Consider the following 57536-nt stretch of genomic DNA (forward strand, 5'->3'; position numbering starts at 1 on the left):
ACGCACCGACCTGGTGTCGCCGGAAGAACTCCAGCGCCCGTTGGTCAGGCAACCTGTGAAACATTACCCACCGCCTCGGATCTCGGTCAAACCGGCGAGACCGCCGTTGTCCTCGACCCGTGCTGCGGGTGCCGTGGCAACCTCTCTCCCTCCGGTTTCCCGGGGGCTTTTCCGCTTGCCGCGGCGAGAGAGAACATTACGCACATGTGTCCCGGATGTGAAATCGGGGCCGACCTCAGCTGCTGCTGCGCAGTCCGTCCACGCGTTTGCGCAGGTCAGCGAGCTGCTCGACGACGCGCGCCGGCGCCGTGCCGCCGCGGCCGGACCGCGACGCGACCGAGCCTTCGACGGTCAGCACGTCCCGAACGGCCGGGGTCAGGTGCGGAGAGATCTCCGCGAACTGCTCGTCCGAGAGCTCGTCGAGCTCGATCCCGAGCTCCTCGCACCGGCGCACGCACGCGCCGGCGACCTCGTGCGCGACCCGGAACGGGACCCCCTCCCGCACCAGCCACTCCGCGATGTCGGTGGCGAGCGAGAAGCCCTGCGGCGCGAGCGCAGCCATCCGCTCGGTGTTGAAGACCAGCGTGGCCACCTGACCGGTGAACGCGGGGAGCAGCACCTCGAGGGTGTCCACGGAGTCGAAGACCGGCTCCTTGTCCTCCTGCAGGTCCCGGTTGTAGGCCAACGGGAGCGCCTTGAGCGTGGTCAGCAGCCCGGCCAGGTTGCCGACCAGCCGCCCGGCCTTGCCGCGCGCCAGCTCGGCGATGTCCGGGTTCTTCTTCTGCGGCATGATGCTCGACCCGGTCGACCAGGAGTCGTGCAGCGTCACGAAGTCGAACTCCTTGGTCGCCCACACGATCACCTCCTCGGCGATCCGGCTGACGTCGATCCCGATCTGCGCCGTGACGAAGGCGAACTCGGCGACGAAGTCGCGCGACGCGGTGCCGTCGATCGAGTTGGCCGTCGACCCGGTGAAGCCGAGCTCACGGGCGACCAGCTCGGGGTCCAGCCCGAGGCTCTGCCCGGCCAGCGCCCCGGAGCCGTACGGCGAGTCCGACTCGACCCGGCGCCGCCAGTCCCCCAGCCGCTCGACGTCGCGCAGCAGCGGCCACGCGTGCGCCAGCAGGTGGTGGGAGAGCAGCACCGGCTGTGCGTGCTGCAGGTGCGTGCGCCCCGGCATGATCGCCGGCGTCTCGGCGAGGTGCACGGCGGCCTGCTCGGCGAGCGCGTCGACCAGGTCCAGCACCAGGCCGGCGATGGTCGCCGCGTGGTCGAGCAGGTAGCAGCGGAACAGCGTGGCGATCTGGTCGTTCCGCGAGCGCCCGGCGCGCAGCTTGCCGCCCACCTCCGGCCCGACCTCCGCGATCAGCAACCGCTCCAGCGCGCCGTGCACGTCCTCGTCGGACGGGTCGGGCCGCAGCGTGCCGTCGCGGAAGCGCGACGCCAGGGCGTCCAGCCCGCGGTGGAGCTCGGCCTCCTCGGACTCCGACAGCAGACCCGCCGCTCCCAGCGCCTTGGCGTGGGCGTGGGAGCCGGCGATGTCGTAGAGCCCGAGCCGCCAGTCGAAGTGCGTCGAGCGCGACAGCGCCTCGAGCTCGGGAGACGGGCCGCCCGCGAACCGACCGCCCCACAGCTTCCCGGTGTTGGTGGTGCTCTCCTCGCCGCTCACGCTCAGTCCGTCCCGAACTCCATCGCGGCGGCGTCCAGCGCCACCTCGGCCTCCTCGTCGGCCTCGGCCTCGGGGTTCGCGGTGATCTGGTCGTACCCGCCTGCGGGCAGCGCGCCGAACAGGGTGCCGTGCTCGACGAGCACCTGCCCCTGGTCCAGCGGCTGTCCGGCGTACTGCTCCAGCTTCGCGCGGGAGTCGGCGATGTCCAGGTTGCGCATGGTGAGCTGGCCGATCCGGTCCGTCGGGCCGAACGCGGCGTTCTCGGTGCGCTCCATCGACAGCTTGTCCGGGTGGTACGAGAACTCCGGGCCGGACGTGGCCAGGATCGAGTAGTCCTCGCCGCGGCGCAGCCGGAGGGTGACCTCCCCGGTGACCAGCGAGGCGATCCAGCGCTGGATCGACTCCCGCAGCATCAGTGCCTGCGGGTCCAGCCACCGGCCCTCGTAGAGCAGCCGGCCCAGGCGGCGGCCCTCGGTGTGGTAGAGCGCGACCGTGTCCTCGTTGTGGATCGCGTTGAGCAGCCGCTCGTAGGCGATCCACAGCAGCGCCATGCCGGGCGCCTCATAGATGCCGCGGGACTTCGCCTCGATGATCCGGTTCTCGATCTGGTCCGACATGCCCAGGCCGTGGCGCCCGCCGATCGCGTTGGCCTCCATCACCAGCGCCACGGCGTCGTCGTACGACGTGCCGTTGATCGCCACCGGACGGCCGGCGACGAACGAGATCGTCACGTCCTCGGTCTCGATCTCCACCGAGGGGTCCCAGAACTTCACGCCCATGATCGGCTCGACGGTCTCCAGCGAGACGTCGAGGTGCTCGAGGGTCTTGGCCTCGTGGGTGGCACCCCAGATGTTGGCGTCGGTGGAGTACGCCTTCTCCTTGGAGTCGCGGTAGGGCAGGTCGTGCTCGGTGAGCCACTGGCTCATCTCGGCGCGGCCGCCGAGCTCGGTCACGAAGTCCGCGTCGAGCCACGGCTTGTAGATCCGCAGCTGCGGGTTGGCCAGCAGGCCGTAGCGGTAGAACCGCTCGATGTCATTGCCCTTGAACGTGGACCCGTCGCCCCAGATGTCGACGCCGTCCTCGTGCATCGCCCGGACCAGCATGGTGCCGGTGACGGCACGGCCCAGCGGCGTGGTGTTGAAGTAGGCGCGGCCGCCCGAGCGGATGTGGAACGCGCCGCAGGCCAGAGCCGCGAGGCCCTCCTCGACGAGCGGCCCGCGGCAGTCGATCGCACGCGCGATCTCGGCGCCGTACTGGAGCGCGCGTCCCGGGACGCCGGAGATGTCGGGCTCGTCGTACTGGCCGATGTCGGCGGTGTAGGTGCACGGCACGGCCCCCTTGTCGCGCATCCAGGCGACCGCGACGGACGTGTCGAGCCCACCGGAGAACGCGATGCCGACGCGCTCTCCCACGGGCAGGGAGGTGAGGACCTTGCTCAACTGCTTTCGTTCCTTTCGGCAAGGGAGGTGAACTTGTGGGCGAGGGCGTGGCCCCCGCTGGGGTCGCGACCGATCACCAAGACCGTATCGTCGCCCGCGATCGTGCCCAGCACGTCGCCGAGCTCGACCTTGTCGATCGCGCTGGCCAGGAACTGCGCCGCGCCGGGCGGCGTGCGCAGGACCACCAGGTTCGCGCTGGCGTCGGCGCTGACCAACAGCTCCGCCGCGAGCCGGGAGAGTCGGTGCGACGCGGCGGCGCCCTCGGCGGCGACCATGCCCCGGTCCCCGCCCTCGGCCGGCACCGCGTAGGCCATCGCGCCGGAGGCCAGGCGCACCTTGACCGCGTCCAGGTCGACCAGGTCGCGGCTGAGCGTGGCCTGGGTGACATGGACCCCGCGGTCGGCCAGCAGCACGGCGAGCTCCGGCTGCGAGTGCACCTCGCGGCTGCCGAGCAGCTCCACGATCAGCGCCTGCCGGGCACTCTTGGTGACCGGCGTCAACGCCTGCTGGTCGGCACCGTTCTCGTGGTCGGGGGTCGGCATGCTGGTCACCGGCCGCGCCGCTCGTGGAGCCAGGCCATCACGGCCTTCTGCGCGTGCCGCCGGTTCTCGGCCTCGTCCCAGACCACGCTCTGCGGGCCGTCGATGACCTCCGCGGCGATCTCCATCCCCCGGTACGCCGGCAGGCAGTGCAGCACGATCGCGTCCTCCGCCGCGGCGGAGAGCAGCTCGGCGGTCACGGCGTACGGCGTGAAGACGGCGCGCCGCGCGGCGGCCTCGTCCTCCTTGCCCATCGACACCCAGGTGTCGGTGACCACCACGTCGACGCCGGAGACGGCGGCGACCGGGTCGGGGTCGGCCGCCACGGAGCCGCCGGTGGTCGCGGCGATCTCCGCGGCGCGGTCCCAGACCGCCCGAGCCGGCAGGTACCCCTCGGGGGCGCTGATCCGCACGTGCATGCCGGCCAGCGCGCCGGCGAGCAACCAGGAGTTGCCCATGTTGCAGGCGCCGTCGCCGAGGAAGGTGACCGTCAGCCCGGCCAGGGAGCCGCGCCGCTCGGTGATCGTCAGCAGGTCGGCCAGCAGCTGGCAGGGGTGGAAGTCGTCGGTGAGCGCGTTGACCACCGGCACGCCCGAGAGCTCGGCCATCGTCTCCAGGTCGGACTGGTGGTAGGTGCGCCACACGATCTGCGAGACCTGGCGGCCCAGCACCCGGGCCACGTCGGCCACCGACTCGCGCTTGCCGATGCCGGCGAGGTTGCCGTCCACCAGCAGCGGCTGGCCGCCGAGCTCGGCGATGCCGGCGGTGAACGAGGCCTGGGTGCGCAGCGTCGCCTTGTCGAAGATCATCGCGACCGTGTGCGGCCCGGCCAGCGGCTTCCCGAGCCCCTCGCCGAACGGGTCCTTCTTCATGGCCGCGGCGAGGTCGAGGATCTCGGCCTGCTCGGCAGGCGTCAGGTCGTCGTCGCGCAGCAGGTGGCGGGTCATCGGGCGCCCCCCGTGACGGCGCCCGTGGTGAGCCCGGCCGCGTCCAGGATGCCCGGCCACGCCGCGAGGAAGGCGGTGACGTCCTCTGCGGTCAGCACGAGCGGCGGCGCCAGCCGGATCCGCTCCGGCGTGGCGGCGTTCAGGATGAACCCGGCGTCCTGCGCCGCGGCCACCACCTCGGCGGCCAGTGGCTGGGCCAGGTCCAGCCCGATCAGCAGGCCGGTCCCCCGCACCTCGGTGACCCGAGCATCGGCGCCGAGGCCCACCCGGAGCCGCTCGCCCAGTGCGGTGACGTGCTCGAGCAGCCCCTCGTCCTCGATGGTGTCGATGACGGCCAGCGCGGCGGCGGCCGCGACCGGGTTGCCGCCGAAGGTGGTGCCGTGGTTGCCGGGGTCGAACAGCTTCCCGGTGCCGCCGGTCGCGATGCACGCGCCGATCGGGATCCCGCCGGCCAGGCCCTTGGCCAGCGTGACGATGTCGGGCACGACGGGCTCGGCGACCAGGTCGGGGTGCTGGTGGGCGAACCAGGAGCCCATCCGGCCGATCCCGGTCTGCACCTCGTCCAGCCACAGCAGCGCGCCGCGCTCGTGGGTGATCCGGCGGGCCGCGGGCAGGTAGTCGCGCGGAGGTACGACGACCCCCGCCTCGCCCTGGACCGGCTCGATGACCACGGCGGCGGTGGTCTCGTCGACCGCCGCCTCCAGCGCGGCCGCGTCGCCGTAGGGGACGAACACCACGTCGCCGGGCAGCGGCTCGAAGGGCGCCCGGTAGGCCTCCTTGGCGGTGAGCGCCAGCGCGCCCATCGTGCGCCCGTGGAACGCGCCCTCGGTGGCGACCACCCGGGTGCGGCCGGTGCGCCGGGTCAGCTTGAACGCCGCCTCGTTCGCCTCGGTGCCGGAGTTGGTGAAGAAGACCCGGCCCCCCAGGTCGCCCAGGCCGAGCAGCGCGAGCAACCGCTCGGCAAGCCGGATCTGAGGTTCGCTGGCGAAGAAGTTGGAGATGTGGCCGAGCGTTCCGAGCTGCTCGGTGACGGCGCCGACCAGGCGCGGGTGCGCGTGGCCCAGCGCGTTCACCGCGATGCCACCGAGCAGGTCGACGTACTCGCGGCCGTCGGCGTCCCACACGTGGGCGCCGGTGCCGCGGGTCAGGACCAGCTTGGGCGCGCCGAACGTGTTCATCAGCGCACCGGCGTACCGCTCGGTCCAGGCGTGCTGGCTGGACTGGCCGTTCATGCGCTCTGCCCCGCCTGCTTGGCCTTGCGGGTCTTGGTGGTGACACCGGGCAGCACCTGGGTGCCGACCCCCTCGTCGGTGAAGAGCTCCAGGAGCACCGCGTGCTTCTCCCGGCCGTCGACCACGGTGGCCCGCTTCACGCCGCCCTGGACGGCGCTCAGGCACGCGCCCATCTTCGGGATCATGCCGCTGGCCAGGTCCGGGAGGATCGCCTCGAGCGCCTCGGGGCTGATCTCACCGATCACCTCCTCGGGATCGGGCCAGTCCAGGTACAGACCCTCGACGTCGGTCAGAACCAGGAGCTTCTCGGCCCCCAGCGCGACGGCCAGGGACGCTGCGGCGGAGTCGGCGTTCACGTTGTGCGCGACCCCGTCGACGTCCGGAGCGATGCTGGAGACCACGGGGATCCGACCTGCCTCGATCAGGTCGAGGACGGCCTCGGGCCGCACCTCGGTGACCTCGCCGACGAGACCGAGGTCCACCTCCTGGCCGTCGACCACGGTGCCGGTGGCCTCGGCGGTGAAGAGGCCGGCGTCCTCGCCGGAGAGTCCCACCGCGAGCGGGCCGTGCTCGTTGATCAGCCCGACGAGCTCGCGCTGCACCTGCCCGACGAGCACCATCCGGACCACGTCCATCGCCTCCGGCGTGGTCACCCGCAGGCCGCCGCGGAACTCGGACTCGATGCCGAGCCGGTCCAGCATCTGCGAGATCTGCGGACCGCCGCCGTGCACCACCACCGGCCGGAACCCGGCGAAGCGCAGGAAGGCGATGTCCTCGGCGAACGCGCGCTTGAGCGCGTCGTCGGTCATCGCGTTGCCGCCGTACTTCACCACGACCACCTTGCCGTGGTACTCCTTCAGCCACGGCAGCGCAGCGGCCAGCGTGGCCGCCTTGGCCGGGTCCGGCTTGGCCGGGTCGTGGGACGTCGGGGCGTAGGGCCCGGTCATGTTCTCTTCGATGCTCATGAGCTGTAGGCGCTGTTCTCGTGGACGTAGGCGTGGGTCAGGTCGTTGGTCCAGACGGTCGCCTCGGCGTCGCCGGACTTCAGGTCGATGCTCACCGTCACCGCGCGCGGCCCGAGGTCGACCAGGGCCGGGTCCTCGGCGGGCGTCGAGCTGCGGCACACCCAGACGCCGTTGATCGCGACGTCGAGGTCGGCGGGGTCGAAGGCGGCGCCGGTGGTGCCGATCGATGCGAGCACACGGCCCCAGTTCGGGTCCTTGCCGAAGACCGCGGCCTTGAACAGGTTGCTGCGCGCCACGCTGCGGCCCACCTCGACGGCGTCGTCCTCGGTGGCCGCTCCGCGCGTGGTGATCGAGATCTCGTGGTCGGCGCCCTCGGCGTCGGCGAGCAGCTGCTGGGCCAGCCCGACGCACACGTCGGTGAGCGCGACGGTGAACTCCTCCTCGCTGGGCGTCACGCCCGAGGCCCCGCTGGCCAGCACGCTGACCGTGTCGTTGGTCGACATGCAGCCGTCGGAGTCGAGACGGTCGAAGCTGACCCGGGTCGCCGCACGCAGGGCGCGGTCCAGCGTCTCGGCCGGGACCACGGCGTCGGTGGTGATCACCACCAGCATCGTCGCCAGCGCGGGGGCGAGCATGCCCGCGCCCTTGGCCATCCCGCCGATCGACCAGCCGTCCGCCTCGAGCACGAACTGCTTGTTGACCGAGTCGGTGGTCATGATCGCCTCGGCGGCGTCCTGCCCACCGTCCTCGGAGAGCAGGGCGTGCACCGCGTCGACGCCGTCCAGCAGCACCTGCCGGTCGTTGGTCAGGCCGATCAGCCCGGTCGAGCAGACGATCACGTCCACCGCGCCGATGCCCAGCCGCACGGCGACCTGCTCGGCGACCCGGTGGGTGGTCACGAACCCCTCGGGTCCGGTGTAGCAGTTGGCACCGCCGGAGTTGAGCACGACGGCGCGGACGACGCCGTCCCGGGCGACCTGCTCGCTCCACAGCACCGGGTTGGCCTTGCAGCGGTTGCTGGTGAAGACCGACGCGGAGTCGAAACGGGGGCCGTCGTTGACGACCAGGGCGAGGTCCTTGGCGCCGGTGGACTTGAGGCCGATCGCGGTGCCGGCAGCGCGGAACCCGCGCGGGTGGGTGACGCTCATCGATGTTCCTTCGTGCATGGTCGGCCGGGAGCGGCCGCGGACGGATCCGGTGGTGGGCGGGTCAGGCGGGGACGGCGGGGGCGGTGGTGTGCCCCGATCGTCGCCACGCCTCCTCGGCCCGCTCGGCGTCGCCGGTCGGCACCAGGATCCAGTCGGTGTCGTACGTGGAGAGGGTGAAGACGCTGATCCCGTCCTCCGCGAGCGGGGCCAGCAGGCTGACCAGGACGCCGGTCAGCCCGAAGTCGAGCGTGCCGTCGACCCGGAAGGCCGTGAACGGCTTCTGGTGCGGGACCTTCTTGGGGACGTTGCGGCCGGCGCAGACCAGCGACGTCCCCTCGGCGGTCGCGGTGATCGAGAAGATCGAGGAGGACTCGGCCCACTCCGGCACCTCGGCGCCGGCGGCGAGCCGGACCACCGCGAGCCGCTCGGGGAAGCGCAGCAGGTGGTACGACGCCTGCTGGGTCTCGGACTGCTCGCTCACGGCGCCACTCCCACGCTGCTCAGGCCGGCCGTCTCGGGGAGCCCGAGGGCCAGGTTCATGCACTGCACCGCCGCGCCGGCGGTGCCCTTGGTCAGGTTGTCGATGGCGCCGACCGCGACCAGGCGGCCGGCCATCGCGTCGACCGCCACCTGGATCTGGACGGCGTTGGAGCCGAGCACGGCCTGCGTCTGGGGCCACTGCCCCTCGGGGAGCACATGGATGAACGGCTCGTCGGCGAAGGCCTCGACGTAGACGTCGTGGGCGGCGTCGGTGGCCCAGGTGCCCGACAGCGGAGCCGAGCAGGTGGCCAGGATGCCGCGCGAGGTCGGCACCAGCACCGGGGTGAAGCTGACCGTGACGTTCTTGTCGGTCAGCCGCGACAGGTTCTGGGTGATCTCGGGGGTGTGCCGGTGCACGCCGCCGACCCCGTAGGCGGTGACGCTGCCGATGATCTCGCTGCTCTGCAGGTGCTGCTTCGGCGCCTTGCCGGCGCCGCTGGTGCCGCTGGCGGCGACCACGACCACGTCCGGGTCGACGATGCCGTGCAGCACCGCCGGGCCGATCGTCAGCGTGGAGATGGTCGGGTAGCAGCCCGGGACGGCCACGCGGCGCGAGCCGGCGATCTCCTCGCGCAGCCCGGGCAGCTCGGGGAGGCCGTAGGGCCAGGTGCCGGCGTGCGAGCCGCCGTAGAAGCGCAGCCACTCGGCGGCGTCCGCGAGCCGGAAGTCGGCCCCGCAGTCGATGACGAGGACCTCGTCGCCGAGCTTCTCGGCGATCCCGGCGGACTGGCCGTGCGGCAGTGCCAGGAAGACCACGTCGTGACCGGACAGCACCTCCACCGTGGTGGGCTCCAGCAGCCGGTCGGCGAGCGGGAGCAGGTGCGGCTGGAGCGCTCCGAGACGCTCGCCGGCGTTGCTGCCGGCGGTGACCGCGCCGATCTCGACCTGCGGATGGGCCAGGAGCAGGCGCAGCAGCTCGCCTCCGGCGTACCCGCTGGCACCGGCGACAGCGACACGTACCTGAGTCATGTGCATAACTATACACATCCCTGCATGTTCATTTGACAGCGCCCTCATCCTGAACCCGGCCTGGCCGCGACCCCAGCGGTCACGACCGCCGCGCCCGTGCCGGCGAACGGACCCAGGCTAGCGTCCCGCGGATCGGAGCCGCGGCGGCCCGCCGGGGCTTCACGGCAACCGCCGGGCCAACCCGGCTGAGACCGCCGTGAAGCCACGGTGAAACCGGTGGCCCCCACGCTGTCCCCATGAGCCATCCCTCCCTCCCGGCCCCCGGGCCCGGCCCCAGCGCCGAGCTGGCGGTCGACGCGGCCGGCCTGGTCAAGAAGTTCGGCACGCACCACGCAGTCGACGGCGTCGACCTCCAGGTACGCCGCGGCGAGGTGTTCGGCGTCCTCGGTCCGAACGGCGCCGGCAAGACGACCACGCTGAAGATGCTCGCGACCCTGCTGCCCATCGACGGCGGCCGGGCCGCGATCTTCGGCACCGACGTGGCCTCCGAGCCGCACCGGGTGCGACAGCTCGTCGGTGTCACGGGACAGTACGCCTCGGTCGACGAGAACCTGACCGGCCACGAGAACCTCTACCTCTTCGGCCGGCTGCTCGGACTCCCCCGGCGTGAGGCACGCACGACGGCCGACGACCTGCTGGAGCAGTTCGCCCTCACCGACGCCGCGACGCGCCGGCTCTCCACGTTCTCCGGCGGCATGCGGCGCCGCCTCGACCTGGCCGCCAGCCTGATCAGCCGGCCGCCGCTGATCTTCCTCGACGAGCCGACCACCGGCCTGGACCCGCGCACGCGGGGCCAGATGTGGGAGACGATCCGGGCGCTCGTCGCGCAGGGGTCCACGATCCTGCTCACCACCCAGTACCTGGACGAGGCCGACCAGCTGGCCGACAGGATCGCCGTGATCGACCGAGGCCGGAAGGTCGCCGAGGGCACGCCGTACGAGCTCAAGCGGGGCGTCGGCGACTCGACGCTGCACCTGCGGCTGGTCGACGCCGCGGACCTGGCCCGGGCCGGCGAGGTCGTCGCCCGCGTGATCGGCGAGCCGCCGGTGCTGACCCCGGAGGCGGGCGGGCTCAACGTGGCGCTGCCCGACGCCGACCGGGCCGCGGACGTGCTGATCGGGCTGCGCGAGGCGCAGGTGTCGATCGCCACCGCGACCGTCCAGCAGCCGACCCTCGACGAGGTCTTCCTGGCCCTCACCGGCCACCACAGCGAGACCGCCGCCCCGGCGGAGACGGAGGAGGTGGCCTGATGAGCACGCTCACCGAGGACCGCACGCCACAGCGGGCACCCGACGCGATCGGGTCGCCGGCGCACCTGCCGGCCCGCCCTACCGCGGCCGAGACCGTCCGCCAGACGCTCGCGATGGCCTGGCGGGCCACGAAGAAGATGCGCCGCAACCCGGAGCAGTTCTTCGACGTGACCATCCAGCCGCTGCTCTTCACGGCGATGTTCGCCTACATCTTCGGCGGCGCGATCTCCGGGAGCGTCGAGGGCTACCTGCCGCTGATCATCCCCGGCATCCTCGCCCAGATGGCGCTCACCGCCTGCATGGCGATGGGCACTCAGCTGCGCGAGGACATGGACAAGGGCGTCTTCGACAGGTTCCGGGCGCTGCCGATCTCCCGCTTCGCTCCCCTGGCCGGCCCCGCGCTCGCCGACCTGATCCGGTACGCCGTGGCGGCCACGCTGACCATCGGCATGGGCCTGGTGATGGGCTACCGGCCGGGCGGAGGCCCGCTCGGCGTGCTCGGCGGCTGGCTGCTGACCATCACCGCCGCGTGGTCGCTGTCGTGGATCTTCACGTGGCTCGGCACCGTGGCGCGCTCGGCGCAGGCCGTGCAGGGCATCGGGATGATGATCATGTTCCCGCTGACGTTCCTGTCCAACGCCTTCGTGCCGGCCGAGACCCTGCCGCCCTGGCTGGAGGCCTTCGTGAACGTCAACCCCGTCTCGCACGTGGTGACGGCCTGCCGCGACCTGATGAACGACGGGGCCGTGACGACCGAGGTCGGCTGGGCGCTGCTGGGCTGCGCCGTGGTGGCGGCGGTGTTCGCTCCGCTGGCCGTGCGCTCCTACGCCCGGAAGATCTGAGCGACCGCGTCGCTGGCCCCGTCGAGCACGGCGGGGCCACGGCGCGCGCCGTACTCACCGTCGAGCCGGGCCAGCATCCCCGGCGCGTCGCGCTCCGCGAGAGCCGCCGCCCGCTCCCAGGAGAGGGTCGGGGTGAACCGCTGGTAGCCGCAGCGCTCGGCCAGCACCAGCAGCCGTACGGCGTCCTCGGGCGCCAGCTCGCCGCGGAGGAGCCCCCAGCTGCCGAGCGCGAAGAGCACCACGCCGACGACGGGCAGGTCCACGAGCCCGCCGCCCTCGCCGGACACGACCGACACCACCTTCGCCCGCAGCGACGCCGCGAGTCGTCGCTCGTCCTCGGACTCCCGCGCCTCGTCCGGGCCCGGGTGGTGGGCGCACGCGGCCAGCGCCAGCGCCTCGCCGAAGATCGTCCAGGGCGCGAGCTCGCCGGCGTCGTCCATCCCGGGGTAGCTGAGCCCGGCCAGCGCGTCGGCGGCGTCCATCATCAGCCTCCGCCCGCGTTCGACCTCACCGCGGGCGAACGCGACCTCGGCCCGGCCGTTGAGCACCAGCGCCTCACTGCCGAAGCCGCCGCGTCCGCGCAACCCGCTCAGGGCCTCCACCTCACGCTCGGCCCGGTCCACGTCGCCGGCCGCGAGCGCAGCCATCGCCATCACCGCGCGCACCTGGAGCGCGTCGTCGACCGCACCGATCCGCATCAGCACCGGGACCGCGGCCGCCGCGTGCGCGGCGGCCTGCTCGGTCCGGCCGACCTGGGCGCACAGCGCCGCGAGCTGGGTGCGCAGCTGAGCCTCGTTCCAGGGCCCGTGCCGGTCATCGGTCAACGCCAGTGCGGCCTCCGCTGCCTCGAGCGCGCCGAGCAGGTCGGCCAGGTTCTCGCGGACCCGGCTCAGCCACTGCAGCGCGAGCGCGCGGACGACCGGGTCGGGGTGCGTCGCGAGTCGGTCCGACACGTCGGTGCTGGACGGGCTGCGGCCGTCGGCCCCGATGGCCAGCACCACGGTCACCAGGGCGTCGAGCACACCGCCGGTCCCGGAGCTGCCCGCCGTCTCCAGCAGCGCGCGCAGTCCGCCGGTGGACTCGGGACGGGTGATCCAGGAGTTCATGATCGCCAGGCAGAGGCTGATCCGGACCTGGTCGACCCGTTCGGGGACCGGCTCCCAGCCCGTCAGCGCGGTGGCGAGCGGCTCACTCAGCACGATCACGCGGGGGTGCTCCCCGCGGATCGACCACAGGCTGCCCAGGGCGGCGAAGACGGCGACGACGTCCTCGGGGGCGGGCGCGGCGAGCGCCTGGCGGAGCACGTCGGCCAGGTTGTTCTCCTCCCGGGCGAGCGCGTCGATCGCGGCGACCTGGTCCGGCGTGAAGAGCCGGGCGGCGTGACGGTCGGCGTAGCGGACCGCCCACCGCGAGCGCGCGGCGCGGGCGTCGGCGTCCTCGCCGGCGTCCACCAGGTGCATCCGGCCGAACTCCCGGACCGTCTCGAGCATCCGGTAGCGCAGCGGTCCGGCCGGGCCGTCCGGGCCGTCCGGGCCGCTGGCCGCATCCGCGCCGGCTCCCGCCTCGACCACGGTCAGCAGGGACTGGTCGACGAGCTCCTGGACCGCCGTCAGCGCGTCGCCGCCGACGACCGCCTCCGCCGCGTCCAGGGTGAACCCGTCGGCGAAGACCGCCAACCGGCGCAGCGCACGGCGCTCGGGCTCGGCGAGCAGGTTCCAGGACCAGTCGATGACCGCGATCAGCGTCTGGTGCCGGTCGGGCGCGCTCCGGTCGCCGCCGCGCAGCAGCGCGAACCGGTTCTCCAGTCGCTGGGCGATGTCCTCCACCGTCATCGCCCGCACCTTCACCGCCGCCAGCTCGATGGCCAGCGGCAGCCCGTCGAGGCGCGCCACGACGTCGTCCACCGCGCGGTCGGCCAGCACCACGTCGGGGCGGGTGGCGCGGGCGCGATCGCGGAACAGCAGCGCCGCCTCGTCGTGCCCGAGCTGGGCGAGCGGATAGACGTGCTCGGCGGCGATCGCCAGCGGGGCCCGCGTGGTGGTGAGCACGCGCAGCACGGGGGCGGTGGCGACCAGGAAGCCGACCAGGTCCGCCACGGCGCCGATCAGGTGCTCGCAGTTGTCCAGCACCAGCAGGGTCGGTGCGCCGGCCAGCTGCTGGGCGATCCGGGTCCGGACGTCTCGCTGCTGCTCGGGGGTGAGGACACGACGACCGGCGACGGAGTCGCGGACCCCGAGGGCGGAGCCGACCTCGCTGACCAGGTCGGCCGGATCGACGACGCCGACCAGCTCGACCACGTGCACCACCGGCTGCTCGGCACCCTCGGCGAGCAGCTGCGCGAGCCGGGTCTTGCCCAGGCCGCCCGCACCCAGGATCGACACCACCCGGTGCCGCCGCAGCAGGCCGCGCAGGGCCTGCAGGTCGTCCTCGCGGCCGACCAGGCTCGAGGCGTAGTGGCGCACGCCCGTGCGCACCGGCCTGTCGCGGGCGAGGAGGTCGGCATGCACGGCGCGCAGCCGCGGCCCGGGGTCGACCCCCAGGCCGTCGGCCAACCGCTCGCGGTGAGCCTCGTAGGCCGCCAGCGCCGCCGGCACCCCCCGCACCACCGCGAGGCTGTGCAGCAGGGCGACGACCAGGTCCTCCTCGTGGTCGCCGGCCGCGCCGTCGGCCAGCGCCTCCTGCAGCGGAGCCAGCGCCTCCGGGTGCCGGCCGAGCGCCGACAGCAGCAGGGCCCGCCGCCGGGTGGCCACGGCCCGCGCCGCACGGGCGCGCCGCCGGAGCTCGGCGAGCGGGCCCGGTCCTCCGGTGGCGACGGGGCGGGTCACCACCCCGGCGAGCAGCCGCTCGGCCGCCGCCAGGTCCCCGTCCCGCTCGAGGCGGGCGGCGCGGTCGAGCTCCGCGGCGAGCGCGAGGGCGTCGACCTCGACGGCCCCGATGCCGAGCCGGTAGGCCGCCCCGGACCGCGCCACGGCGTCGGGCCCCGTCGCCGATCGCGCCCGGGAGACGACGACCTGGACGGCCTTCGTCGGGTGCTCCGGACGCTCGCCGTCGTCCCAGACCAGGTCGACCAGCGCCTCGGCACTGAGGCCGCCCGGAGCGTGCAGCGCCAGGGCCGCGAGCAGCGCAGCCGTGCGGTCGCCCGGGACGGTCCGACCGTCCCAGGCGACCTCGTCGAGCAGACGGAGCCGGCCCAGCTCGCTCAGCGCTGCACAGCCCCGGTGAGCTCGGCCGCTCGCGCGACCGCGGCGTCCCGCGCCGCCGACGCCTCGCCCTCGTTGAGGGTCCGGTCGGTGGCGCGGAAGCGCAGGGCGTAGGCGAGCGACTTGTGGCCCGCCTCGACCTGGTCGCCGGTGTAGACGTCGAACAGCCGGATCGACTCCAGCAGTTCGCCGGCACCCTCGCGCAGCGCCGCCTCGACCGAGGCGGCCGGGACGTCCGCGCCGACCAGCAGCGCGACGTCCTCCTTGGCCACCGGGTACGACGAGAAGGCCGGCGCCGGGCGCAGGTGCACCGCCGCGGCGATCAGCGCGTCCAGGTCGACCTCCGCGGCGACGGACCGCTCGGGCAGGCCGAGGCCCGCGCAGACCCGCGGGTGCAGCTCGCCGGCGTGGCCGACGACGTCCCCGTCGAGCAGCAGCGCTGCGCAGCGGCCGGGGTGCCACGGCGCCACCGACGCCGCCCGGACCTCGAGCGTGAGGCCGAAGGCGTCCGCGACGGAGCGCACGGCGTGGACCGCGTCCGACCACGCCACGGCGCGCCCCTCACCCCACCAGCCGTCCGCCTCGTACTCGCCGCAGGCGACGAGCCCGAGGTGCAGCGGCTGCGCCGGCAGGGCGCCGGTGAGCGCGGCGAGCTCCTCGTCCGTCGGACGGCGGTCGACGGGCAGGATCGGCGCCGGGCCGTCCCCGCCGGGCAGCGTCACCGTGGCGGTCTCGAAGAGCGCCACCGAGGTGGTGCCGTGGCCGACGTTGCGCGCCGCGGCCTTGAGCAGGCCGGGCAGCAGCGTCGTGGTCATCGACGGCGCCTCGCTGTTGAGCGGGTTCGAGAGCCCGAGCAGGTTGCGGCGGGCATCGTCGGCGTCCAGGCCGAGCGCGTCGAGGTCGGCCTGCCCGACGAACGGGAAGGAGATCACCTCGACGTAGCCCTCCCCCGCCATCGTCCTGCCGGCGCGCCGGCGCAGCTGCTGGGTCCGGGTCAGGCCTCGGCCACCGGGTGCCTTGGGGAGGATCGACGGGATCGTGTCGTAGCCGACCAGCCGGATCACCTCCTCGGTGGTGTCCTGCGGGTCGGTCAGGTCGGGGCGCCACGGCGGCGGGACGACGGAGAGCGTGCCGGTGCCGGTGACCTCGCAGCCGACGGCGCGCAACGCCTCGACGGCCCGCTCCTCGCTGATGTCGAGTCCGGAGACCCGGGCGGCCAGGTCACCGGCCACGGTGATGGCGGGCGCCGGCGGCGGGGTGCCGACGACGGTGACGCCGGGCTCGGCGACGCCGCCGCCGTGCTCCACCAGCAGCTCGACCACGCGGTCCGCGGCGGCCTCGCAGATCGTCGGGTCGACGCCGCGCTCGTTGCGCTTGCCGGCCTCGGAGGTGATCTTGTGCCGCTTGCCGGTGCGGAACATCGACACGGGGTCCCAGTGCGCGGACTCCACCAGGATCCGGGTGGTGGTCTCCGACATCTCCGTGGTCTCGCCACCCATCACGCCGCCCAGGCCGATGATGCCCGAGTCGTCGGCGATGACGAGGTCCTCGGTCGACAGCGTGCGACGCGCGCCGTCGAGGGTGGTCATCGACTCCCCCGCCCGCCCGCGGCGCACGACCAGCGCGCCCTGCACCTTGTCGGCGTCGTAGCCGTGGATCGGCCGACCGGTCTCGAGCATCACGTAGTTCGTGATGTCGACGGCCAGCGACACCGACCGCATCCCGGCGGCGGTGATCCGCTGGACGATGTGGTCCGGCGTGGCCACGGACGGGTCGAAGCCGGAGACCGTGCGCGCCACGAAGACCGGGCAGCCGGCGGCGTCCTCGACGACGACCGGGTGCCCCTGGTCGTCGGCGGCCGGGGTCTCGCGGAGCGCGGGGTCGCGGAAGTTCGTCGCTCCGTCGACGGAGACGGCCACCTCGCGGGCGATACCGCGCAGCGACAGCGCGTAGGCGCGGTCGGGGTTGATCTCGAACTCGATGATCTCCTCGTCGAGGCCGAGCACGGCGCGCACGTCGTCGCCCGGCTGACCGGCGTCGGCCGGGAGCACGATGATGCCGTCGTGGTCCTCGCCCAGGCCCAGCTCGCGGGCGGAGCAGATCATCCCGGCCGAGACGTGGCCGTAGGTCTTGCGCGCGGAGATCGCGAAGCCGCCGGGCAGCACGCCGCCGGGCAGCACGCAGACCACCAGGTCGCCGGGCTCGAAGTTGTGGGCGCCGCAGACGATGCCCTGGGGCTCACCGGTGCCGTTGGCGTCGCCGACGTCCACGGTGCACCAGTTGATCGTCTTGCCGTTCTTCTGCGGCTCGGGCTCCTTGGTCAGCACCCGGCCGATCACCAGCGGACCGGTGATCTGCGCGCCGGGGCTGTCGATGCCCTCGAGCTTGAGGCCGGTCAGCGTCAGCCGGTGGGTCAGCTCGTCGGTGGTCACGTCGGCGGGGACGTCGACGTACTCCTTGATCCAGGAAAGCGGGGTCTTCATCAACGTCTCTCAGATCTCGGTGCCGAACGCGGAGGAGAAGCGGGCGTCGCCCTCGAAGAGCGGCCGGAGGTCGCCCAGCGCGTGCCGGAACATGAAGCTCCGGTCGATGCCCATGCCGAACGCGAAGCCGGAGTACACCTCCGGGTCGACGCCGCAGGCGACCAGCACGCGCGGGTTGACCACCCCGCAGCCGCCCCACTCGATCCAGCCCTCGCCCTTGCAGGTGCGGCAGGAGTCGCTGTCCTCGCCGCGGCAGACGAAGCAGCGCACGTCGACCTCGGCCGACGGCTCGGTGAAGGGGAAGTACGACGGGCGGAAGCGCGTGTCGATGCCGGGGCCGAACAGCTGGGCCGCCAGGTGGTCCAGCGAGCCCTTGAGGTGCGCCATCGTGATGCCCTCGTCGACGACCAGGCCCTCGACCTGGTGGAACATCGGGCTGTGCGTGGCGTCGTACTCGTCGGTGCGGAAGACCCGCCCGGGGCAGGCGACGTAGATCGGCGGCGTGCGGGTCAGCATCGTCCGCGCCTGGACCGGGGAGGTCTGGGTGCGCAGCACGACGTGGTTCTCCGCCGGCTCGGTCCAGAACGTGTCCTGCATGGTCCGCGCCGGGTGGTCGGGGCCGAGGTTGAGGGCGTCGAAGTTGAGCCACTCGGCCTCCACGACCGGGCCCTCGGCGATCTCCCAGCCCATCGCCACGAAGATGTCGGCGATCAGCTCGGACTGGAGCGTGATCGGGTGCCGCGAGCCGCGGCGGCCGCGGTCGGTGGGCAGCGTGACGTCGACGGTCTCGGTGACCAGCATCCGCTCCTCGTGCTCGACCTCGAGCACGGCCTGGCGGGCGGCGAGCGCCTTGTTGACGGCGCCGCGGGCCTGGCCGATCCGCTGGCCGGCCTCCTTGCGCGCCTGCGGGGGCAGGGCGCCGATCTCGCGGTTGGCCAGGGCCAGGCCCGAGCGGTCGCCGGCGTGGTCGAGGCGCGCCTGCTTGAGCTCGTCGAGGTCGGCGGCGGCGGAGATCGCGGCGAGCGCCTCGTCGCGCATCCGCTCGACCTCCTCGGCCTTGAGCGGGGTGACCTCGACCGGGTCGTAGTCGGTGTTGGGGCCGGACATGGCTCCCTTTCCAGCGGCAGGTTCGGACGCCGCAGATTCTAGAAGTGGTCGCTGGGGTGGCTCTCCCCGGACCCGGTGACGTGCCAGGAGCCGTGCGCGGCGGGCGGGTGCCGTTCAGGCCGCGCGGTGAACCCCCGGACCGTCCGCCGGTCCGGGGCGAAGAAATCGCTGGTGGGCTTCCACGGCGCCGATGCTACCGCGTCGCGGCCGAGCCGGCTGAAGCCGGCTATTGCCAGCCCCGGGACCCGCTGACAGAGTGCCAGATGTTGCGCAAGTCACATTTCGGGCCGGCTGGGCGGTTCCCCCACGACCTCCCGGCGGGAAGGGACGGGCGTCGTGGCACAGCTCTCGGGAGCAGGAACGGACGGACCGGCGTCGAACCTCCTGCTTCGCGCAGGTCGCTTCTTCACCCGCTGGGACGAGTCCGACGATGGCCGCGCGGTCTTCCGGGAGGGCGGCCGCGCCGGCGACGTCTTCTACCGGGACCGGTGGAGCCACGACAAGGTGGTGCGCTCCACCCACGGGGTGAACTGCACCGGCTCCTGCTCGTGGAAGGTCTACGTCAAGGACGGCGTGATCACCTGGGAGACCCAGCAGACCGACTACCCCTCGGTCGGGCCGGACCGCCCGGAGTACGAGCCCCGCGGCTGCCCGCGCGGCGCGGCGTTCTCCTGGTACACCTACTCCCCCACCCGGGTCCGCTACCCCTACGCCCGCGGCGTGCTGCTGGAGATGTACCGGGAGGCCAAGGAGCGCCTCGGCGACCCCGTGCTGGCATGGGCCGACATCCAGGCCGACCCGGAGCGCCGCCGCCGCTACCAGCAGGCCCGCGGCAAGGGCGGGCTGGCGCGGCTCAGCTGGGCCGAGGCGGTGGAGATGGTCGCCGCGGCGCAGGTGCACACGATCAAGGCCCACGGACCGGACCGGATCGCCACCTTCAGCCCGATCCCGGCGATGTCGATGGTCTCCCACGCGGTCGGCGCGCGCTACACCCACCTGCTCGGCGGCGCGATGACCTCCTTCTACGACTGGTACGCCGACCTGCCGGTGGCCAGCCCGCAGGTCTTCGGCGACCAGACGGACGTGCCGGAGTCCGGGGACTGGTGGGACGCGACCTACCTGATGATGTGGGGCTCGAACGTCCCGGTGACCCGCACGCCCGACGCGCACTGGATGGCCGAGGTCCGCTACCGCGGCACCAAGGTGGTCACGGTCAGCCCGGACTACGCCGACAACACGAAGTTCGCCGACGAGTGGGTGCCGGCGCAGGCGGGGACCGACGCCGCGCTGGCGATGGCGATGACGCACGTGATCCTGACCGAGTGCTACGTGGAGCGTCGGGTGCCGTTCTTCGTGGAGTACGTACGCCAGTACACCGACCTGCCGTTCCTGGTCACCCTCACCGAGAACGCCGAGCACGGCGGGCTGGTGCCCGGCAAGTTCCTCACCGCCCGCGACCTCGGCGACGAGGCGCCCGAGGCGGCCTGGAAGACGGTCCTCGTCGACGCCGCCACCGGCGAGCCGGTGGTGCCGAACGGCTCGATGGGGTTCCGGTACGCCGACTCCGGCGAGGGTCGCTGGAACCTCGACCTCGACGGCACCGTGCCGGCCCTGTCGCTGCGCGACGCCAAGGTCGACCCCGAGTCGGCCGAGGTGCTGCTGCCCTCCTACGCCGGGGCGACCGGCGAGGGCGAGGTGCTGCGCCGCGGCGTCCCGGTCACCCGGATCGCCGGCCAGCTGGTGACCACGGTCTTCGACCTGATGCTGGCCCAGCACGGCGTCGCCCGGCCCGACCTCCCCGGCGCGTGGCCCACGGGGTACGACGACGCCACCGCGCCGTACACGCCGGCGTGGCAGGCGGAGGTCACCTCGGTGCCGGCCGAGCAATGCATCCGGATCGCCCGCGAGCTCGCCCAGAACGCGCAGGACTCCGGCGGGCGCTCGATGATCATCCTCGGCGCCGGCGTCTGTCAGTGGTTCCACGCGGACGCGACGTACCGATCGATCCTGTCCCTGCTGCTGCTGACCGGAAGCATGGGGCGCAACGGCGGCGGCTGGGCGCACTACGTCGGGCAGGAGAAGTGCCGTCCGATCACCGGCTGGATCTCGCTGGCCAACAACCTGGACTGGAGCCGCCCGCCGCGCACGATGATCGGCACGGCGTACTGGTACATGCACACCGACCAGTGGCGCACCGACGGCTACCGGGCCGACGCCCTGGCCTCCCCGCTGGCCGAGGGCCACCTCGCCGGGATGCACACCGCCGACACGATCGCGCAGTCCAACCGGCTGGGCTGGATGCCGTTCTACCCGCAGTTCGACCGCAACCCGCTCGACCTGGCCGACGAGGCGAGCGCCGCGGTCGAGGCCGGCGAGGTGGCCGACGTCAACGAGTACGTCGTGGCCCGGCTCAAGGACGGCTCGCTGAAGTTCGCCATCGAGGACGTCGACGCCCCCGAGAACTGGCCGCGCACCCTCACGCTGTGGCGCTCCAACCTCTTCGGCTCCTCCGCCAAGGGCAACGAGTACTTCCTCAAGCACCTGCTCGGCACGCACTCCAACGTGATGGCCACCGAGGGCGGGCCCGACGTGCGGCCCCGCGACGTGACGTGGCGGGAGGAGGCGCCGGAGGGGAAGCTGGACCTGCTGGTCTCCGCCGACTTCCGGATGACCTCGACCACGCTGCTCTCCGACATCGTGCTGCCCGCGGCGACCTGGTACGAGAAGCACGACCTCTCCTCGACCGACATGCACCCGTTCGTGCACGCGTTCACGCCCGCCATCGACCCGCCGTGGGAGGCGCGCACCGACTTCGAGATGTTCCACCTCTTCGCCCGGCGGATCGCCGAGCTGGCGCGCGACCACCTGGGTGTCCGCAAGGACGTGGTGGCGGTGCCGATGCAGCACGACACCGCCGGGGAGACCGCCCAGCCCGGCGGCGTGGTGCTGGACTGGAAGCGCGGCGACGTCGAGCCGATCCCCGGGAGGACCATGCCGGTGCTGCAGGTGGTCGAGCGGGACTACACCGCGATCGCCGACAAGCTGGCGACCATCGGTCCGCTGGCCGACCGGCTCGGCTTCGGGGTCAAGAACGTCACCTTCGACCTGACCGAGGCGCTGCGCACGCTGGCGGCGTCCGGCGGGGTGATGGACTCCGGGGCGGGTGTCGGTCGCCCCGCGATCGACACCGACGCGAAGCTGGCCGAGGCGATCCTGACCCTGTCGGGCACCACCAACGGCGAGCTCGCCACCCAGGGTTTCCGGACCCTGGAGCGGCGGGTCGGCAAGCCCCTCGCCGACCTGGCCGAGGGCTCGGAGGAGAAGCGGATCACCTTCGCCCAGACCCAGGCCGCGCCGGTCCCCGTGATCACCTCGCCGGAGTGGTCGGGCTCGGAGACCGGCGGACGCCGCTACGCGCCGTTCACCGTCAACATCGAGCGCCAGAAGCCGTTCCACACCCTGACCGGTCGGATGCACTTCTTCCTCGACCACGACTGGATGCGCGACCTCGGCGAGGCGCTGCCGATCTACCGACCACCCCTCGACATGAACCGCCTCTTCGGGGAGCCACGGCTCGGCGCCGACGGGTCGAGCGAGATCACGGTGCGCTACCTGACGCCGCACTCGAAGTGGTCGATCCACAGCGAGTACCAGGACAACCTGTTCATGCTCTCGCTCTCCCGCGGCGGCACCTCCGCCTGGCTCAGCCCCGCCGATGCGGCGGCGATCTCGGTCGAGGACAACGACTGGATCGAGTGCACCAGCGCCAACGGCGTCTTCGTCGCCCGGGCCATCGTCAGCCACCGGATCCCGGCCGGCGTCACCTTCGTCCACCATGCGCAGGAGCGGACCATCGACGTGCCGAAGTCGGAGGCCACCGGCCGGCGCGGTGGCATCCACAACAGCGTGACGCGGGTGCTGGTCAAGCCCACCCACCTGATCGGCGGGTACGCGCAGCTCTCCTACGCGTTCAACTACCTCGGTCCCACCGGCAACCAGCGCGACGTCGTCGCCACCATCCGGCGCCGCTCGCAGGAGGTGACGTACTGATGAGAGTCATGGCCCAGATGGGCATGGTGATGAACCTCGACAAGTGCATCGGGTGCCACACCTGCTCGGTGACCTGCAAGCAGGCGTGGACCAACCGTGCGGGCACCGAGTACGTCTGGTTCAACAACGTCGAGACCCGGCCCGGGCTGGGCTACCCGCGCCGGCACGAGGACCAGGAGAGGTGGCGCGGCGGCTGGGAGGTCGACAAGTCCGGCCGGCTGCGGCTCAAGGCCGGCGGCCGGCTGAGGAAGCTGCTGACCATCTTCTCCTCCCCGGTCCAGCCCGAGCTCGCCGACTACTACGAACCGTGGACCTACGACTACGCGACGCTCATCGACGCACCGCTCGGCGACGACTTCCCGGTGGCCCGGCCCAAGTCCCTGATCACCGGCGAGGACACGAAGGTCACCTGGTCGGCCAACTGGGACGACAACCTCGGCGGCGCCACCGAGCACGGGCCGAACGACCCGATCGTGCAGAAGCTCCGGGCGGAGTCGAACGAGAGGATCAAGTTCGAGTTCGAGAAGACGTTCATGTTCTACCTGCCGCGGATCTGCGAGCACTGCCTCAACCCCGCGTGCATGGCCTCCTGCCCCTCCGGTGCGATCTACAAGCGCTCGGAGGACGGGATCGTGCTCGTGGACCAGGACAGGTGCCGCGGGTGGCGCCAGTGCATCACCGGCTGCCCGTACAAGAAGATCTACTTCAACCACAAGTCGGGCAAGGCCGAGAAGTGCACCTTCTGCTACCCCCGCGTCGAGGTGGGTCTGCCGACGGTCTGCTCCGAGACCTGCGTGGGCCGCCTCCGCTACCTGGGTCTGTTCCTCTACGACGCCGACGCGGTCACCACGGCCGCGTCCGTGCCCGACGACCGGGACCTCTACGAGGCCCAGATGGACCTGCTGCTCGACCCCGAGGACCCGGCGGTCCTCGCCGCGGCGCGGGAACAGGGGATCCCCGAGGACTGGCTGGACGCCGCCCGGCGTTCACCCGTCTACGCGCTGGCCAAGAAGTACCGGGTGGCCCTGCCGCTGCATCCGGAGTACCGCACGATGCCCATGGTCTGGTACGTCCCGCCGCTCTCGCCGGTCACCGACCTGTTGCGCGACCAGGGCCACGACGCGGAGGGCGTCGACACGCTGTTCGGCGCGATCGAGGCGCTCCGGATCCCGGTGGAGTACCTGGCCGAGCTCTTCACCGCCGGCGACACCGCGGTCGTGGACGGGGTGCTGCGCAAGCTGGCCGCGATGCGCGCCTACCTGCGCGACATCACGCTGGGGCGCGACCCGGACCCGGAGATCCCGGCCCTGGTGGGGATGAGCGGCGAGGACCTGTACGAGATGTACCGGCTGATGGCCCTCGCGAAGTACGACGAGCGCTACGTGATCCCGAAGGCACACGTCGAGCAGGCCCACGACCTGGAGGAGATCGGCTGCTCCCTCGACTACGACGAGGGGCCCGGCATGTACAGCGGCCCGCTCGGCGAGGCGAGCGGACGTCCGGCACCGGTGGCGGTGGAGACCTTCCACGCGCTCAAGCAGCGCCAGGCCAGCGACCAGCCGACGTCGGAGGAGAGCCTGCGGGGTCGGGTGAACCTGCTCAACTGGGACGGGCAGGGCACTCCGGACGGCCTCTTCCCGGAGCACCGGTCATGAGGTCGCGGCGCCCGTCCCGGCGTTCGGATCCGAGGGTCATCCACCAGGCGGCGGCATGGTGCCTGGGCTACCCCGATGCCGCCCTGCTCGAGAGGGTGCCGATGCTGCGCGGTGCGCTCGCCGAACAGCCCGGTGACGACGCCGCCCTGGCGCTGATGCGGTTCGTCGAGCACCTCGCCGCCACGGCCCCCGTCGCGCTGGTCCGCGACTACGTCGACGTCTTCGACCTGTCCAGCAAGCACACGCTCTACCTCTCCTACTGGACCGACGGCGACACGCGCCGGCGCGGGGAGACCCTGGCCGGGTTCAAGCAGCGCTACCGCGATGCCGGGCTGCTGGTGAACACCCACGGCGAGCTGCCCGACTACCTGCCGATGGTGCTGGAGTACGCCGCCCTCGCCGATCCGGAGGCAGGTCGCGCCCTGCTCCAGGAGTACCGGGCCAGCCTCGAGCTGATCCGGCTCTCCCTGGTCGACCGCGGATCGCCGTACGGGGACGTGCTGACCGCGGTCTGCGCGACGCTGCCCGGCGCCTCCCCGCGGGACCGTGCCGCCGCGATGGCGCTGGCCCGCACCGGCCCCCCGACCGAGACGGTCGGTCTCGAGCCGCTCCCCTACCCGGTCCCGCGCGCGGAAGGGGCGATCTGATGGACATCGTGCTCTGGGGCGTGCTGCCCTACCTGGCGTTCGCGGTGCTGGTCACCGGGACGATCTGGCGCTACCGCTACGACCGGTTCGGGTGGACCACCCGGTCCTCCCAGCTCTACGAGTCCCGGCTGCTGCGGATCGGCTCGCCGCTCTTCCACTTCGGGATCCTGGTCGTGATCGTCGGTCACATCGGCGGCCTGGTGATCCCCAAGTCGTGGACCGAGGCGGTCGGGGTGAACGAGGACCTCTACCACTTCAACGCGCTCTTCTTCGGCACCATCGCGGGCATCGCGACGCTGGCCGGGATCGTGATCCTGGTCTTCCGGCGGAGGACGACCGGCCCGGTCTTCATGGCCACCACGAACAACGACAAGCTGATGTACGTCCTGCTGGTCGGCGCGATCGTGCTCGGCCTCTGGACCACGCTGGTCGCGGTCGGTGCCGGCCACGACGCCCACGACTACCGGGAGACCGTCTCCCCCTGGTTCCGATCGCTGTTCCTCCTGCAGCCCGACGTGGACGCGATGGCCGCGGCACCGTTCCAGTTCCACATCCACGTCCTCGTGGCGCTGCTGCTCTTCACGCTGTGGCCCTTCACCCGCCTCGTGCACGCGTTCACCGCGCCGCTGCACTACCTGTTCCGCCCCTACATCGTCTACCGCAGCCGGGACCTCCCCGCCGGCACCGGCGCGCGCGCACCGCGCCGGGGCTGGTCGCCCGTCGGCACCCACCGCGACCAGTGAGCGAGGTACCCATGTCCACCACGAACACCGAGGTCGATCTCTCCGGACAGACGAAGAACCTGATCCTGGCCACGTGGGCCTTCGCGATCAGCTTCTGGGCCTGGAACATGATCGCCCCGCTCGGCGTCCGCTACACCGAGATCCTCGGCCTCTCCTCGACCGAGAAGTCGGTGCTGGTCGCGGTGCCGGTGATCGTCGGCTCGGTCGGCCGGATCGTCACCGGCGCGATGACCGACCGCTACGGCGGGCGGATCATGTTCCCCGCCCTGCTCGTCGTGTCGGCGCCGTTCGTGGTGCTGGTGGCCGTCGCCGGCAAGATGGAGTCGTTCGCGCTGCTGCTGGTCTTCGGCTTCTTCCTCGGCATCGCCGGCACCACGTTCGCGGTCGGCATCCCCTTCGCCAACGCCTGGTACGAGAGGAGCCGCCGCGGGTTCGCCACCGGCGTCTTCGGCGCCGGCATGGGCGGCACGGCGCTGTCGGCGTTCTTCACCCCGAGGATGGTGAACTGGTGGGGCTACACCACCACCCACGTGGTGATCGCGGTCGCGCTGGTCCTGACCGCTGTGCTCGTGTGGTTCACGATGGAGGACTCGCCGGCGTGGACCCCCAACCACGCGCCGGTCGTGCCCAAGCTGGTGGCCGCCAGCAAGCTGGCCGTCACCTGGCAGATGTCCTTCCTCTACGCCGTCGCGTTCGGCGGGTTCGTGGCGTTCTCCACCTACCTGCCGACGTACCTCAAGGACGTGTACGACTACGGGCTGACCGAGGCCGGCACCCGGACGTCGGGCTTCGCGATCGCGGCCGTGGTCTGCCGTCCGCTCGGCGGCGTGCTCGCCGACCGCGTGGGACCGCGCCTGATGGCGGCGATCGCCTTCGCCGGCGCTGCGGTGATGGCCGTCGTGCTCACCTTCCAGCCGCCCACAGAGGTGCCGGCCGGCGTGTCGTTCGTACTGATGGCCGGCTTCCTCGGCATCGGCACCGGTGCTGTGTTCACCTGGGTCGCCCAGCTGTCGCCGCCGGAACGGGTCGGCTCGGTGACCGGCATCGTCGGCGCCTGCGGTGGCCTTGGCGGGTTCTTCCCGCCGCTGGTGATGGGCGCGACCTACAACGAGGCCGACCACTCCTACACCGTCGGTCTGTCGCTGCTGGTGGTCGTGGCAGCGGCCGCGCTGGTCTTCACCCTGTTCGGCATCAAGGGCCGGCGGGCCCCAGCGGCCAGGTCAACCTGACCTCGGCTCCCCCTCCGGGGGCGTCGTCGATCACGACGTCGCCCCCGTGGGCGCGCACCAGGCCGTTGACGATGTAGAGGCCGAGCCCGGAGCCGCCGCCGGTGGCGGAGGTCCAGAACTTCGTGAACGCGCGGGCGCGCAGCGGCTCGGGGATCCCCTCCCCCTCATCGGTGACCACCACCTCGGCCCGGGTGGCGCACTCGGACGACGCGACCCGGACGCGGACGGTGCCCTCACCGTGCCGGACGGCGTTCTCGACGACGTTGGTGATCACCTGGATCACCTTGTCGGGGTCGGCCTCGATGAGCGGCCGATCCTCGACGGTCAGCTCGAGCGTGCGGGAGGTGGCCACGCCGATGGAGGCGACGACGCCCTCGGCCTTCTGGGCCAGGTCGGTCGTGCGGCGGTTCAGCCGGAGGCGCCCGGTGTCGAGCCGGGCGACGTCCAGCAGCTCGGCGATCAGCCTGCTCAACCGGTCCGCGTCGACGCTGGCCGTGGTGAGCATCAGCTTCTTCTGGTCGTCGTTGAGCTTGTCCCAACGGTTCAGCAGGGCGTGCACGAACCCCTTCACACCGGTCAACGGCGAGCGCAGCTCGTGCGCGACCGTGGCGACCAGGTCGGAGCGCTCGCGGTCGAGCCGCTCCCGGCCACGAGCGGAGCGCAGCGCGACGCCGACGGAGGTCACCGGGCCGCCGCGCCGCTCGCGGTGCAGCCGGGCGTTCACCAGCACCTCGGTCCCGTCGGCGAGCAGCCACCGCTGCTCGGGGACCGCCGTGCGGATGGCCAGGCCGCCGAAGGGATCGTGGATCTCGACCCAGCCGTGCCCGCCCTGGTCGGTCAGCGTCAGCGCGGCGGCCAGCGACCGCCCGACGAGCTCGTCGGCGGGCCGACCCAGCATCGCCGCGGCGACGGCGTTGACCGCCCGGACACCCGCGCGGTCGGCGATCACCACGCCGTCGGGCAGCAGGTCGAGTGCGGCGGCGTCCATGTCCGGGATGCTAGCCGCCGCCGCTGGTCGAGGTGCGAGCGCAGCGAGCCTCGGGACCGAGGCGGCCACCGGGACCAGCGACCTCAGGCGCGCTGGGCGCGCGCGCTGGCGTAGAGGCAGACGGCGGCCGCTGTGGCCAGGTTGAGGCTCTCCGCGCGGCCGTGGATCGGGATCCGCACCCGGTGGTCGGCCAGCTCGGCCAGCTCGGGCGGCAGGCCCCAGGCCTCGTTGCCGAACAGCCAGGCGGTGGGCCGGGCCAGCAGCTCGTCGGCCTCGAAGAGGTCCACCTCGCCGGCGCCGTCCGCGGCGAGGACGACCAGGCCGGCCTCGCGGGCGGCGGCAACCGCGGCGGCGGCGTCGCGCTCGATGGCGACGGGCAGGTGGAACAGGCTGCCGACGCTGGCGCGCACCGTCTTGGCGTTATAGGCGTCGACCGAGTCACCGGCCAGCACCACGCCCGCTGCGCCGGCGGCGTCGGCGCAACGGATCACCGTGCCGGCGTTGCCGGGGTCGCGTACGTCGGCACAGATGGCCACCAGTCGCGCCGCCTCGGGCTCGTCCCGGTCGCCAGCGTCCAGCGCGTCGACGCCGGCGCCGAGTGCGACCGGGAGCGGGCGATCCAGGAACCGGCACACCGCGACCACGCCGGCCGGCGTGACGCTGTCGGAGAGGGCGTCCATCGCCCGGTCCTCGACCAGGCTCACGGGCGTGCCGTCAGGTGCGCCGCCGAGCAGGTCGGCGTACTGCCGCGCTGCGTCGACGGTCGCGAAGACCTCGACCACGCAGCCCTCGTGGGCGAGCGCCGACTCGACGGCCTTGGGACCGTCGGCAATGAAACACCGCCGCTCGGCGCGGGCCGAGCGGCGGTGCAGCTTCACCGCGTCCTTGACCCGCGCGTTGGAGCGGGCCAGGACGGTGTGGTCAGGCGTGGGGTTCAGGCCGAGACCTTGGGCGCGTTGACGTCCTCGGGCAGGGCGGCCTTGGCCTGGGCGACCAGCGCGGAGAACGCGGCGGGCTCGTTGACGGCGAGGTCCGCGAGGATCTTGCGGTCGACCTCGACACCGGCCAGGTTCAGGCCCTGGATGAACCGGTTGTAGGTCATGCCCTCGGCGCGGGCGGCCGCGTTGATCCGCTGGATCCACAGGCGGCGGAAGTTGCCCTTGTTCTTCTTGCGGTCGTTGTAGCTGTAGACCAGCGAGTGGGTGACCTGCTCCTTGGCCTTGCGGTACAGACGCGACCGCTGGCCGCGGTAGCCGCTGGCCCGCTCCAGGGTGGTCCGACGCTTCTTCGCAGCGTTCACTGCGCGCTTGACGCGTGCCATTTTCTACTCCTCGAAACTCTGATGCCGAAAGTGGTGCGGGCGCGTCAGCGACCGAGCAGCTTCTTCGCGCGGGGGACGTCGTTCTTCGCAACCTCGGTGGTGCCGGTCATGCGCCGGGTCACCTTCGAGGCCTTCTTCTCCAGGTTGTGGCGCTTGCCGGCCTTCTCCCGAAGGATCTTGCCGGAGCCCGTGACGCGGAAGCGCTTGCTGGCACCGGAGTGGGTCTTGTTCTTCGGCATCTCTACAACTCTCTCGTCTCGCGCACCACCGGGCGCAGCAGCGCCCGGCGGTGTCACGGGGGGTTTCTCTTACAGGTCGATGTCGGGGTCGAGGGCCTCGTTGGCCCGCTTCGCCTTCTTCGTCGCGGCGGGCTGGACCGCGGTGCGCTCGGCGCGCTCCTCGGCCTGCTCGGCAGCCTTCTCGGCGGCGGCCTCCTGCTTGGCGGCCTTCACCTCGGCCTTCGCCTCGGCCTTCTTCTTGTGCGGCCCCAGGACCATGATCATGTTGCGGCCGTCCTGCTTCGGGTTCGACTCCACGAACCCGAGGTCAGCGACGTCCTCGGCCAGCTTCTGCAGCAGCCGGAACCCCAGCTCGGGGCGGTGCTGCTCGCGGCCGCGGAACATGATCGTGATCTTGACCTTGTCGCCGGCCTTGAGGAAGCGAACGACGTGACCCTTCTTGGTCTCGTAGTCGTGCGCGTCGATCTTCGGCCGGAGCTTCATCTCCTTGATGATGACGTTGGTCTGGTTCCGTCGCGCTTCACGGGCCTTCTGGGCGTTCTCGTACTTGAACTTCCCGTAGTCCATGAGCTTGCAGACGGGGGGACGCGCCATCGGCGCGACCTCGACCAGGTCCAGGTCGGCCTCCTGGGCCAGCTTGAGCGCCTGGTCGGTGGGGACGATGCCGACGGTCTCGCCGTTGGGTCCCACGAGCCGGACCTCGGGTACCCGGATCCGCTCGTTGATGCGCAGCTCGGTGCTGATGTGTCCTCCCAACTCGTTCGGTCGGAGGCTCCTGATCGCCGGCTGCGACACCGGCGGAAAAACTGAGAAGGCCTCCGCTGTTCAAGCGGAGGCCAGTCGGGACACCTCGTCGCGCACGCTTCGCGCGCTCCTGTGTGCCAGGGACCGGACCCGACGACCTGGAACTGCTGCGGTCGGTGCGGGTGGGAGTCGATATCTCGCTGACTCCGCTTGTGGATGCGTGCTCCACTCACGTGGATCACTGCATCAGTCAACCAAGATGGTACCGGAGTTGTTCCGCTGCGGGCGAATCCACGACGGGCGCCACGGCACGGCCGTCGCCCTAGGGGGCCTCCTCGGACTGGGCGCCCAGCCAGCCCCAGGTCCCGTCCTCCAGCCGCACCGGTTGCCAGCCGGCGGCGATCCGGGTCAGGTCGTCGCCCTCGAGCACGAAAGGCGACGGTCCGGCGATGTCGACCACGAGCGCAGCGGCGCCCTCCTGGACGGCCGTCGCGGCGGCCAGCGCGGTCGCGACCGGTACCGGTCGCGCCTCCGGGTCCCAGGCCGTCAGCGTCGCAGTGCTGGAGAAGGAGAGCAGCGCCGTTCGCCCGTCGCTCCCGGTCATCAGCACCGCGGCCATGTCGCTGGACTTGTCGCGCGCCAGCCCGTCCTCGCCGTACTCGACCTCGCCGAGGACCGCCACCACCGGCACCAACAGGCGGGCGCCGGCCAGCGCGGCCAGCACCCTCGGGTACGACGCGGAGCTGTCGCCCCAGGCCGCCAGCGCCCGCTCCAGTGCCGGGTCGGCCGACCCGTCGTCGTCCACGTAGGCCGATCCCTGCAGCTGCCGGCCCTCGCCCCGCGGTTCGCTCACCCGCACATCATCGCATCCGTGGAACCATGTCCCCGTGCACCAGGCCCGTCCCCCCGCTCGCCCCGCGGTCGCCGGCCGCGGAACCTCGGTCCCCCCCACCAGCCTCGTGGCGCGCAACCGCCTCGCCGACCGGCTCCGCACCGCGGTCGCCGCCGCCGGCGAGCCGCTGCCGACGCCCGTCTTCGTGGTCGACCTCGACGCCTTCGACGCCAACGCCGACGACCTGGCACGCCGCGCCGCCGGTACCCCGATCCGGGTCGCCTCGAAGTCACTGCGCGTGCCGGCGCTGATCACCCGGGCGCTCGAGCACCCCGGCTTCGCAGGCGTCCTCTGCTACACGCTGGCCGAGGCGCTCTGGCTGGAGGAGCACGACGTCAGCGACGACCTGGTCGTCGCCTACCCCAGCGTCGATCGTGCGGCGCTCGCGCGCCTGGTCGCCTCGCCCCGCGCGGCCTCCCGGATCACGCTGATGATCGACGACCCCGCCCACCTCGACGCCGTCGACGCGCTGCGGGCCTCCACAGCGGTGCCGATCCGGATCGCGATCGACGTCGACGCCGGCCTGCGCTGGGCCGGCCGGGCGATCGGCCCCCAGCGCTCACCCCTCTTCGACCTCGGGTCGGTCGTGGCACTGGCCCGCGCGGTCGTCGACCGCAAGGGCTTCCACCTGGTCGGGCTGATGACCTACGAGGGCCAGGTCGCCGGCGTCCCGGACGCGGTGCCGACGCAGCGCGCGAGGTCCGCGATCGTGCGCCGGATCAAGGAGCGCTCGATCGCCCAGCTCGGTGACCGGCGTGCCGCCGTCGCCGAGGCGCTGGCGGGCCTCGGGGAGCCGCTGGAGTTCTTCAACGCCGGCGGCTCGGGGTCCCTGGAGTCCTCCGCGGCGGACCCGGTCGTCACCGAGGTGACCGCCGGCTCCGGCCTGCTGGTGCCGACGCTGTTCGACCACTACCGAGCCTTCGAGCCGCGCCCCGCCGCCTTCTTCGGGCTGCCGGTCACCCGGATCCCCGGCCCCGGCGTGGTCACCGTCCACGGCGGTGGCCTGATCGCCTCCGGCCCGACCGGCGGCGACCGGGCCCCGACCCCGTGGGCGCCGTCCGGGCTGGAGCTGACCGGCTTCGAGGGCGCCGGCGAGGTGCAGACTCCGCTGACCGGACCGGGCACCGCGCGGCTGGGGATCGGCGACCTGGTCTGGTTCCGGCACGCGAAGTCGGGCGAGCCGTTCGAGCACGGGCTCCACGCCCACCTGCTGCAGGGGGCGGAGCTCGTCGAGGCGGCGCCCACCTACCGGGGGCATGGCCTCGCCTTCTGAGCCCGCCGAGCTCGCCGCCGAGGTCCTGGCGCTCGCCGCCGCGCGGCCGGCGACGCTGGGCCGGGGACGACTGATCTGCCTCGACGGGCTGGCCGGCGCCGGGAAGTCCACCCTCGCCGGCGAGATCGCCCGTCTGCGGCCGGACGCGGCCGTGCTCGCCACCGACGAGATGCTCGCGGGATGGCACGGGCTGCCCGGCCTCGGCGGGACGCTGGACGCGCTGCTGCGCCCCCTGGCGCTCGGGCGGGCGGGTCGCTGGCGGCGGTGGGACTGGCACGCGTCGGACTGGGCGGAGGTCCGCGTCCAGGAACCCGTCGACCTCCTGGTGCTCGAGGGCGTCGGCTCCGCGTCGACGCCGATCGACGACCTGATCACCGTGCGCGTCTGGGTGGAGGCCGACCGCGGCGAACGACTGGAGCGCGGGCTGATCCGCGACGGCGAGGCGATGCGCGCACACTGGCTCACCTGGATGGCCGACGAGGCCGACCACCACCGCGGTCACCGCACGCGGCAGCGCGCCGACCTGCGGTACGACACCGGAACCGCGCGGCGCCCGCGCGACCCGTCCTGGGCCCAGCCTCCTAGCCTGACCCCTGTGATCGCACCCACCGGCACCCAGTACGAGATCGCGGCGGCCGGCTACCGGGCCGTGGTCACCGAGAGCGGGGCCGCGCTGCGCTGCCTGGCCCACGACGGCCGCGCCCTCATCGATGGCTTCGAGGAGTCGGCGATGCCGACGGCCGGCTCGGGCCAGGTGCTGGTGCCGTGGCCCAACCGGATCCGCGACGGCAGGTACGACTTCGACGGCCGCACCCACCAGCTGCCGCTGAGCGAGCCCGCTCGTGCCAACGCCTCCCACGGCCTGGTCCGCTGGGCGGCCTGGAGGCCGAGCGAGCACACCGCCGACGCGATCACGATGGCCTACCGGCTGCCCGCCCAGAGCGGCTACCCGTGGCTGCTCGACCTGACCATCAGCTACGCCCTCGACGGCGACGGTCTCACCGTCACCCAGACGGCCACCAACCGCGGCGACCGCCCGGCGCCGTACGCCGCCGGGCACCACCCCTACCTCCGGGTCGACGGCGAGGGGTGCGACGGCTGGACGCTCGGCCTGCCCGCCGCGACCCGCCTGGAGCGCGACGCCGAGCGCCTGCTGCCGACGGGCCGCAGCGACGTGGCCGAGATCGGCGTCGACTTCCGCGAGCCGCGGCCGATCGGCGACACGGTGCTGGACCACGCCTTCACCGACCTCGAACGCGACGACGCCGGCGTGGCGACGACGACCCTGACCGGGGCCGACGGCCGCGGCGTCGCGCTGTGGGTCGACCACCGGCACCCGTGGCTCCAGGTCTTCACGGCCGACGGCACACCGAAGGACCGCCGCTGCCTCGCGGTGGAGCCGATGACCTCTCCCCCGGACGCCTTCAACTCCGGCGAGGACCTGGTGCGGATCGAGCCGGGCGCCACCTTCGCGGCGGCCTGGGGCATCCGCGCCCTCTGAACGGACCCGGCGGCCTCGGCTCCGAGGCCCGCTGCACTCGCGCCTCAACCAGCGGCCCGCCGCTGGTTGAGGCGCGAGGCCGCCTGCGGCCGAGCCTCGAAACCGAGGCGGCGGGTCAGGCTGACTGCTGCGCGACCACGGCCTTGAGCTCGCGGACCGCGGTCCGTGCCCGGGCGCCGTCGGAGCCGTGGATGCCGAGCATCGAGATCGTGCTGCCGTCGTCGAGGTCCAGCGTCGGCCACGGCGCGCCCTGCGGCATCCGCACCAGCACCACCTGGGCCCAGTCGAAGTGGCGCCGCCGGTAGCCGTTGACCACCGTCAGGCCGTCCTCGTCGGCGGTCACCCGCGAGCGGGCCATCGCGAAGAGCAGGGCCACGCCGGTCAGCACGATGCCGATGACGGTCGCCCGCTCCAGCACGTTGATGGCGTCCTTGGTCTGCTGGTCGAAGCTCAGCCAGAGCCAGACGAACGCTGCGACGAGCACCGTCCCGAAGACGACGGCGGCGATGCGCGGCCCGAAGGGCCGCCAGGTCCGCGGCAACTCGATCGCCCCGCCCTCAGATGCGGGAGGCATGGAGGTCGGTGGTGATGATGCCGCGCGCGCCGATCACGAAGAGCTCGTCCATCACCTTCTGGGCTCGCTTGCGAGGGACCATCGAGCGCACCGCGACCCAGCCCTCGCGATGCAACGGGGAGACGGTCGGGCTCTCGATGCCCGGCGTCAGCGCGACGGCCTCCTCGACCCGCTCGGCGCGGATGTCGTAGTCCATCATCACGTAGGTCCGGGCGACCATGACTCCCTTGAGCCGGCGGGCGAAGACCTCGAAGCCGGGCGGGTCCTCGCCGGGACGGGTGATCATCACGCCCTCGGACTCCGCGATCACCTCTCCGAAGACCTCCAGCCCGGCCGCGCGCAGGGTGCTGCCGGTCTCCACGACGTCGGCGACCACGTCGGCGACGCCCAGCTGGATGCTGATCTCCACGGCGCCGTCGAGCTTGACCACCGTGGCGTCGATCCCGCGGCGGCCCAGGTAGGCGCGGAGCATCCCGTCGTACGACGTGGCGATCCGCTTGCCGACCAGCTCGGTCTCGCTGGTGGCGGTTCCCGGCCGGGCGGCGAACCGGAACGCCGAGCGCCCGAAGCCGAGCTGCAGGGCCTCCTCGGCCTTGGCGCCGGAGTCGACCAGCAGGTCGCGGCCGGTGATGCCGACGTCGAGCGTGCCCTCGCCGACGTAGACCGCGATGTCGCGCGGGCGCAGGTAGAAGAACTCGACCTCGTTCTCGGGGTCGTAGGTGGTCAGCTGCTTGGTGTCGGTGCGCTGCGCGTACCCCGCCTCGCGGAGCATCGTGGTGGCGGCCTCCGACAGCGAGCCCTTGTTCGGGATCGCGACTCTGAGCATGGAACCTCTCCTAGAGGTGGGTGTAGACGTCCTCGAGCGACAGTCCGCTCGCGATCATGAGCACCTGGGCGTGGTAGAGCAGCTGGCTGATCTCCTCGGCCGTCCGCTCCGGGCCCTCGTGCTCGGCGGCCATCCACGACTCGGCGGCCTCCTCGACCAGCTTCTTGCCGATCGAATGGACCCCGGCGTCGAGCCACCGCACGGTGCCCGAGCCGTCGGGCCGCTCCCGCGACACCTGGACCAACTCGGTGAACAGCTCCTCGAACGTCTTCACGGGCCCAAGCGTAGCCAGAGCCGGCGCGCGATGGGGCGCCGGCGGCCACCGGTGGACGCCTGGACCGATGACCGGCGCCCGCTCCGGGGACGGGGATCAGACGTGGCGGCGGTGCCGGCGCAGGAGCTGGGCCGTCTGCAGCGCGGCCGCGGCGGCCTCGTAGCCCTTGTCCTCCGACGAGCCGTCGAGCCCCGCCCGGTCGAGCGCCTGTTGCTCGTTGTCGCAGGTCAGCACGCCGAACCCGACCGGCACGTGAGCGTCGATCGAGACCCGCGTCAGGCCATCGGTGGCGGCGTTGCACACGTACTCGAAGTGCGGGGTGCCGCCGCGGATCACGACGCCGAGCGCCACGATCACGTCGTACGACGGCGCCAGGGTCGCCGCCGTGACCGGCAGCTCGAACGTGCCGGGGACCCGCACCACGACCGGCGCCTCGACCTTGTGGTCGTCGAAGGCGCGCTGCGCGCCGGCCAGCAGGCCGTCCATCACCTCGGTGTGCCAGCTCGAGGCGATCACCACGACCCGCAGGTCGTGGCAGTCGATCGGCTCGATGTCGGGGGCGCCGTGTCCGGCCATGTCAGTTCGCTCCTGTGCTCGGGGAGTCGGCTGCGTTCCCGGGGACCGTACCCGCGACGCCGACCGGGTCGGTCAGGTGGGGCAGGTCGTGGCCCATCCGGTCCCGCTTGGTCAGCAGATAGGTCAGGTTGTGCCCGTTGGGGTGCGGGGTGAGCGGGATCCGCTCGGAGACCTTGATCCCGTAGTCCTCCAGGTCGGCGACCTTGTCCGGGTTGTTGGTCAGCAGTCGCACCTCGCCGATGCCCAGGTCGCGCAGGATCTGGGTGGCCGCGCCGTAGTGGCGGGCGTCGGCCGGCAGGCCCAGGTCGAGGTTGGCGTCCACGGTGTCGCGGCCGCCGTCCTGCAGCTGGTAGGCCTGCAGCTTGGCGACCAGGCCGATGCCGCGGCCCTCGTGCCCGCGCAGGTAGACCACGACACCGCGGCCCTCCTGCACGATCCGGTCCATCGCCTCGTCCAGCTGGGGACCGCAGTCGCAGCGGCTGGAGCCGAAGACGTCGCCGGTCAGGCACTCCGAGTGCACCCGGGTCAGTACCGGGGTGCCGTCGCGGAGCGCCTCGGTGTCGCCGTAGACGAGGGCGACGTGCTCGCTGTCGTCGACGGTGATCCGGTAGCCGTACGCGGTGAAGTCGCCATGGCTCGTGGGCAGCCGGGTCTCCGCCTCCCGGACGACGTGCACCTCGGTGCGGCGGCGGTAGCGGACCAGGTCCTCGATGGAGATCATCGCCAGGTCGTGCTCGTCGGCGAACTCACGCAGCTCCGTGGCACGCTTCATCGTGCCGTCCTCGTTGACCACCTCGACGAGCACGCCGGCCGGGGTGAGGCCGGCGGCACGCGCCAGGTCGACGGCTGCCTCGGTGTGGCCGCGGCGGACCAGCACCCCGCCCTCGCGGTAGCGCAGCGGGAAGACGTGGCCGGGCCGGGTGATCTCCCACGGCTCGGTGGCGGAGTCCGCGAGCACCCGCGCCGTGTGGGCGCGGTCCGCGGCGGAGATGCCGGTGCTGACGCCGTCGCGCGCGTCCACCGAGATCGTGTACGCCGTGCGGTAGGCGTCCTTGTTGTGCGGGGTCATCAGCGGGATCTCGAGCCGGTCCAGCATCTCGCCCGGCATCGGCACGCAGATCACGCCGCTGGAGTGGCGGATCGTGAAGGCCATCAGCTCGGGGGTCGCCTTGGCGGCGGCGAAGATGATGTCGCCCTCGTTCTCGCGGTCCTCGTCGTCGACCACGATGACCGCCTTGCCGGCGGCGATGTCGGCGATGGCCCGCTCGACGGGGTCCAGGCGCACGGACATGTTCAGTTCTCCTTCTGCTGCTGCGTGCTGCTGCGGTCCGCGTCCACGTAGGCGCGGACCAGCTTCTCGACGTGCTTGGCGAGGACGTCGACCTCGAGGTTGACGAGGTCGCCGGGCTGCCGGAACCCGAGGGTGGTGCGGGCGAGCGTCTCGGGGATCAGGCTGACCGTGAAGGCGTCGTCCTTCGCCTCCACCACCGTCAGCGAGGTGCCGTCGACGGTGATCGAGCCCTTGTCCACCAGGTACCGGGAGAGCTCGGCGGGCATCTCGATCTCGACCAGGTCCCAGTGCTCGCTGGGCTGCCGGGACCGGATCCGGCCGACGCCGTCGACATGGCCCTGGACGACGTGGCCGCCGAGCCGCTTCTCCGCGGTGACGGCGCGCTCCAGGTTGACCCGGTCGCCGGCGACCAGCGTGCCGGTGCTGGTCTTGGCCAGCGTCTCGGCCATCACGTCGGCGGTCCAGGAGTCCTCGGTCCGCTCGGCGACGGTCAGGCAGACGCCGTTGACCGCGATCGAGTCGCCCAGCCCGGCGTCGCTCAGCGTGAGGTCCGCGGCGATGGTGACCCGCACCGCGTCGCCCTGGTCCTCGACCGCGCGGACGGTGCCGAGCTCCTCGACGATTCCGGTGAACATCAGTGGTCCTTCCGTTCGGGCCGCGCGGGCCGCGCGAGGAGGCGGACGTTGGCGTCCGGGCCCTCGCCGACCAAGACGGCGTCGACGAGCTCCAGGCGGAGCGCGTCGTCGATGGTGGCGATGCCGAGGTCGGCGACGGCGTTCCGTCCCGCCCCCAACAGGGTGGGTGCGACGTAGGCCACGACCTCGTCGACGAGGCCGGCGGCCAGGAAGGCGGCGGCCAGGGTCGGCCCGCCCTCGAGGAAGACGTGCTGGCGCCCCCGCTGCCAGAGCTCGGCGAGCGCCTTCTCGGGGTCGCGGGTGCGCAGGTGGACGGTCTCGGCATCGTCGTTGAGCACCCTGCTGCCGGACGGGAGGTCGCGCTCCCCCATCACCGCGCGCAGCGGCTGGACCGGCAGCGGCCGGTCCTCGGCGTCCCGGACCGTGAGCAGCGGGTCGTCCTCGACCACGGTGCCGGTGCCCACCAGCATCGTGTCGCACAACGAGCGCAGCCGGTGGCTGTCGCGGCGGGCGGCCGCGCTGGAGACCCAGCGGCTGGTGCCGTCCGCGGCAGCGCTGCGCCCGTCCAGCGTGGTGGCGAACTTCCAGGTGACGAACGGCCGCTGCTCGCGGCGCGCCACGTCGTAGACGTGCGCGAGCGCGGCGGCCTCGTCGGCGAGCAGGCCGGCCTCGACCTCGATCCCGGCCGCGCGCAGGGTTGCGGCGCCGCCGCTGGCGACCTGGTTGGCGTCGCCCTCGGCATAGACGACCCGTCGTACGCCGGCGGCGATGAGGGCCTCGGCGCAGGGGCCCGTGCGGCCGGTGTGGTTGCAGGGCTCGAGGGTGACCACGGCGGTGCTGCCGCGGGCGGCGTCGCCGGCCCGGGCCAGCGCGTCAGCCTCCGCGTGGGCGGTGCCCGGGCCGCGGTGGTAGCCCTCGGCGACCGTGCGACCCTCCTCGTCGAGCAGGACACAGCCGACACGGCGGGTGTCGGCGACCATCGGCACGCCGGGGGTCGCGGCGAGCACGAGGGCGCGGCGCATCGCGCTGCGCTCTGCGCTGGACTGGTCGCCCACCTCGTGTCCTCACGGTTGTCGGTGCGCTCACGACTCCGGGGCGAGGGGACGCACGGCGCGTGGCGGGCCACGTCGCTCGATGCGTGTGCGTGCACTTCCCATCCGGACTTTGACCGTCGGCCCAGGAATCCCACCTGGTCAACCGTCCACTGGCTGTGGACGGGTCGCGGGCTTCTGCACCGAAGCGGATGCTTCGGACCAGTCACCGCCGGCTCGGAGTTTCACCGACCCCAGAGCACGCAAGCTCTTGACTCCATGGTGACATACGCCGAGCGGCCGCTGCGCATCGATGTCGGTGAGCGGACGCCGAGTGCCGTCCCGCCCAGCGACGGCTCCCCGGATCGCGGTCCGGCCTGGGGCAGACTGCCAGCGTGCCACTCACCATCGAGGTCGCGTCCGGGCCGATGCTCGAGGGCTGGCGGGCGATCCACAACGCGATCATCCCGACGCATCCGCTCTCCGCCGACGACGTCGCCGAGCGCGCCACCCGGCACCGGCTCACCGTGGCCCGCGCCGGCGGTGCGCTGGTCGGCAACGCGACGCTGCGGCCGCCGCGGTCCCCGGACCAGGTGGCGACCGTGATCGTGCGGATCCTGCCGGCGTACCGCCGCAACGGGCACGGCACGGAGTACCTCCAGGCGGAGCTGGCCCGCGCCCGTGCCGACGGCGCCGAGCGCATCGAGACGGTGGTGCTGGTCTCCCACGAGGCCGGGCTGGCGTTCGCGCACCGCCACGGCTTCGTCGAGCACGACCGGTACCTGCTGGACGGCGACCTCGTCCCGTACGCGGACCTGCACCTGCCCGCCGGGGCGGACACCGGCGCCGACGGCGGGGCCGACTCCGAGGCCGGGCTCAGCCGCTGACCGCGGCGGCGGCGCGTTCGCGCAGCGCGGTGACCATCGCGTCGGGGTCCTCGGCGGAGTAGACGGCCGACCCGGCGACGAAGACGTCGGCGCCGGCCTCGGCGCAGCGCTCGATGGTCTCCAGCGAGACGCCGCCGTCCACCTGCAGCCAGGTCTCGACGCCGTGCTTGGCCATCAGCGCACGGGCGCGGCGGATCTTGGGCAGCACCAGGTCGAGGAACTTCTGGCCGCCGAAGCCGGGCTCGACGGTCATCAGCAGCAGCATGTCGAGCTCGGCAAGCATGTCCTCGTAGGGCTCGACCGGGGTGGCCGGCCGCAGCGCCATCGAGGCGCGGGCGCCGGCGGCGCGGATCTCCCGCGCCAGGCGGACCGGGGCCTGGGCGGCCTCGACGTGGAAGGTGACCGAGTCGCAGCCGGCCTCGGCGTACGTCACCGCGTGCCGGTCGACGTCGGCGATCATCAGGTGCGCGTCGAGCGGGGTCTCGGTTGACCGGGCGAGCGCCTCGACCATGGTCGGACCGAAGGTCAGGTTCGGCACGAAGTGGTTGTCCATCACGTCGACGTGGATCCAGTCGGCGCTGGGGATCCGGGCGACCTCCTCGCCGAGGCGGGCGAAGTCGGCGTTCAGGATGGATGGCGTGATCTGGATGTCTCCCACGGCCACGAGTCTAGGGAGCGCCCGCCGACCCACGTCGTGCGGTGTCGTCAGCCGTCGAGGCTGCGGTGCACGCTCAACCCGATGACCACGCCGTAGGCCACCACCGCGACCCCGGACAGCAGCGCGCCGAGGACCACCAGCACCAGTCCGACGAAGGAGCCCGGACCGATCCCGATGCCGGCGCACATCAGCAGGACCCCGAAGAACATCGGCGCCCTGATCCGCGACATCCCGGCGTCCGTCGCGTACCTCGCCGACCGCCGTACGTCATCCGTCGTCCCCATGCCGCACACAGTAGGGGCAAGACAGTACCCCCGGGCGCGATCTCAGCCGTCGCCGTCGTCGGCGGACATCCCGTCCTCCCGCTCCTCCCGATCCGCCCACTCCAGCAGCGGCGCGATGTCGAAGACGTGCTCGTCGATGTCGGCGTGCAGGTCCCCCAGCTCGCCGTAGCGCCGCGGCACGGTGCGGATCGTGAAGTCGCGCGGGTCGGCGTCATCGACCTCGTCCCAGCGGATCGGGGTGGAGACCCGGGCGTCGGGCAGCCCGCGCACCGAGTACGCCGCCGCGATGGTGTGGTCGCGAGCGTTCTGGTTGTAGTCCACGAAGACGTGGTGCGGGTCGCGGTTCTTCTTCCACCACGTGGTGGTGACGTCGTCGGGCGCGCGCCGCTCGACCTCGCGGGCGAACGCCCAGGCCGCGCGGCGCACGGTCTTGTGGTCGTGGTCGGGCCGGATCCGGACGTACACATGCAGCCCCTTGCTGCCGCTGGTCTTGGGGTGGCCGACGGCACCGAGCTCGTCGAGCACCTCCTCCACCACGCGCGCCGTGCGCCGTACGGCGTCGTAGCCGGAGAGCGGGCCCGGGTCGAGGTCGATGCGCCACTCGTCGGGCTGCTCCACGTGGCCGCGCCGGCTGTTCCACGGGTGGAACTCGACGGTGGACATCTGCACGGCCCAGATCACCGACCCGAGCTCGGTCACGCACAGCTCGTCGGCGGTGCGCGACCAGCGGGGGAAGAAGAGCTGCACCGTCTCCACCCACGGTGGGGCGCCCGCCGGCAGCCGCTTCTGGTGCACCTTGTCGCCGGCCAGCCCCTTGGGGAACCGGTGCAGCATGCAGGGACGCTCGCGCAGCGCGTTCACGATGCCCGGCCCGACGGCGAGGTAGTAGTGGACGAGGTCGAGCTTGGTCGCGCCGATCTCGGGGAAGTAGATCCGGTCCGGGTTGGAGACCCGGACCGTCCGCTCCTCCCCCTCGGGGTCGAGTGGCGGGACGACGACCTCGGTCGCTGGGCTCGGCATGGGCCGAGCCTAGGGCGTGGCGCCGACCCGCCCGGAACGATCGCCGGAGCGGGACGGCGCCGGGCTCACCGCCAGCCGAGGGCCGGCGCCACCTGCGTGAGCAGCGACTCCAGCACGTGGGCGTTGTAGTCCACCCCGAGCTGGTTGGGCACGGTGAGCAACAGCGTGTCCGCCGCCGCGATCGCCTCGTCCTCCTTGAGCTGCTCGATGAGCACGTCCGGCTCGGCGGCGTAGGAACGCCCGAAGACGGCGCGCATGTTGTCGATCACGCCGACCTGGTCGCGGGAGTCGCCGCCGTCGCCGAAGTACATGTCGTCGAGGTCGGAGACGATCGGGAAGATCGAGCGGCTCACCGAGACCCGTGGCTCGCGCTCCCAGCCGGCCTCGGCCCACGCCTCGCGGAACGCGGCGATCTGCTTGGCCTGCTGGACGTGGAACGGCTCGCCGGTCTCGTCCTCCTTGAGCGTGGAGCTCATCAGGTTCATGCCGAGCCCCGCCGCCCACCGTGCGGTGGCGTCAGAGGCGGCGCCCCACCAGATCCGCTCCCGCAGCCCCTCGGAGTGGGGCTCCAGTCGCAGCAGCCCGGGCGGGTTGGCGAACATCGGTCGCGGGTTGGGCTGCGCGAACCCCTCGCCCTTGAGCACCTCCAGCAGCACCTCGGTGTGCCGGCGGGCCATGTCGGCCTCGGTCTCCCCCTCGGCGGGCCGGTAGCCGAAGTAGCGCCAGCCGTCGATCACCTGCTCCGGGGAGCCGCGCGAGATCCCGAGCTGGAGCCGCCCGGTGGCGATCAGGTCGGCGGCGCCCGCGTTCTCCGCCATCATCAACGGGTTCTCGTAGCGCATGTCGATCACCCCGGTGCCCAGCTCGATCCGGCTGGTGCGGGCGCCCGCCGCCGCCAGCAGCGGGAACGGGCTGCCCAGCTGGGCGGCGAAGTGGTGGACCCGGAAGTAGGCGCCGTCGGCGCCCAGCTCCTCGGCCGCCACGGCGAGGTCGATCGACTGGTGCAGGACGTCGGCCGCGGTCCGCGCGACCGACCCGTGACCCTCCGACCAGTGCCCGAAGGAGAGGAATCCGATCTTCTTCACAGGTGATCCAACTTTCAACCGGATGTGGGCATTCCCGGGCGCCGCGACCGGCTCAGATCCGGCGCAGCAGCGCCAGGAACATGGCGTCGGTGCCGTGCAGGTGCGGCCACAGCTGCACCGTGCCGGGCAACGGCCCTGCGGCGTCGGTCACCCCCGGCACCAGGCCGCTGGCGTCCTCGAGGAGCACGTCGTCGCGCTTGCGGACAACGGAGGCGACCACGTCGCCGGTCTCGCTGCGCACCGGCGAGCAGGTCGAGTACAGCACCACACCGCCCGGGCGCAGCAGCTCCAGCGCCGAGGCCAGCAGCTTGCGCTGCAGCAGCACCAGCTCCAGCAGGTCGTCGGCCGAGCGGCGCCAGCGGGCCTCGGGACGCCGGCGCAGCGCGCCGAGCCCCGAGCAGGGGGCATCCACCAGGATCCGGTCCACCGAGCAGGCGGCCAACGGCGGAGCGGTGCCGTCGGCGTTCACCACGCCGGCCACCCCGCCGGCCAGTCCCGGGGCCGACAGCGAGCGCTGCACCAGGCGGGCCCGGTGCAGGTGCGGCTCCGTGGCCACCAGCCGGGCGCCACGTTGCGCGGCCAGCGCGGCCAGCAGCGCGGCCTTGCCGCCCGGCCCCGCGCACAGGTCCAGCCAGACCTCGTCGCGCCCCTCGACCGGCGCCGTGGCCAGCGCGTGCGCCACCAGCTGCGAGCCCTCGTCCTGGACGCCGGCGCGGCGCTCGGCGACCGCCGGGACGGCGGCCGGGTCACCGCCGCCCTCCAGCACCACGCCGTACGGCGAGTACGGCGTGGGCGAGCCGGGCAGCTCCTCGCGGGTGGCCAGCCCGGGGCGGGCCACCAGGGTGACCCGCGGTGGCAGGTTGTCGGCGGCCAGCAGCGCGTCGAGGTCCGCGCCCGGCGCCGCCAGCTCCAGCTGCTCGACCACCCAACGCGGGTGGCTGTGCACGATCGCCGCGCGGCCGAGGCGCGGCATCGTCGCCGGCGCCACCTCGGCGAGCCAGTCGTCGAGGTCCTTGGTGGCGACCTTGCGGAGCACCGCGTTGCAGAACCCCGCGGCCCCGGGGCCCACCTGGTTGTGGACCAGGTCGACGCTGGTGCTGATCGCGGCGTGCACCGGCACCCGCATCGCCAGCAGCTGGTGGCAGCCCAGCCGCAGCACGTCGAGCACCGCCACCTCGACCTTGCGCAGGCTCCGGTCGATGCAGGTCGCCAGGATCGCGTCGTAGGTGCCCTGCCGCCGGATCGTGCCCGAGGCGAGCTCGGTGGCGAACGCCGCGTCGCGGCCGTCCAGGCCGTGCTCCTTGAGCACCGCCGGCAGCACCAGGTTGGCGTAGGCGTCCTCGGCCCGCACCGCGCGCAGCACCTGCAGCGCCGCGGCCCGCGGGCGGTCCACCGGACGGGCTGGACGGCGGCCCCCGGAGGTCCGGGGGCCGGCGGGCCGTGGGCGCCGACGGGGCGCCGGGCGGGTCACTGGAAGGTCGCTCCGTCCGCCAGGCGGGCGCCCCGCGCCCAGTCGGCCGCACCCATCTCCTTCTTGCCGAACGCCTTCACCCGACCGAGCCGGACCGGCGTGGTCGCGGTGCCGACCAGGACCTCGTTCTTGCCGACCACCAGCACGCCGGGCTTCGGCGCCTCGCCGGCCTCGTCGCTCCAGTCCACGGGGGTCACCGCGCCGAGCTTGACCCGCTCGCCGTCGTACTCGGTCCAGGCGCCGGGGAACGGGCTGCAGGCACGGATCCGACGGTCCACCGCGGTCGCCGGGTCGGTCCAGGCGACCCGAGCGTCCTCGACGCTGATCTTCGGCGCCAGGGTGATGCCGTCGGCCGGCTGCTCCCGGGCCTCCAGCGAGCCGTCGGCGATGCCGTCCAGCGTCGCGACCAGCAACCCGGCGCCGCCGTCTGCCAGCCGGCCGAGCAGGTCACCGGCGGTGTCGGTGGCGCGGATGGTCTCGGTCATCACGCCGAAGGTCGGGCCCGCGTCCAGCGCCTGGACGATCCGGAACGTGGTGGCACCGGTGACCTCGTCGCCGGCCCAGATCGCGTGCTGCACCGGTGCGGCACCGCGCCACGCGGGGAGCAGCGAGAAGTGCAGGTTGACCCAGCCGTGCTCGGGGATGTCGAGCGCGGACTGCGGGATCAGCGCGCCGTAGGCGACCACCGGGCAGCAGTCGGGACGCAGCGCGCGCAGCTGCTCCTGGAACTCCGGGTCCCGCGGGTGCTCCGGCTTCAGGACCGGTACGCCGAGCTCCTCCGCGCGCAGCCCGACGGGGCTCGGGGTCAGCTTCCGGCCGCGACCGGCGGGCGCGTCGGGACGGGTCACGACGCCGACCAGCTCGTGTCCGGACGCGGCGATCGCATCCAGCGCGGGGACGGCGACCTCGGGGGTGCCGGCGAAGACGACGCGCATCAGAATCCGAATCCGTTCGTGCGGTGGGGCGAGACCTTGATCGTGGGCTGCTCCAGCCCGAACCACTCCGACTCCCGGATCTCGCGCATCGCCGCCTTCCGGGCGGCGTCGTCGAGGCGGTCGATGAAGAGCACGCCGTCGAGGTGGTCGGTCTCGTGCTGGATCGCCCGCGCGAGCATCTCCGAGCCCTCGATCCGCACCGGGTCGCCGTACATGTTGAAGCCGCTGGCGACCACCGACAGCGCGCGCAGGCAGTCGTAGGTCAGCTCGGGCAGGGAGAGGCAGCCCTCCGGGCCGTCCTGGGTCTCCTTCGACAGCTCGAGCGAGGGGTTGACCAGGTGGCCGATCTCGCCGTCGACGTTGTAGGTGAAGACCCGCAACCCGACGCCGATCTGGGGCGCGGCCAGGCCGGCGCCCGGGGCGTCCATCATGGTGTCGGTCAGGTCCTGGACGATCTGGCGCAGCTCCGCGTCGAAGTCGACGACCTCGATGGCGGGGCGGCGCAGGATCGGGTCACCGAAGAGTCGGATCGGTCGAATGGCCACGGGGCGAGTCTAGTGTCGCGGCGCTCCGGCGCCGATCCGGGCGTCGCCGAGGCCGCCGCCCCCGCACGCTCACAGGCGGGGTGGGTCGACCTGGATCCGCACCGGCTCGAGGCGCCGCGCGGACCGCGCGCGCTGGGCCTCCCGCAGGGCGCGCGCCAGCGCGGGGCCGTCGGCCTGCGGCACCCGCACCAGCATCCGCTCGACCACCGACGGGGCCGACCGGGCATCGCCGCCAGCCCCCGGAGCGTTCCCGACGCCCGCGCCGCCGGACGGCGGCGGCGCCGGCAGCGGTCCCAGCACCTCCGCGCCCGCCGGCAGCGCGGTCAACGTCAACAGGTCGCCGATCGCGCCGGGGGTGCCGGTCAGCGTGGCCAGGCGTGCGGCCGGTGGCAGCCGCGCCGAGCGCCGCTCCTCGGCCTCGCGGACCGCGAAGCCCTCCGGGTCCCAGCGCACCAGCGTCTGCAGCGCGGGCAGCCCGGGGTCGCCGACGGCCAGCGCCCGTCCACCGGCGCGGACCAGTCCGATCGCGTTCGCCCAGCGGCGGACGGCGTCCTCCGCGGTGCGCAGGCCGTCATGGGCCAGCGCCAGCCAGGTGTCGAGCAGCACCACGACCGCGTAGCCGCCCTCGGCCACCGGCTCCGCCCCCGGGGTGGCGACCACGATCCGCGGGCCGGCGGGCACGGTGTCGCGGATCCGGTCACCGGAGGACGTCACCACCGGGACCCGCGGGAAGATCCGGCCCAGCTCGTCCGCGGTCCGCGCATCGCCGAGCACGGGCGCGCGGAGCCCGTGCCCGCCACAGGTGCCGCACGTCCAGTCGGGGACGACCGTGGCACACCAGCGGCACGCCGGCGGCGTGGTCGGGCCGGTCAGCTGAAGCGGCCCGGTGCACGCGGCGCACCGGGCGGGCGTCCGGCACCGCTCGCAGGCCAGGCGCAGCGCATAGCCGGCCCGCGGCACCTGCACCAGCACGGGACCGTGCTCCAGCCCCCAGCGCACGGCGTCATGCGCCTCCTTGGGGATCCGCGCGCCCGCGGCGTGCGGGTCGCGGCGCAGCGCGTGCTCGCTGGCGCCGCTGACCGCGACCAGCACCCGGTCCCGGCGGCGCTCGCGGGGCAGGCTGATCTCGCGCGCCCAGCCGCCGGCGAGGAGCTGCGCCCCCTCGACGCTGCGGCCGAAGCCGGCGACGATCGCGCCGGCCCCCTCGATCTCGGCCCGCATGCCGAGCACCTCGCGCACGTGCGGGTACGGCGCCCGCGGCTCGGCGTGCAGGTCGTCGCCGTCGTCCCAGACCACCACCAGCCCGAGGTCGCGCACCGGCGCGAACGCGGCGGAGCGGGTGCCGACCACGATCCGTCGGGTGCCCCGGGCGACGGCCAGGAAGTCGCGGTAGCGGGCGGCCGGCCCCGGCTCGGCCCGCAACGTCACGTGGTGCTCCTCGCCCAGCAGCGCCCGGAGCGCGGCATCGACCCGCGCCACGTCGCGGTGGTCGGGCAGGCAGAGCACCGTGCCCCGGCCGCCGGCGAGCGTCGCCGCCGCGGCGACAGCCAGCAGGTGCGGCCAGTCCTCCCCCGGCGCGACGGACCAGACCGCGCGCGGCGCATGACCGGCGCGCAGGTGCTCCAGGAAGGCAGGGGCGGCGGGGTAGGCGTCCCAGGCCCGCGCCGCCTCGGCCGGCAGGTGCAGCGGCGGCTCGGGCGGCGACGGCTCCCGCTCCACCGTCGCGTGGCGCGGCGGGACCGCCAGGCGGCGTACGTCGGCGCTGGCGCCGGCGTAGTGCTCGGCCACCCGGTCGCACAGCGCCCGGACGGCCGGGCTGAGCACCGGCTCCGGACTGACCAGGCGGCGCAACGGCGCCAGCCGCCCGTCGTGGTCGCTGGTCGGGCCGCGCCGGACGACGAAGCCGTCGACGTCCTGCCCGCCGAAGCGGACCTTGACCCGAGCCCCGGGCCGGGCGCCCTCGGCCATCGCCACCGGGACCGCGTAGTCGAACTCGCGGTCCAGGTGCGGCAGCCCGAGGTCGAGCAGCACACCGGCCACCGGGTCGACGTCGGTGATCTCCACCTCCGCCGCCTTGCGGGCCCGGGTGCGGGCCGCCTTGGCGCGCCCCTCCGCGGCGCGGTCGCGGACCAGCCCCGGCAGCTCCAGGGCGGGCTCGTCGGGGGTCATGGGCGCAGTTCTACCAGCGCCGCCGACCCGGCCGACCGCGAGGTGTCAGAGACCGACGGCGGCCTTGAGCGCCTCGGCACGGTCGGTGCGCTCCCAGGTGAACTCCGGCAGCTCGCGGCCGAAGTGACCGTAGGCGGCGGTCTTGGCGTAGATCGGGCGCAGCAGGTCCAGGTCGCGGATGATCGCGGCCGGGCGCAGGTCGAAGACCTCGAGCACGGCCTGCTGGATCCGCTCGTCCGGGACGACGCCGGTGCCGAAGGTCTCCACGAAGACGCCGACCGGGGCCGCCTTGCCGATCGCGTAGGCGACCTGCGCCTCGCAGCGGCGGGCCAGGCCCGCGGCGACGACGTTCTTGGCCACCCAGCGCATCGCGTACGCCGCGGAGCGGTCGACCTTGGACGGGTCCTTGCCGGAGAACGCGCCGCCGCCGTGGCGGGCCATGCCGCCGTAGGTGTCGACGATGATCTTGCGACCGGTCAGGCCGGCGTCGCCCATCGGGCCGCCCACCACGAACCGGCCGGTCGGGTTGACCAGCAGGCGGTAGCCCTCGGAGGGCACCGAGGACCGGAACTGCTCGAGCACCGGCTCGATCACGTGCTTGGTGATGTCGGGGGTCAGCGTCTTGTCGAGGTCGATGTCCTCGGCGTGCTGGGTGGACAGGACGACGGTGTCGATCCGCACCGGGCGGTTCTCCTCGTCGTACTCGATGGTGACCTGGGTCTTCCCGTCGGGGCGCAGGTAGGGCAGCGTGCCGTCCTTGCGGACCGCGGAGAGCCGCTCGGAGAGCGTCTGCGCGATCTTGATCGGCAGCGGGAACAGCTCGGGGGTGTCGTCGCAGGCGTAGCCGAACATCAGGCCCTGGTCGCCGGCGCCCTGCTTGTCGAGCTCGTCGCCCGAGGCCTCGACACGGTCCTCGTAGGCGTCGTCGACGCCCTGGGCGATGTCGGCCGACTGCGCACCGATGGCGACCTGGACGCCGCAGGAGCGCCCGTCGAAGCCCTTCTCGGAGGAGTCGTAGCCGATCTCCAGGATCCGGTCGCGCACCAGCTGCGCCACGGGCGCGTACGCCGACGTGGTGACCTCACCGGCGACGACGACGAGACCGGTGGTCAGCAGCGTCTCCACCGCGACCCGCGAGGACGGGTCGTGGGCGAGCAGGTAGTCGAGCACCGAGTCGCTGATCTGGTCCGCGATCTTGTCCGGGTGCCCCTCGGTCACGGACTCGGAGGTGAAGAGACGTCCAGTCACGGGTTCATTGCTCCTGCGGTTCGGACCCGGCCACGGAGCCTGGTCGTTGATGAAGTCGGTGGTGCGTACCCCAACGATACGTACCGGTGGCAGCGGGATCGGGCCGATCTCACGGGAATCGCGAGGATCGGACCGGTCGGTGGATCAGGAGGATCGCGAGAGCCGCTCGGCGACCCGGTCCCAGATCACGTGCGCCAGCGCCGTTTTGGAGCCGCGGGGCACCTCGGAGGTCGATCCGTCGTCGCCGAGGATCACCGCCTCGTTGTCCTCGGCGCCGAAGACCGCTCCCCCGCCGACGTCGTTGACGACGAGCAGGTCGCAGCCCTTGCGGGCCAGCTTGGCGCGGGCGAGGTCCAGCACGCTGCCCGTGCTGTCCCCCGTCTCGGCCGCGAAGCCGACGACCACCCGCGCGGGACGGGCGGCGGCCAGCTCGGCGAGGATGTCGGGGTTCTGCTCCAGCTCGATCGTCGGCGCGGAGCCGTCGGCCGCCTTCTTGATCTTGACGGTCGACTCACCGGTGGGCCGGAAGTCGGCCGGTGCCGCGGCCATCACGACCGCGTCGGCGCCGGTCGCGGCCGACAGGACGGCCGCCCGCAGCTCGGCGGTGGTCTCCACACGCTCGACCTTGACCCCGGCCGGGTCGGGCAGCGTCACGTTGGCGGCGACGAGGGTGACCTCGGCGCCGCGAGCGGCGGCCGCGCGCGCCAGTGCGTAGCCCTGGCGCCCCGACGACCGGTTCCCGAGGAACCGGACCGGGTCCAGCCGCTCCCGCGTGCCTCCGGCGGAGACCACCACGCGACGGCCGCGCAGGTCCGGCGTGAGCGCACCGCGGGCGAGCACCTCGACGCAGAGGTCGAAGATCTCGGCCGGGTCCGGCAGGCGACCCTTGCCGGTGTCCGCGCCGGTGAGGCGGCCCTCCGCTGGCTCCACGACCACCGTCCCCCGCTGACGCAGGGTGGCGACGTTCGCGACCGTCGCGGGGTGCTCCCACATCTCGGTGTGCATCGCGGGGGCGAGCACGACCGGGCAACGCGCCGTCAGCAGCGTGTTGGTGAGCAGGTCGTCGGCGAGCCCGTGGGCGGCCTTGGCCATCAGGTCGGCCGTCGCCGGCGCGACGACGACCAGGTCCGCGGACTGCCCGAGGCGCACGTGCGGCACCTCGTGGACGCCCGACCACACGTCGGCCGCGACGGGCTTGCCCGACAGCGCGGCCCAGGTGGGCGCGCCGACGAACTCCAGTGCGGCCGACGTGGGCACGACGGTCACGTCGTGGCCGGACTCGGTGAACCGCCGCAGCAGCTCGCACGCCTTGTAGGCGGCGATGCCGCCGGACACACCGAGGACGACCCTCGGCCGGTCCGGCGCCCGCTCGGCCTCGTCGACCGGAGCGCCGGCCGGGTGGGAGGACACGGGAAGTGCCCTCAGCTCACTCGCTGAGCTCGGGCTCGGCGGCCGCAGCCTGCTCCGCGGCGAGCTCGGCCGGGTCGATGTCCTCGCAGGTCAGCAGGTCCTCGTTGATCTCGCGGAGCGCGATCGACAGCGGCTTCTCCTGCACGTGGGTCTCCACCAGGGGACCGACGTACTCCAGGAGGCCCTCACCCAGCTGGGAGTAGTAGGCGTTGATCTGCCGCGCCCGCTTGGCACCGTAGAGGACCAGCTTGTACTTGCTGTCCGTCTTGGAGAGCAGGTCGTCGATCGGCGGGTTGGTGACGCCGACGGCGTTGATGTTGGGGGCAGACACGCGCAGTAGCCTCACAAGTCGTTGATGGGTGAACCCATCAAGGCTACCAACTCCTCGGCCGCGTCGTGAACTTCGTGGTTCACGATGGTCCGATCGAACTCCGCCTCAGCGGCGAGCTCGCGGCGCGCGGTCTCCAGCCGACGCTCCCGCTCGGCCTCGTCCTCGGTGCCGCGCCCGACGAGACGGCGCACGAGCTCCTCCCACGACGGCGGCGCGAGGAACACGAACAGTGCCTCCGGCATGGTCTCCCGGACCTGACGCGCGCCCTGCAGGTCGATCTCGAGCATCGCGGGCCGTCCGGCCGCGAGCGCCTCCTGGACGGGACCACGCGGGGTGCCGTAGCGGTGCCGGCCGTGCACCACGGCCCACTCCAGCAGACGGCCCTCGGCGACCATCGCGTCGAACTCGTCCTCGTCGACGAACAGGTAGTGCACGCCGTGGACCTCGCCGGGCCTCGGCGCCCGAGTGGTCGCCGAGACCGAGATCCACACCTCGGGATGCTGCTCACGAACCGCGGCGGCGACGGTGCCCTTGCCGACCGCGGTGGGTCCTGCCAGCACCACCAGTCGTCGCGGGGTCTCCACGGTGACGTCGGTGGTGCGGTCAGTCACCAGCGAACTCGCGCTCCAGGGCGGCGATCTGCTTCACGCCCAGCCCACGGACGCGTCGCGACTCGGCGATACCGAGCTTCTCCATCATCTGGCGGGCCTTGACCTTGCCGAGACCGGGAACGGACTGCAGCAGGTCGGCCACCTTCATCTTGCCGATGACCTCGTTGGTCTGGCCCTGCGCCAGCACCTCGGAGATCGAGGCGCCGGAGTTCTTCAGACGGTTCTTCACCTCCGCGCGCTCACGACGGGCGGCGGCGGCCTTCTCCAGGGCAGCCTGTCGCTGTTCCGGAGTCAAGGGAGGCGGAGGCAGTGCCACGGGCGGGTCCTTCTGTGTGAGGGTGCGACGGCAACATCGCCGACGGGCACACTTAACCAGACCGCCAGATCACGGGCAACGCATGGCCGTCCAATGGTTCCCGGCGGGTCGCGCAGGGCGTCGCACGGGGCCCCGGGGCCGACTCCCCGGAAGCCGTCGTGGCGGGCGCCCCGGGCGGCCACCCCGGGCCTCGGTCACAGGCTCAGCGGGGACCGGCAGACGTCGCGGGCCTGCTGCTCCACGGCGGCCATCGCGGCCTGGGTGCCCGGGGCGCCCAGCGCCGCCGCGGCGGCGTCGATCGCCGCCCGGTCGGCGCGGCTCAGCCCCACCGGCGGATCGTCACGCCGGTACGTCGACGGGTCCACCCCGGCGTCGTCGAGCGCGTCGACCAGGTCGCCGACCGCGCCGTTGACCCGGGCCCACTCGTCCGCGATGTCGGCGGGCGCGGCGGCCTCCAGGCGCTCGAAGCTGGGCAACGCACGGATCAGGCCGGTGGTCGGTCCGGCCGCCAGCGCCTGTCCGACCGCCGCCCGTTGCTCGGCCACCGTCGCGCAGTAGCCGTCGATCGCGTCAGCGTCGTCGGTGACGGCCGCGTGGACGACCGAGCCCACCCCGACCGCGACCACCGCGAGCGCCGCGGCGCGGGTCCACGGCGAGCGCAGCGTCCGGTGGAGCATCGGGGTCGTCGGGCGCGGCGGCGGGCTCACCCGACCAGGACCCGCAGCTCGTCGTTGGCGCGCCGCGCGGCGTCGGAGAGCCCGCGGGCGTCGGGGCCGTGCCGGAGGATGCCGCGCGAGGAGGTGGCCAGGACCCGGGGTGCCGCGGCACCGAAGATCCGGGAGAGGTCGGCCACGGTGCCACCCTGCGCGCCGTAGCCCGGGGCCAGGATCGGTCCGCCGAAGTCCAGGTCGAGGCCGCCGGCGATGGCCTCGGGATCGATGGTGGCTCCGACGACGGCGCCGAAGGAGCCGAGCCGATCGGCACCCTCGTTCAGCCGGGCCAGGTGGGCCAGCACGGTCGCGGCCACCGAGCCGCCGCCGTACGCCGGCGTGGTGACGGCGTGCTGCACCTCCGGGCCCTCCGGGTTCGAGGTCGCGGCGAGCACGAACAGCCCGGCGTCGAACCGGCGAGCGGTGTCGACGAACGGCTGCAACGACCCGAAGCCCAGGTAGGGGCTGACCGTCACCGCATCCGAGGAGAGCGGGGAGGCCGGGTCGAGGTAGGCGTCGGCGTAGGCCTGCGAGGTCGAGCCGATGTCACCGCGCTTGACGTCGAGCACGACCAGGGCGCCGGCCGCGCGCGTCTCCGCGATCACGCGCTCCAGCACGGCCACACCGCGGCTGCCGAACCGCTCGTAGAACGCCGACTGCGGCTTGATGGCGCTGACGTACGGCGCGAGCGCCTCGACGGCGCCGAGCGCGAACCGCTCCAGCCCGGAGACGTCGTCGCCGTAGCCCCACTCGGCCAGCAGGCCCGCGTGCGGGTCGATGCCGACGCAGAGCTGGCCGCGCTCGGCGATCGCGGCGGCGAGTCGGGAGCCGAAGGTCGTCGCGGCGGTCATCGAGCGGTCCTCTCCAGGTCGTGCAGGATCCGGCGCGGCCAGGCGGGCCCGCCGTAGATGAAGCCGGTGTAGGCCTGCAGCAGGGTCGCCCCGGCGGCCAGCCGCTCGGCGGCGTCCGCCGCGGTCGCGATGCCGCCCACGCCGATCAGCGTCAGCTCCGGACCGACCCGCTCGCGCAGCAGCCGGAGCACGTCGGTGGCCCGCTCGCGCACGGGCGCCCCGGAGAGCCCGCCAGCGCCGATCGCGGCCACCGCGGCCGGGGCGGAGACCAGGCCCTCACGGCTGATCGTGGTGTTGGTCGCGATGATCCCGTCCAGCCCGAGCGCGAGCGCCATGTCGGCCACCGCAAGCACGTCCTCGTCGGCCAGGTCGGGGGCGATCTTGACCAGCAGCGGCACCCGCCGATCGGCCGTGCTCTCGTCCGCGACGCGGCGGACGTGCGACAGCAGCGGGGCCAGCTTCTCCACCGACTGCAGGTTCCGCAGACCGGGCGTGTTCGGCGAGCTGACGTTGACCACCAGGTAGTCCGCGAACCGGGCCAGCTGGCGGGTGGAGGTCTCGTAGTCGGCCTCGACCGCGGCCTGGTCCTCGTCGGGGACCACCTTGGACTTGCCGATGTTGATCCCCAGCACCGGCCGCCCGGGGGTGCCGACCGGGCCCGAGCCGACCGGGCCCCGGGACTCGGCGAGCCGCCGGGAGACCGCGTGGGCGCCATCGTTGTTGAAGCCCATCCGGTTCACGATCGCCCGGTCCTCGGGGAGCCGGAACATCCGCGGCTGCGGGTTGCCGGGCTGGGCCAGCGCGGTGACGGTGCCGATCTCGACATGGCCGAAGCCGAGGCCGGCCAGTGCCGCGTAGGCCAACCCCTGCTTGTCGAACCCGGCGGCCAGGCCGAGCACGTTGGGGAACGTCAGCCCCAACGCCTCCACCGGCGCGCCGGGCAGCGTCATCCGACGCAGCACCGGGCCCGCGGCGCGGATCGCGCCGAAGCCCAGGTGGTGCGCCTTCTCGGGGTCGACGTGGACGAAGCCGTGCCGGAAGAGCGCGTCGTAGACGGCTCCGCTCACCGGGCGGCCTCGCGCGCCCGGCTCCAGTCCTGCAGGGATCGCACGCCGATCTCCCCCGCTCGCAGGGCGGAGATCCCCTGGACCGCGGCCGCGGCACCCTGCACGGTGGTGATGCAGGGGGTGCCGGTCAGCACCGCGGCGGCGCGGATGTCGTACCCGTCGTGGCGCCCGTCGGCCGAGGAGCCGTTCGGGGTGTTGACGATCAGGTCGATCTCGCCGTCCTGGATCATGCCCACGATGGTCCGCTCGCCATCGGGGCCGGGGCCCGAGGAGTGCTTGCGCACCACGGTCGAGGGGATGCCGTTGCGCCGCAGCACCTCGGCCGTGCCCTCGGTGGCCAGCAGGTCGAAGCCGTAGTCGGCCAGGACGCGGGCGGGGAAGACCATGGTCCGCTTGTCGCGGTTGGCGATCGAGATGAAGACCTTGCCGCCGAGCGGCAGCGGCCCGAACGCTCCGGCCTCGGCCTTGGCGAACGCCGTGCCGAAGTGCGCGTCGAAGCCCATCACCTCGCCGGTCGACTTCATCTCCGGACCCAGGACGCTGTCGACGAACTGCCCCTGCTTGGTCCGGAACCGGTTGAACGGGAGCACGGCCTCCTTGACCGCGATCGGCGCGTCGGCCGGCAGCAGCCCGCCGTCGCCGGTCGCCGGGAGCAGGCCCTCGGCCCGCAGCTCGGCGATCGTGGCGCCGAGCATCACCCGGGACGCGGCCTTGGCCAGCGAGGTCCCGGTGGCCTTGGAGACGAACGGCACCGTGCGGCTGGCGCGCGGGTTGGCCTCGATCACGTAGAGCACGTCGGCGCCCAGGGCGAACTGGATGTTGATCAGCCCGCGCACGCCGACGCCCTCGGCGATCGCCTCGGTGGCGGTGCGGATCCGCTCGATCTCGCTCCGGCCCAGGGTGATCGGCGGCAGGGCGCACGAGGAGTCACCGGAGTGGATGCCGGCCTCCTCGATGTGCTCCATGACGCCGCCGAGGAAGAGCTCCTCGCCGTCGTACAGGGCGTCGACGTCGATCTCGACCGCGTCGTCGACGAACCGGTCGATCAGGACCGGGCGGTCCTCGCTGATCAGCTCGGTCGCCGCCTCGAGGTAGGTCTCCAGCATCTCGTCGGAGTAGACGATCTGCATGCCGCGGCCGCCGAGGACGTACGACGGGCGCACCAGCACCGGGTAGCCGATCGAGTGCGCGATCTCGCGGGCGTCCTCGAACGAGACCGCCGTGCCGTGCTTCGGGGCGACCAGGCCGGCGTCGGCCAGGATCCGACCGAAGGCACCGCGCTCCTCGGCCAGGTGGATCGCCTCGGGACTCGTGCCCACGATCGGGATCCCGGCGTCCTGCAGCCCCTGGGCCAGGCCCAGCGGGGTCTGGCCGCCGAGGGTGGCGATCACGCCGGCGATCGGCCCCGCGGCCCGCTCGGCCTCGACGATCTCGAGGACGTCCTCGAGCGTCAGCGGCTCGAAGTAGAGCCGGTCGGAGGTGTCGTAGTCGGTGGACACGGTCTCCGGGTTGCAGTTGACCATGATCGTGTCGTAGCCGGCCTTCGACAGCTCCTGCGAGGCGTGCACGCAGGAGTAGTCGAACTCGATGCCCTGACCGATGCGGTTCGGACCCGAGCCGAGGATGATGACGGCCTCGCGCTCACGCGGGACGACCTCGGTCTCCTCGTCGTAGGACGAGTAGTAGTACGGCGTCCGCGCCTCGAACTCGGCGGCGCAGGTGTCGACGGTCTTGAAGACCGGCCGGATCCCGGTCGCGTGGCGCACGGCGCGGACCTCGGACTCGCTGAGGCCGCGGATCTCGCCGATCTGGATGTCGGAGAAGCCGTGCCGCTTGGCGAGCCGCAGCGTCCGCTCGTCGAGCTCGGCGGCGTCGCCCACCGTCGTGGCGACCTCGTTGAGCAGGAAGAGCTGGTCGACGTACCAGGGGTCGATCCTGGTGGCCTCGAAGATCTCCTCGGGCGTGGCACCCGCGCGGATGGCGAGCATCAGCTTCTGGATCCGACCGTCGTGCGGACGCTTGACCTCCGCGAGGAGGGCGTCCTTGTCACCGCACTCGCCGGCCCAGGTGAAGGCCGAGCCCTTCGACTCCATCGAGCGCAGCGCCTTGTTGAGCGCCTCGGAGAAGTTGCGGCCGATCGACATCGCCTCGCCGACGGACTTCATGTGGGTGGTCAGCGTGGAGTCGGCGGTCGGGAACTTCTCGAACGCGAAGCGGGGAACCTTGACCACCACGTAGTCCAGGGTCGGCTCGAACGAGGCCGCGGTGGAGCCCAGCGGGCCGGCGGTGATGTCGTTCTCGATCTCGTCGAGGGTGTAGCCGATGGCCACCTTGGCGGCGATCTTCGCGATCGGGTAGCCGGTCGCCTTCGAGGCCAGCGCGGAGGAGCGGGAGACGCGCGGGTTCATCTCGATGACGATGACGCGGCCGTTCTCCGGGTTGACGGCGTACTGGATGTTGCAGCCACCGGTGTCGACGCCGACCTCGCGGATCACGCCGATGGCCAGGTTGCGCAGGTGCTGGTACTCACGGTCGGTGAGCGTCATCGCCGGCGCGACGGTGATCGAGTCGCCGGTGTGCACGCCGACCGGGTCGAAGTTCTCGATGGAGCAGATGATGACGACGTTGTCGTTCTTGTCGCGCATCACCTCCAGCTCGTACTCCTTCCAGCCGAGGATCGACTCCTCGATGAGCACCTCGGTGGTCGGCGAGGCCGAGAGCCCGGCGCCGGCGATGCGGCGCAGGTCCTCGGCGTCGAACGCGATGCCCGAGCCCAGGCCGCCCATGGTGAACGAGGGCCGGATGACGACAGGGAAGCCGAGCTCCTCGGTGGCCTTCTCGACCTCGTCCATGCTGTGGCAGATGAACGAGCGGCAGACCTCGCCACCGACCTTGCGGACGATGTCGTTGAACAGCTCTCGGTTCTCGCCGCGGTGGATCGCCTCGAAGGAGGCACCGATCATCTCGACGCCGTACTTCTCCAGTACGCCGTTCTCGTGGAGGGCCGTGGCGGTGTTGAGCGCGGTCTGACCGCCCAGGGTCGGGAGGATCGCGTCGGGGCGCTCCTTGGCGATCACCTTCTCGACGAACTCGGGGGTGATCGGCTCGACGTAGGTGGC

General features: G+C 72.9%; 52 protein-coding genes and 1 riboswitch (1 of these 53 running past the window's edge). Of the genes, 10 read left to right on the forward strand and 42 right to left on the reverse strand.

What is annotated here, in order from left to right; genetic code table 11:
- Window positions 1–235 precede the first annotated feature (235 nt).
- The 9 genes from argH to argC form a co-directional block, all read right to left on the reverse strand.
- Window positions 236–1669, reverse strand: coding sequence for an argininosuccinate lyase (argH, locus tag E8D34_RS16465; protein WP_136595753.1), 1434 nt, complete (start codon window positions 1667–1669; stop codon window positions 236–238).
- Window positions 1670–1671: 2 nt separating this feature from the next.
- Window positions 1672–3108, reverse strand: coding sequence for an argininosuccinate synthase (gene argG, locus E8D34_RS16470; protein ID WP_136595754.1), 1437 nt, complete (start codon window positions 3106–3108; stop codon window positions 1672–1674).
- Complete coding sequence (locus E8D34_RS16475) at window positions 3105–3650, reverse strand: arginine repressor (RefSeq protein WP_136595839.1); 546 nt, start codon at window positions 3648–3650, stop codon at window positions 3105–3107. Before E8D34_RS16475 ends, argG begins: the two co-directional genes overlap by 4 nt.
- A gap of 5 nt (window positions 3651–3655) precedes the next feature.
- Window positions 3656–4594, reverse strand: a complete 939-nt coding sequence (argF, locus tag E8D34_RS16480) for an ornithine carbamoyltransferase (RefSeq protein WP_136595755.1) — start codon at window positions 4592–4594, stop codon at window positions 3656–3658.
- A complete protein-coding gene (locus E8D34_RS16485) occupies window positions 4591–5826 on the reverse strand; it encodes an acetylornithine transaminase (RefSeq protein WP_136595756.1) in 1236 nt (411 codons plus the stop codon). Before E8D34_RS16485 ends, argF begins: the two co-directional genes overlap by 4 nt.
- Complete coding sequence (argB, locus tag E8D34_RS16490; RefSeq protein ID WP_206056773.1) at window positions 5823–6773, reverse strand: acetylglutamate kinase; 951 nt, start codon at window positions 6771–6773, stop codon at window positions 5823–5825. The genes E8D34_RS16485 and argB overlap by 4 nt, the downstream gene beginning before the upstream one ends.
- Before the next feature lie 14 nt (window positions 6774–6787).
- Complete coding sequence (argJ, locus tag E8D34_RS16495; protein WP_136595758.1) at window positions 6788–7939, reverse strand: bifunctional glutamate N-acetyltransferase/amino-acid acetyltransferase ArgJ; 1152 nt, start codon at window positions 7937–7939, stop codon at window positions 6788–6790.
- A 61-nt stretch (window positions 7940–8000) separates the two neighbouring features.
- Window positions 8001–8420 carry an ACT domain-containing protein gene (locus E8D34_RS16500; protein ID WP_136595759.1) on the reverse strand — a complete coding sequence of 140 codons (420 nt, stop codon included), beginning with the start codon at window positions 8418–8420 and terminating at the stop codon, window positions 8001–8003.
- Window positions 8417–9448 carry an N-acetyl-gamma-glutamyl-phosphate reductase gene (gene argC, locus E8D34_RS16505; RefSeq protein ID WP_136595760.1) on the reverse strand — a complete coding sequence of 344 codons (1032 nt, stop codon included), beginning with the start codon at window positions 9446–9448 and terminating at the stop codon, window positions 8417–8419. Before argC ends, E8D34_RS16500 begins: the two co-directional genes overlap by 4 nt.
- Before the next feature lie 236 nt (window positions 9449–9684).
- On the opposite strand from argC, the gene E8D34_RS16510 reads away from it, so the two are divergent.
- Together E8D34_RS16510 and E8D34_RS16515 are read left to right on the forward strand one after the other, a co-directional pair.
- The gene (locus tag E8D34_RS16510; protein WP_136595761.1) at window positions 9685–10698 is read left to right on the forward strand and encodes an ATP-binding cassette domain-containing protein; all 1014 of its coding nucleotides are present in this window, start codon (window positions 9685–9687) and stop codon (window positions 10696–10698) included.
- Window positions 10698–11540 (forward strand): ABC transporter permease, encoded by an 843-nt coding sequence (locus E8D34_RS16515; RefSeq protein ID WP_136595762.1) that lies wholly within the window; start codon window positions 10698–10700, stop codon window positions 11538–11540. Before E8D34_RS16510 ends, E8D34_RS16515 begins: the two co-directional genes overlap by 1 nt.
- On the opposite strand, the gene E8D34_RS16520 is transcribed toward E8D34_RS16515, so the two are convergent.
- The 3 genes from E8D34_RS16520 to pheS form a co-directional block, all read right to left on the reverse strand.
- Complete coding sequence (locus E8D34_RS16520; protein WP_206056769.1) at window positions 11522–14509, reverse strand: BTAD domain-containing putative transcriptional regulator; 2988 nt, start codon at window positions 14507–14509, stop codon at window positions 11522–11524. The two genes, E8D34_RS16515 and E8D34_RS16520, sit on opposite strands and share 19 nt — an antisense overlap.
- 230 nt (window positions 14510–14739) lie before the next feature.
- A complete protein-coding gene (gene pheT / locus E8D34_RS16525) occupies window positions 14740–17223 on the reverse strand; it encodes a phenylalanine--tRNA ligase subunit beta (RefSeq protein ID WP_136595763.1) in 2484 nt (827 codons plus the stop codon).
- Between the two features lie 9 nt (window positions 17224–17232).
- Complete coding sequence (pheS, locus tag E8D34_RS16530; protein ID WP_136595764.1) at window positions 17233–18330, reverse strand: phenylalanine--tRNA ligase subunit alpha; 1098 nt, start codon at window positions 18328–18330, stop codon at window positions 17233–17235.
- 336 nt (window positions 18331–18666) lie between these two features.
- Here pheS and E8D34_RS16535 point away from each other — a divergent pair, with 336 nt between their 5' ends.
- The 5 genes from E8D34_RS16535 to E8D34_RS16555 are packed head-to-tail and all read left to right on the forward strand — an operon-like array spanning window position 18667 to window position 26654.
- Window positions 18667–22380, forward strand: a complete 3714-nt coding sequence (locus E8D34_RS16535) for a nitrate reductase subunit alpha (protein WP_206056770.1) — start codon at window positions 18667–18669, stop codon at window positions 22378–22380.
- Window positions 22380–24035, forward strand: a complete 1656-nt coding sequence (narH, locus tag E8D34_RS16540; protein WP_136595765.1) for a nitrate reductase subunit beta — start codon at window positions 22380–22382, stop codon at window positions 24033–24035. The genes E8D34_RS16535 and narH overlap by 1 nt, the downstream gene beginning before the upstream one ends.
- Window positions 24032–24682, forward strand: coding sequence for a nitrate reductase molybdenum cofactor assembly chaperone (gene narJ, locus E8D34_RS16545; RefSeq protein WP_136595766.1), 651 nt, complete (start codon window positions 24032–24034; stop codon window positions 24680–24682). The genes narH and narJ overlap by 4 nt, the downstream gene beginning before the upstream one ends.
- Window positions 24682–25425 carry a respiratory nitrate reductase subunit gamma gene (gene narI / locus E8D34_RS16550; RefSeq protein ID WP_136595767.1) on the forward strand — a complete coding sequence of 248 codons (744 nt, stop codon included), beginning with the start codon at window positions 24682–24684 and terminating at the stop codon, window positions 25423–25425. Before narJ ends, narI begins: the two co-directional genes overlap by 1 nt.
- 11 nt (window positions 25426–25436) lie before the next feature.
- Window positions 25437–26654 carry an MFS transporter gene (locus E8D34_RS16555; RefSeq protein ID WP_136595768.1) on the forward strand — a complete coding sequence of 406 codons (1218 nt, stop codon included), beginning with the start codon at window positions 25437–25439 and terminating at the stop codon, window positions 26652–26654.
- Here E8D34_RS16555 and E8D34_RS16560 read toward each other — a convergent pair.
- The 6 genes from E8D34_RS16560 to E8D34_RS16585 form a co-directional block, all read right to left on the reverse strand.
- The gene (locus E8D34_RS16560; RefSeq protein WP_136595769.1) at window positions 26617–27642 is read right to left on the reverse strand and encodes a HAMP domain-containing sensor histidine kinase; all 1026 of its coding nucleotides are present in this window, start codon (window positions 27640–27642) and stop codon (window positions 26617–26619) included. The two genes, E8D34_RS16555 and E8D34_RS16560, sit on opposite strands and share 38 nt — an antisense overlap.
- Window positions 27643–27725: 83 nt before the next feature.
- Entirely contained in the window at window positions 27726–28520 is a 795-nt protein-coding gene (locus E8D34_RS16565; RefSeq protein WP_346763614.1) for an RNA methyltransferase, read from the reverse strand.
- Window positions 28521–28576: 56 nt separating this feature from the next.
- Entirely contained in the window at window positions 28577–28963 is a 387-nt protein-coding gene (gene rplT / locus E8D34_RS16570) for a 50S ribosomal protein L20 (protein WP_136595770.1), read from the reverse strand.
- A 44-nt stretch (window positions 28964–29007) separates the two neighbouring features.
- On the reverse strand, window positions 29008–29202 hold the full coding sequence (rpmI, locus tag E8D34_RS16575) for a 50S ribosomal protein L35 (RefSeq protein ID WP_136595771.1): 195 nt from the start codon (window positions 29200–29202) through the stop codon (window positions 29008–29010).
- A gap of 69 nt (window positions 29203–29271) precedes the next feature.
- Window positions 29272–29958, reverse strand: a complete 687-nt coding sequence (infC, locus tag E8D34_RS16580; protein ID WP_240771413.1) for a translation initiation factor IF-3 — start codon at window positions 29956–29958, stop codon at window positions 29272–29274.
- A gap of 310 nt (window positions 29959–30268) precedes the next feature.
- Window positions 30269–30799 carry an SseB family protein gene (locus E8D34_RS16585; protein ID WP_240771414.1) on the reverse strand — a complete coding sequence of 177 codons (531 nt, stop codon included), beginning with the start codon at window positions 30797–30799 and terminating at the stop codon, window positions 30269–30271.
- Between the two features lie 106 nt (window positions 30800–30905).
- On the opposite strand from E8D34_RS16585, the gene E8D34_RS16590 reads away from it, so the two are divergent.
- Window positions 30906–32111 carry an amino acid deaminase/aldolase gene (locus tag E8D34_RS16590; RefSeq protein ID WP_168929482.1) on the forward strand — a complete coding sequence of 402 codons (1206 nt, stop codon included), beginning with the start codon at window positions 30906–30908 and terminating at the stop codon, window positions 32109–32111.
- A complete protein-coding gene (locus tag E8D34_RS21410; RefSeq protein ID WP_240771415.1) occupies window positions 32095–33612 on the forward strand; it encodes a hypothetical protein in 1518 nt (505 codons plus the stop codon). The genes E8D34_RS16590 and E8D34_RS21410 overlap by 17 nt, the downstream gene beginning before the upstream one ends.
- Window positions 33613–33727: 115 nt before the next feature.
- Here E8D34_RS21410 and E8D34_RS16600 read toward each other — a convergent pair whose 3' ends face one another.
- From E8D34_RS16600 to ribD, 7 genes are all read right to left on the reverse strand, one after another.
- Complete coding sequence (locus E8D34_RS16600) at window positions 33728–34186, reverse strand: PH domain-containing protein (protein ID WP_136595774.1); 459 nt, start codon at window positions 34184–34186, stop codon at window positions 33728–33730.
- The gene (hisG, locus tag E8D34_RS16605) at window positions 34170–35012 is read right to left on the reverse strand and encodes an ATP phosphoribosyltransferase (RefSeq protein WP_136595775.1); all 843 of its coding nucleotides are present in this window, start codon (window positions 35010–35012) and stop codon (window positions 34170–34172) included. Before hisG ends, E8D34_RS16600 begins: the two co-directional genes overlap by 17 nt.
- A 10-nt stretch (window positions 35013–35022) precedes the next feature.
- Window positions 35023–35286 carry a phosphoribosyl-ATP diphosphatase gene (locus E8D34_RS16610; protein WP_136595776.1) on the reverse strand — a complete coding sequence of 88 codons (264 nt, stop codon included), beginning with the start codon at window positions 35284–35286 and terminating at the stop codon, window positions 35023–35025.
- Window positions 35287–35382: 96 nt separating this feature from the next.
- Window positions 35383–35862, reverse strand: coding sequence for a 6,7-dimethyl-8-ribityllumazine synthase (ribH, locus tag E8D34_RS16615; protein WP_136595777.1), 480 nt, complete (start codon window positions 35860–35862; stop codon window positions 35383–35385).
- 1 nt (window position 35863) lies between these two features.
- Window positions 35864–37153, reverse strand: a complete 1290-nt coding sequence (locus E8D34_RS16620) for a bifunctional 3,4-dihydroxy-2-butanone-4-phosphate synthase/GTP cyclohydrolase II (protein ID WP_168929483.1) — start codon at window positions 37151–37153, stop codon at window positions 35864–35866.
- A 2-nt stretch (window positions 37154–37155) separates the two neighbouring features.
- Complete coding sequence (locus tag E8D34_RS16625; protein WP_136595778.1) at window positions 37156–37788, reverse strand: riboflavin synthase; 633 nt, start codon at window positions 37786–37788, stop codon at window positions 37156–37158.
- A complete protein-coding gene (gene ribD, locus E8D34_RS16630; protein ID WP_240771417.1) occupies window positions 37788–38843 on the reverse strand; it encodes a bifunctional diaminohydroxyphosphoribosylaminopyrimidine deaminase/5-amino-6-(5-phosphoribosylamino)uracil reductase RibD in 1056 nt (351 codons plus the stop codon). Before ribD ends, E8D34_RS16625 begins: the two co-directional genes overlap by 1 nt.
- Before the next feature lie 85 nt (window positions 38844–38928).
- Window positions 38929–39086: riboswitch (FMN riboswitch) on the reverse strand.
- A 128-nt stretch (window positions 39087–39214) separates the two neighbouring features.
- Here ribD and E8D34_RS16635 point away from each other — a divergent pair.
- The gene (locus tag E8D34_RS16635; protein WP_240771418.1) at window positions 39215–39706 is read left to right on the forward strand and encodes a GNAT family N-acetyltransferase; all 492 of its coding nucleotides are present in this window, start codon (window positions 39215–39217) and stop codon (window positions 39704–39706) included.
- Here E8D34_RS16635 and rpe read toward each other — a convergent pair.
- The 17 genes from rpe to carB all read right to left on the reverse strand — a co-directional run.
- Window positions 39696–40364, reverse strand: a complete 669-nt coding sequence (gene rpe, locus E8D34_RS16640; protein WP_136595779.1) for a ribulose-phosphate 3-epimerase — start codon at window positions 40362–40364, stop codon at window positions 39696–39698. The genes E8D34_RS16635 and rpe overlap by 11 nt on opposite strands.
- Before the next feature lie 47 nt (window positions 40365–40411).
- Window positions 40412–40648, reverse strand: a complete 237-nt coding sequence (locus E8D34_RS16645; protein ID WP_136595780.1) for a hypothetical protein — start codon at window positions 40646–40648, stop codon at window positions 40412–40414.
- Window positions 40649–40690: 42 nt separating this feature from the next.
- Window positions 40691–41668: a non-homologous end-joining DNA ligase gene (gene ligD, locus E8D34_RS16650; RefSeq protein WP_136595781.1), complete on the reverse strand. Its 978-nt coding sequence runs from the start codon at window positions 41666–41668 to the stop codon at window positions 40691–40693.
- 65 nt (window positions 41669–41733) lie between these two features.
- Window positions 41734–42753: an LLM class flavin-dependent oxidoreductase gene (locus tag E8D34_RS16655; RefSeq protein WP_136595782.1), complete on the reverse strand. Its 1020-nt coding sequence runs from the start codon at window positions 42751–42753 to the stop codon at window positions 41734–41736.
- Between the two features lie 52 nt (window positions 42754–42805).
- The gene (locus tag E8D34_RS16660) at window positions 42806–44146 is read right to left on the reverse strand and encodes a transcription antitermination factor NusB (RefSeq protein ID WP_206056771.1); all 1341 of its coding nucleotides are present in this window, start codon (window positions 44144–44146) and stop codon (window positions 42806–42808) included.
- Between the two features lie 74 nt (window positions 44147–44220).
- Window positions 44221–45159 (reverse strand): methionyl-tRNA formyltransferase, encoded by a 939-nt coding sequence (gene fmt, locus E8D34_RS16665; protein ID WP_136595784.1) that lies wholly within the window; start codon window positions 45157–45159, stop codon window positions 44221–44223.
- Window positions 45159–45704 (reverse strand): peptide deformylase, encoded by a 546-nt coding sequence (def, locus tag E8D34_RS16670; protein WP_136595785.1) that lies wholly within the window; start codon window positions 45702–45704, stop codon window positions 45159–45161. The genes fmt and def overlap by 1 nt, the downstream gene beginning before the upstream one ends.
- Before the next feature lie 69 nt (window positions 45705–45773).
- Window positions 45774–47873 (reverse strand): primosomal protein N', encoded by a 2100-nt coding sequence (locus tag E8D34_RS16675; protein WP_168929484.1) that lies wholly within the window; start codon window positions 47871–47873, stop codon window positions 45774–45776.
- A 45-nt stretch (window positions 47874–47918) separates the two neighbouring features.
- Window positions 47919–49121, reverse strand: coding sequence for a methionine adenosyltransferase (metK, locus tag E8D34_RS16680; RefSeq protein WP_136595786.1), 1203 nt, complete (start codon window positions 49119–49121; stop codon window positions 47919–47921).
- A gap of 144 nt (window positions 49122–49265) precedes the next feature.
- Window positions 49266–50531 (reverse strand): bifunctional phosphopantothenoylcysteine decarboxylase/phosphopantothenate--cysteine ligase CoaBC, encoded by a 1266-nt coding sequence (gene coaBC, locus E8D34_RS16685; protein ID WP_136595787.1) that lies wholly within the window; start codon window positions 50529–50531, stop codon window positions 49266–49268.
- 16 nt (window positions 50532–50547) lie between these two features.
- Window positions 50548–50862, reverse strand: coding sequence for a DNA-directed RNA polymerase subunit omega (gene rpoZ, locus E8D34_RS16690; RefSeq protein ID WP_136595788.1), 315 nt, complete (start codon window positions 50860–50862; stop codon window positions 50548–50550).
- A gap of 11 nt (window positions 50863–50873) precedes the next feature.
- A complete protein-coding gene (gene gmk, locus E8D34_RS16695; RefSeq protein ID WP_240771419.1) occupies window positions 50874–51473 on the reverse strand; it encodes a guanylate kinase in 600 nt (199 codons plus the stop codon).
- Window positions 51466–51783 carry an integration host factor, actinobacterial type gene (gene mihF / locus E8D34_RS16700; protein ID WP_136595850.1) on the reverse strand — a complete coding sequence of 106 codons (318 nt, stop codon included), beginning with the start codon at window positions 51781–51783 and terminating at the stop codon, window positions 51466–51468. The genes gmk and mihF overlap by 8 nt, the downstream gene beginning before the upstream one ends.
- A 200-nt stretch (window positions 51784–51983) precedes the next feature.
- A complete protein-coding gene (locus E8D34_RS16705) occupies window positions 51984–52466 on the reverse strand; it encodes a hypothetical protein (protein WP_136595789.1) in 483 nt (160 codons plus the stop codon).
- A gap of 26 nt (window positions 52467–52492) precedes the next feature.
- Window positions 52493–53350, reverse strand: coding sequence for an orotidine-5'-phosphate decarboxylase (gene pyrF / locus E8D34_RS16710; RefSeq protein ID WP_136595790.1), 858 nt, complete (start codon window positions 53348–53350; stop codon window positions 52493–52495).
- Window positions 53347–54417, reverse strand: a complete 1071-nt coding sequence (locus tag E8D34_RS16715; RefSeq protein ID WP_136595791.1) for a quinone-dependent dihydroorotate dehydrogenase — start codon at window positions 54415–54417, stop codon at window positions 53347–53349. Before E8D34_RS16715 ends, pyrF begins: the two co-directional genes overlap by 4 nt.
- Window positions 54414–57536: the 3' portion of a carbamoyl-phosphate synthase large subunit gene (gene carB / locus E8D34_RS16720; RefSeq protein ID WP_136595792.1), read on the reverse strand. Its footprint extends 186 nt past the window's final position; only the last 3123 of its 3309 coding nucleotides appear in the window; the start codon falls outside the window, past its right edge; it ends in the stop codon at window positions 54414–54416. The genes E8D34_RS16715 and carB overlap by 4 nt, the downstream gene beginning before the upstream one ends.

Origin of the sequence: Nocardioides sp. GY 10113 (genome assembly GCF_004919105.1) — a bacterium.
Taxonomy (GTDB): domain Bacteria; phylum Actinomycetota; class Actinomycetes; order Propionibacteriales; family Nocardioidaceae; genus Nocardioides.

Coding starts and splice junctions, on each gene's coding strand:
- rplT (WP_136595770.1), bottom strand. CDS start 28,963: ATGGCACGCGTCAAGCGCGCAGTGAACGCTGCGAAGAAGCGTCGGACC.
- E8D34_RS21410 (WP_240771415.1), top strand. CDS start 32,095: ATGGCCTCGCCTTCTGAGCCCGCCGAGCTCGCCGCCGAGGTCCTGGCG.
- E8D34_RS16485 (WP_136595756.1), bottom strand. CDS start 5,826: ATGAACGGCCAGTCCAGCCAGCACGCCTGGACCGAGCGGTACGCCGGT.
- E8D34_RS16560 (WP_136595769.1), bottom strand. CDS start 27,642: ATGGACGCCGCCGCACTCGACCTGCTGCCCGACGGCGTGGTGATCGCC.
- ligD (WP_136595781.1), bottom strand. CDS start 41,668: ATGCCGAGCCCAGCGACCGAGGTCGTCGTCCCGCCACTCGACCCCGAG.
- E8D34_RS16600 (WP_136595774.1), bottom strand. CDS start 34,186: ATGCCTCCCGCATCTGAGGGCGGGGCGATCGAGTTGCCGCGGACCTGG.
- narH (WP_136595765.1), top strand. CDS start 22,380: ATGAGAGTCATGGCCCAGATGGGCATGGTGATGAACCTCGACAAGTGC.
- E8D34_RS16645 (WP_136595780.1), bottom strand. CDS start 40,648: ATGGGGACGACGGATGACGTACGGCGGTCGGCGAGGTACGCGACGGAC.
- E8D34_RS16475 (WP_136595839.1), bottom strand. CDS start 3,650: ATGCCGACCCCCGACCACGAGAACGGTGCCGACCAGCAGGCGTTGACG.
- argC (WP_136595760.1), bottom strand. CDS start 9,448: ATGACTCAGGTACGTGTCGCTGTCGCCGGTGCCAGCGGGTACGCCGGA.
- E8D34_RS16510 (WP_136595761.1), top strand. CDS start 9,685: ATGAGCCATCCCTCCCTCCCGGCCCCCGGGCCCGGCCCCAGCGCCGAG.
- narJ (WP_136595766.1), top strand. CDS start 24,032: ATGAGGTCGCGGCGCCCGTCCCGGCGTTCGGATCCGAGGGTCATCCAC.
- pheS (WP_136595764.1), bottom strand. CDS start 18,330: ATGTCCGGCCCCAACACCGACTACGACCCGGTCGAGGTCACCCCGCTC.
- E8D34_RS16675 (WP_168929484.1), bottom strand. CDS start 47,873: ATGACCCCCGACGAGCCCGCCCTGGAGCTGCCGGGGCTGGTCCGCGAC.
- ribH (WP_136595777.1), bottom strand. CDS start 35,862: ATGGCCGGACACGGCGCCCCCGACATCGAGCCGATCGACTGCCACGAC.
- argF (WP_136595755.1), bottom strand. CDS start 4,594: ATGACCCGCCACCTGCTGCGCGACGACGACCTGACGCCTGCCGAGCAG.
- E8D34_RS16555 (WP_136595768.1), top strand. CDS start 25,437: ATGTCCACCACGAACACCGAGGTCGATCTCTCCGGACAGACGAAGAAC.
- narI (WP_136595767.1), top strand. CDS start 24,682: ATGGACATCGTGCTCTGGGGCGTGCTGCCCTACCTGGCGTTCGCGGTG.
- rpmI (WP_136595771.1), bottom strand. CDS start 29,202: ATGCCGAAGAACAAGACCCACTCCGGTGCCAGCAAGCGCTTCCGCGTC.
- argJ (WP_136595758.1), bottom strand. CDS start 7,939: ATGAGCGTCACCCACCCGCGCGGGTTCCGCGCTGCCGGCACCGCGATC.
- E8D34_RS16515 (WP_136595762.1), top strand. CDS start 10,698: ATGAGCACGCTCACCGAGGACCGCACGCCACAGCGGGCACCCGACGCG.
- pyrF (WP_136595790.1), bottom strand. CDS start 53,350: ATGACCGCCGCGACGACCTTCGGCTCCCGACTCGCCGCCGCGATCGCC.
- E8D34_RS16705 (WP_136595789.1), bottom strand. CDS start 52,466: ATGCTCCACCGGACGCTGCGCTCGCCGTGGACCCGCGCCGCGGCGCTC.
- E8D34_RS16620 (WP_168929483.1), bottom strand. CDS start 37,153: ATGTCCGTGCGCCTGGACCCCGTCGAGCGGGCCATCGCCGACATCGCC.
- fmt (WP_136595784.1), bottom strand. CDS start 45,159: ATGCGCGTCGTCTTCGCCGGCACCCCCGAGGTCGCCGTCCCCGCGCTG.
- hisG (WP_136595775.1), bottom strand. CDS start 35,012: ATGCTCAGAGTCGCGATCCCGAACAAGGGCTCGCTGTCGGAGGCCGCC.
- pheT (WP_136595763.1), bottom strand. CDS start 17,223: ATGAAGACCCCGCTTTCCTGGATCAAGGAGTACGTCGACGTCCCCGCC.
- argB (WP_206056773.1), bottom strand. CDS start 6,773: ATGACCGGGCCCTACGCCCCGACGTCCCACGACCCGGCCAAGCCGGAC.
- E8D34_RS16625 (WP_136595778.1), bottom strand. CDS start 37,788: ATGTTCACCGGAATCGTCGAGGAGCTCGGCACCGTCCGCGCGGTCGAG.